Source organism: Marinobacterium litorale DSM 23545 (assembly GCF_000428985.1).
Classification (GTDB): Bacteria; Pseudomonadota; Gammaproteobacteria; order Pseudomonadales; family Balneatricaceae; genus Marinobacterium_D; species Marinobacterium_D litorale.
In genome coordinates, this window is record NZ_AUAZ01000022.1 from 1 (window position 1) to 54573 (window position 54573).

The 54573-nt window shown below is 56.6% G+C and carries 65 protein-coding genes (1 of these 65 only partly in view); 48 read left to right on the forward strand and 17 right to left on the reverse strand.

Translation table 11 applies throughout. The annotated features are described in order from the left end of the window. Positions 1–245, reverse strand: a 245-nt coding sequence (locus G403_RS23555; protein ID WP_036234085.1) for a DUF4372 domain-containing protein, incomplete at its 3' end; no start/stop codon positions are given. A gap of 125 nt (positions 246–370) precedes the next feature. After that, complete coding sequence (gene thpD / locus G403_RS0115280; RefSeq protein WP_027854756.1) at positions 371–1288, reverse strand: ectoine hydroxylase; 918 nt, start codon at positions 1286–1288, stop codon at positions 371–373. 636 nt (positions 1289–1924) lie between these two features. On the opposite strand from thpD, the gene edd reads away from it, so the two are divergent. Continuing rightward, positions 1925–3757, forward strand: a complete 1833-nt coding sequence (gene edd, locus G403_RS0115285) for a phosphogluconate dehydratase (RefSeq protein ID WP_027854757.1) — start codon at positions 1925–1927, stop codon at positions 3755–3757. Positions 3758–3771: 14 nt separating this feature from the next. Next, entirely contained in the window at positions 3772–4401 is a 630-nt protein-coding gene (locus tag G403_RS0115290) for a bifunctional 4-hydroxy-2-oxoglutarate aldolase/2-dehydro-3-deoxy-phosphogluconate aldolase (RefSeq protein WP_036234087.1), read from the forward strand. Here G403_RS0115290 and G403_RS23560 read toward each other — a convergent pair. After that, positions 4385–5269 (reverse strand): D-hexose-6-phosphate mutarotase, encoded by an 885-nt coding sequence (locus tag G403_RS23560; protein WP_051299114.1) that lies wholly within the window; start codon positions 5267–5269, stop codon positions 4385–4387. The genes G403_RS0115290 and G403_RS23560 overlap by 17 nt on opposite strands. Before the next feature lie 68 nt (positions 5270–5337). Here G403_RS23560 and zwf point away from each other — a divergent pair, with 68 nt between their 5' ends. Both zwf and pgl read left to right on the forward strand, forming a co-directional pair. Then, on the forward strand, positions 5338–6810 hold the full coding sequence (gene zwf / locus G403_RS0115300; RefSeq protein ID WP_027854759.1) for a glucose-6-phosphate dehydrogenase: 1473 nt from the start codon (positions 5338–5340) through the stop codon (positions 6808–6810). An 11-nt stretch (positions 6811–6821) separates the two neighbouring features. Then, entirely contained in the window at positions 6822–7523 is a 702-nt protein-coding gene (gene pgl / locus G403_RS0115305) for a 6-phosphogluconolactonase (protein WP_027854760.1), read from the forward strand. Between the two features lie 59 nt (positions 7524–7582). Here pgl and G403_RS0115310 read toward each other — a convergent pair whose 3' ends face one another. From G403_RS0115310 to rsxA, 7 genes are read right to left on the reverse strand one after another with little or no spacing between them, the layout of a single operon-like run. After that, a complete protein-coding gene (locus tag G403_RS0115310) occupies positions 7583–7852 on the reverse strand; it encodes an RnfH family protein (protein ID WP_027854761.1) in 270 nt (89 codons plus the stop codon). Continuing rightward, positions 7849–8544, reverse strand: a complete 696-nt coding sequence (locus G403_RS0115315; protein WP_027854762.1) for an electron transport complex subunit E — start codon at positions 8542–8544, stop codon at positions 7849–7851. The genes G403_RS0115310 and G403_RS0115315 overlap by 4 nt, the downstream gene beginning before the upstream one ends. Beyond that, positions 8541–9227 (reverse strand): electron transport complex subunit RsxG, encoded by a 687-nt coding sequence (rsxG, locus tag G403_RS0115320; protein ID WP_211232696.1) that lies wholly within the window; start codon positions 9225–9227, stop codon positions 8541–8543. Before rsxG ends, G403_RS0115315 begins: the two co-directional genes overlap by 4 nt. A gap of 4 nt (positions 9228–9231) precedes the next feature. Continuing rightward, positions 9232–10296 carry an RnfABCDGE type electron transport complex subunit D gene (locus tag G403_RS0115325; RefSeq protein ID WP_027854764.1) on the reverse strand — a complete coding sequence of 355 codons (1065 nt, stop codon included), beginning with the start codon at positions 10294–10296 and terminating at the stop codon, positions 9232–9234. Continuing rightward, positions 10293–11822, reverse strand: coding sequence for an electron transport complex subunit RsxC (gene rsxC, locus G403_RS0115330; RefSeq protein ID WP_027854765.1), 1530 nt, complete (start codon positions 11820–11822; stop codon positions 10293–10295). The genes G403_RS0115325 and rsxC overlap by 4 nt, the downstream gene beginning before the upstream one ends. Positions 11823–11825: 3 nt before the next feature. Then, entirely contained in the window at positions 11826–12350 is a 525-nt protein-coding gene (locus G403_RS0115335) for an RnfABCDGE type electron transport complex subunit B (protein ID WP_027854766.1), read from the reverse strand. Positions 12351–12379: 29 nt separating this feature from the next. After that, on the reverse strand, positions 12380–12952 hold the full coding sequence (gene rsxA, locus G403_RS0115340) for an electron transport complex subunit RsxA (protein ID WP_027854767.1): 573 nt from the start codon (positions 12950–12952) through the stop codon (positions 12380–12382). 291 nt (positions 12953–13243) lie between these two features. Between rsxA and nifL the strand changes: the two genes are divergently transcribed. The 14 genes from nifL to G403_RS0115410 all read left to right on the forward strand — a co-directional run bounded on the left by nifL (position 13244) and on the right by G403_RS0115410 (position 25872). Beyond that, positions 13244–14824, forward strand: coding sequence for a nitrogen fixation negative regulator NifL (gene nifL, locus G403_RS0115345; protein ID WP_036234090.1), 1581 nt, complete (start codon positions 13244–13246; stop codon positions 14822–14824). A 10-nt stretch (positions 14825–14834) separates the two neighbouring features. Next, positions 14835–16451, forward strand: coding sequence for a nif-specific transcriptional activator NifA (gene nifA / locus G403_RS0115350; RefSeq protein WP_027854769.1), 1617 nt, complete (start codon positions 14835–14837; stop codon positions 16449–16451). Between the two features lie 260 nt (positions 16452–16711). Further along, positions 16712–18220 (forward strand): nitrogenase cofactor biosynthesis protein NifB, encoded by a 1509-nt coding sequence (nifB, locus tag G403_RS0115355; RefSeq protein ID WP_027854770.1) that lies wholly within the window; start codon positions 16712–16714, stop codon positions 18218–18220. A gap of 10 nt (positions 18221–18230) precedes the next feature. Further along, a complete protein-coding gene (locus G403_RS0115360; RefSeq protein ID WP_027854771.1) occupies positions 18231–18509 on the forward strand; it encodes a 4Fe-4S binding protein in 279 nt (92 codons plus the stop codon). Positions 18510–18518: 9 nt separating this feature from the next. Further along, a complete protein-coding gene (locus G403_RS0115365; RefSeq protein WP_027854772.1) occupies positions 18519–18941 on the forward strand; it encodes a thioredoxin domain-containing protein in 423 nt (140 codons plus the stop codon). Further along, positions 18941–19537, forward strand: a complete 597-nt coding sequence (locus tag G403_RS0115370) for a nitrogen fixation protein NifQ (protein ID WP_051299116.1) — start codon at positions 18941–18943, stop codon at positions 19535–19537. The genes G403_RS0115365 and G403_RS0115370 overlap by 1 nt, the downstream gene beginning before the upstream one ends. Positions 19538–19540: 3 nt before the next feature. Then, the gene (locus tag G403_RS0115375; protein WP_027854774.1) at positions 19541–21130 is read left to right on the forward strand and encodes a SagB/ThcOx family dehydrogenase; all 1590 of its coding nucleotides are present in this window, start codon (positions 19541–19543) and stop codon (positions 21128–21130) included. Between the two features lie 2 nt (positions 21131–21132). Continuing rightward, positions 21133–21864, forward strand: a complete 732-nt coding sequence (locus G403_RS0115380; protein ID WP_027854775.1) for an ankyrin repeat domain-containing protein — start codon at positions 21133–21135, stop codon at positions 21862–21864. 17 nt (positions 21865–21881) lie between these two features. Beyond that, complete coding sequence (gene grxD / locus G403_RS0115385) at positions 21882–22199, forward strand: Grx4 family monothiol glutaredoxin (RefSeq protein ID WP_027854776.1); 318 nt, start codon at positions 21882–21884, stop codon at positions 22197–22199. Continuing rightward, on the forward strand, positions 22199–22465 hold the full coding sequence (locus tag G403_RS0115390; RefSeq protein WP_027854777.1) for a BolA family protein: 267 nt from the start codon (positions 22199–22201) through the stop codon (positions 22463–22465). The genes grxD and G403_RS0115390 overlap by 1 nt, the downstream gene beginning before the upstream one ends. 30 nt (positions 22466–22495) lie before the next feature. Beyond that, positions 22496–22711: a hypothetical protein gene (locus tag G403_RS0115395; protein ID WP_027854778.1), complete on the forward strand. Its 216-nt coding sequence runs from the start codon at positions 22496–22498 to the stop codon at positions 22709–22711. After that, positions 22701–23030, forward strand: coding sequence for a DUF3144 domain-containing protein (locus tag G403_RS23565; protein WP_051299118.1), 330 nt, complete (start codon positions 22701–22703; stop codon positions 23028–23030). The genes G403_RS0115395 and G403_RS23565 overlap by 11 nt, the downstream gene beginning before the upstream one ends. 285 nt (positions 23031–23315) lie before the next feature. Continuing rightward, on the forward strand, positions 23316–24896 hold the full coding sequence (norR, locus tag G403_RS0115405) for a nitric oxide reductase transcriptional regulator NorR (protein WP_027854779.1): 1581 nt from the start codon (positions 23316–23318) through the stop codon (positions 24894–24896). A 52-nt stretch (positions 24897–24948) separates the two neighbouring features. Beyond that, positions 24949–25872: an HPP family protein gene (locus G403_RS0115410; RefSeq protein WP_027854780.1), complete on the forward strand. Its 924-nt coding sequence runs from the start codon at positions 24949–24951 to the stop codon at positions 25870–25872. 65 nt (positions 25873–25937) lie between these two features. Here G403_RS0115410 and G403_RS0115415 read toward each other — a convergent pair whose 3' ends face one another. Next, the gene (locus tag G403_RS0115415; RefSeq protein ID WP_027854781.1) at positions 25938–26777 is read right to left on the reverse strand and encodes an SIR2 family protein; all 840 of its coding nucleotides are present in this window, start codon (positions 26775–26777) and stop codon (positions 25938–25940) included. 438 nt (positions 26778–27215) lie between these two features. Here G403_RS0115415 and nifH point away from each other — a divergent pair, with 438 nt between their 5' ends. The 9 genes from nifH (at position 27216) to G403_RS0115460 (ending at position 34595) form a co-directional block, all read left to right on the forward strand. Then, positions 27216–28091 carry a nitrogenase iron protein gene (gene nifH, locus G403_RS0115420; protein WP_027854782.1) on the forward strand — a complete coding sequence of 292 codons (876 nt, stop codon included), beginning with the start codon at positions 27216–27218 and terminating at the stop codon, positions 28089–28091. A 121-nt stretch (positions 28092–28212) separates the two neighbouring features. Beyond that, a complete protein-coding gene (gene nifD / locus G403_RS0115425; RefSeq protein WP_027854783.1) occupies positions 28213–29694 on the forward strand; it encodes a nitrogenase molybdenum-iron protein alpha chain in 1482 nt (493 codons plus the stop codon). A 97-nt stretch (positions 29695–29791) separates the two neighbouring features. Further along, a complete protein-coding gene (gene nifK, locus G403_RS0115430) occupies positions 29792–31363 on the forward strand; it encodes a nitrogenase molybdenum-iron protein subunit beta (protein ID WP_027854784.1) in 1572 nt (523 codons plus the stop codon). A gap of 83 nt (positions 31364–31446) precedes the next feature. Next, a complete protein-coding gene (gene nifT, locus G403_RS0115435) occupies positions 31447–31659 on the forward strand; it encodes a putative nitrogen fixation protein NifT (RefSeq protein ID WP_027854785.1) in 213 nt (70 codons plus the stop codon). A 10-nt stretch (positions 31660–31669) separates the two neighbouring features. Beyond that, a complete protein-coding gene (locus G403_RS0115440) occupies positions 31670–32389 on the forward strand; it encodes a dinitrogenase iron-molybdenum cofactor biosynthesis protein (protein WP_027854786.1) in 720 nt (239 codons plus the stop codon). Beyond that, positions 32386–32661: a DUF6129 family protein gene (locus G403_RS0115445; RefSeq protein WP_027854787.1), complete on the forward strand. Its 276-nt coding sequence runs from the start codon at positions 32386–32388 to the stop codon at positions 32659–32661. The genes G403_RS0115440 and G403_RS0115445 overlap by 4 nt, the downstream gene beginning before the upstream one ends. Further along, a complete protein-coding gene (locus G403_RS0115450; RefSeq protein ID WP_027854788.1) occupies positions 32651–33412 on the forward strand; it encodes a 4Fe4S-binding leucine-rich repeat protein in 762 nt (253 codons plus the stop codon). The genes G403_RS0115445 and G403_RS0115450 overlap by 11 nt, the downstream gene beginning before the upstream one ends. Before the next feature lie 611 nt (positions 33413–34023). Then, positions 34024–34302 carry a type II toxin-antitoxin system RelE/ParE family toxin gene (locus tag G403_RS0115455; RefSeq protein ID WP_012137898.1) on the forward strand — a complete coding sequence of 93 codons (279 nt, stop codon included), beginning with the start codon at positions 34024–34026 and terminating at the stop codon, positions 34300–34302. Continuing rightward, complete coding sequence (locus G403_RS0115460; RefSeq protein ID WP_027854789.1) at positions 34302–34595, forward strand: HigA family addiction module antitoxin; 294 nt, start codon at positions 34302–34304, stop codon at positions 34593–34595. The genes G403_RS0115455 and G403_RS0115460 overlap by 1 nt, the downstream gene beginning before the upstream one ends. Before the next feature lie 65 nt (positions 34596–34660). On the opposite strand, the gene G403_RS0115465 is transcribed toward G403_RS0115460, so the two are convergent. Beyond that, on the reverse strand, positions 34661–34915 hold the full coding sequence (locus G403_RS0115465) for a Txe/YoeB family addiction module toxin (protein WP_027854790.1): 255 nt from the start codon (positions 34913–34915) through the stop codon (positions 34661–34663). Continuing rightward, complete coding sequence (locus tag G403_RS0115470) at positions 34912–35163, reverse strand: type II toxin-antitoxin system Phd/YefM family antitoxin (RefSeq protein ID WP_036234099.1); 252 nt, start codon at positions 35161–35163, stop codon at positions 34912–34914. Before G403_RS0115470 ends, G403_RS0115465 begins: the two co-directional genes overlap by 4 nt. Before the next feature lie 148 nt (positions 35164–35311). On the opposite strand from G403_RS0115470, the gene G403_RS0115475 reads away from it, so the two are divergent. The 19 genes from G403_RS0115475 (at position 35312) to G403_RS24605 (ending at position 49800) form a co-directional block, all read left to right on the forward strand. Beyond that, positions 35312–35794 carry a G protein-coupled receptor family protein gene (locus tag G403_RS0115475; RefSeq protein ID WP_027854792.1) on the forward strand — a complete coding sequence of 161 codons (483 nt, stop codon included), beginning with the start codon at positions 35312–35314 and terminating at the stop codon, positions 35792–35794. Positions 35795–36000: 206 nt separating this feature from the next. After that, the gene (locus tag G403_RS0115480; protein ID WP_027854793.1) at positions 36001–36330 is read left to right on the forward strand and encodes a hypothetical protein; all 330 of its coding nucleotides are present in this window, start codon (positions 36001–36003) and stop codon (positions 36328–36330) included. Between the two features lie 51 nt (positions 36331–36381). Then, positions 36382–37071, forward strand: a complete 690-nt coding sequence (locus G403_RS0115485) for an aspartate/glutamate racemase family protein (RefSeq protein WP_027854794.1) — start codon at positions 36382–36384, stop codon at positions 37069–37071. A 76-nt stretch (positions 37072–37147) separates the two neighbouring features. Further along, positions 37148–37573, forward strand: coding sequence for a DUF3995 domain-containing protein (locus G403_RS0115490; protein WP_051299120.1), 426 nt, complete (start codon positions 37148–37150; stop codon positions 37571–37573). A 38-nt stretch (positions 37574–37611) separates the two neighbouring features. Next, positions 37612–38148, forward strand: a complete 537-nt coding sequence (locus G403_RS0115495) for a GNAT family N-acetyltransferase (protein ID WP_027854796.1) — start codon at positions 37612–37614, stop codon at positions 38146–38148. Between the two features lie 205 nt (positions 38149–38353). After that, positions 38354–39778 (forward strand): nitrogenase iron-molybdenum cofactor biosynthesis protein NifE, encoded by a 1425-nt coding sequence (gene nifE, locus G403_RS0115500; protein ID WP_027854797.1) that lies wholly within the window; start codon positions 38354–38356, stop codon positions 39776–39778. Next, positions 39771–41156 (forward strand): nitrogenase iron-molybdenum cofactor biosynthesis protein NifN, encoded by a 1386-nt coding sequence (gene nifN, locus G403_RS0115505; protein ID WP_027854798.1) that lies wholly within the window; start codon positions 39771–39773, stop codon positions 41154–41156. Before nifE ends, nifN begins: the two co-directional genes overlap by 8 nt. 1 nt (position 41157) lies before the next feature. Then, a complete protein-coding gene (locus tag G403_RS0115510; RefSeq protein ID WP_027854799.1) occupies positions 41158–41628 on the forward strand; it encodes a NifB/NifX family molybdenum-iron cluster-binding protein in 471 nt (156 codons plus the stop codon). A 32-nt stretch (positions 41629–41660) separates the two neighbouring features. Beyond that, complete coding sequence (locus tag G403_RS0115515) at positions 41661–42128, forward strand: NifX-associated nitrogen fixation protein (RefSeq protein WP_027854800.1); 468 nt, start codon at positions 41661–41663, stop codon at positions 42126–42128. Between the two features lie 25 nt (positions 42129–42153). After that, the gene (locus tag G403_RS0115520; RefSeq protein ID WP_027854801.1) at positions 42154–42360 is read left to right on the forward strand and encodes a CCE_0567 family metalloprotein; all 207 of its coding nucleotides are present in this window, start codon (positions 42154–42156) and stop codon (positions 42358–42360) included. A 17-nt stretch (positions 42361–42377) separates the two neighbouring features. Then, positions 42378–42683: a ferredoxin III, nif-specific gene (gene fdxB, locus G403_RS0115525; protein ID WP_027854802.1), complete on the forward strand. Its 306-nt coding sequence runs from the start codon at positions 42378–42380 to the stop codon at positions 42681–42683. Between the two features lie 30 nt (positions 42684–42713). Beyond that, positions 42714–43037, forward strand: coding sequence for a (2Fe-2S) ferredoxin domain-containing protein (locus G403_RS0115530; RefSeq protein ID WP_027854803.1), 324 nt, complete (start codon positions 42714–42716; stop codon positions 43035–43037). A 59-nt stretch (positions 43038–43096) separates the two neighbouring features. Beyond that, complete coding sequence (locus G403_RS24600; protein WP_051299122.1) at positions 43097–43471, forward strand: hypothetical protein; 375 nt, start codon at positions 43097–43099, stop codon at positions 43469–43471. A 3-nt stretch (positions 43472–43474) separates the two neighbouring features. Next, on the forward strand, positions 43475–44248 hold the full coding sequence (locus tag G403_RS23575) for a DUF364 domain-containing protein (protein WP_051299125.1): 774 nt from the start codon (positions 43475–43477) through the stop codon (positions 44246–44248). A gap of 2 nt (positions 44249–44250) precedes the next feature. Next, the gene (locus tag G403_RS0115545) at positions 44251–44658 is read left to right on the forward strand and encodes a hypothetical protein (RefSeq protein WP_027854804.1); all 408 of its coding nucleotides are present in this window, start codon (positions 44251–44253) and stop codon (positions 44656–44658) included. A 200-nt stretch (positions 44659–44858) separates the two neighbouring features. Next, entirely contained in the window at positions 44859–45182 is a 324-nt protein-coding gene (locus tag G403_RS0115550) for a HesB/IscA family protein (protein WP_027854805.1), read from the forward strand. A gap of 38 nt (positions 45183–45220) precedes the next feature. Beyond that, complete coding sequence (nifU, locus tag G403_RS0115555) at positions 45221–46123, forward strand: Fe-S cluster assembly protein NifU (RefSeq protein WP_027854806.1); 903 nt, start codon at positions 45221–45223, stop codon at positions 46121–46123. Positions 46124–46125: 2 nt separating this feature from the next. Next, positions 46126–47334 carry a cysteine desulfurase NifS gene (nifS, locus tag G403_RS0115560; RefSeq protein WP_027854807.1) on the forward strand — a complete coding sequence of 403 codons (1209 nt, stop codon included), beginning with the start codon at positions 46126–46128 and terminating at the stop codon, positions 47332–47334. Positions 47335–47643: 309 nt separating this feature from the next. Then, on the forward strand, positions 47644–49800 hold the full coding sequence (locus tag G403_RS24605; protein ID WP_051299127.1) for a methyl-accepting chemotaxis protein: 2157 nt from the start codon (positions 47644–47646) through the stop codon (positions 49798–49800). A 20-nt stretch (positions 49801–49820) separates the two neighbouring features. Here the strand turns inward: G403_RS24605 and G403_RS23585 are convergent, their stop codons facing one another. The 4 genes from G403_RS23585 to G403_RS23590 are packed head-to-tail and all read right to left on the reverse strand — an operon-like array spanning position 49821 to position 52993. Next, on the reverse strand, positions 49821–50384 hold the full coding sequence (locus tag G403_RS23585) for a DUF3299 domain-containing protein (RefSeq protein WP_245578356.1): 564 nt from the start codon (positions 50382–50384) through the stop codon (positions 49821–49823). A 19-nt stretch (positions 50385–50403) separates the two neighbouring features. After that, complete coding sequence (locus G403_RS0115575) at positions 50404–51657, reverse strand: ABC transporter permease (protein ID WP_036234102.1); 1254 nt, start codon at positions 51655–51657, stop codon at positions 50404–50406. Next, positions 51651–52367, reverse strand: a complete 717-nt coding sequence (locus G403_RS0115580; protein WP_027854809.1) for an ABC transporter ATP-binding protein — start codon at positions 52365–52367, stop codon at positions 51651–51653. The genes G403_RS0115575 and G403_RS0115580 overlap by 7 nt, the downstream gene beginning before the upstream one ends. Next, positions 52364–52993: a DUF2796 domain-containing protein gene (locus G403_RS23590; protein ID WP_051299129.1), complete on the reverse strand. Its 630-nt coding sequence runs from the start codon at positions 52991–52993 to the stop codon at positions 52364–52366. The genes G403_RS0115580 and G403_RS23590 overlap by 4 nt, the downstream gene beginning before the upstream one ends. Before the next feature lie 192 nt (positions 52994–53185). Here G403_RS23590 and minC point away from each other — a divergent pair, with 192 nt between their 5' ends. Together minC and minD are read left to right on the forward strand one after the other, a co-directional pair. Beyond that, positions 53186–53971: a septum site-determining protein MinC gene (gene minC, locus G403_RS0115590; RefSeq protein WP_051299130.1), complete on the forward strand. Its 786-nt coding sequence runs from the start codon at positions 53186–53188 to the stop codon at positions 53969–53971. Positions 53972–54031: 60 nt separating this feature from the next. Beyond that, on the forward strand, positions 54032–54573 hold the 5' portion of the coding sequence (minD, locus tag G403_RS0115595; protein ID WP_027854811.1) for a septum site-determining protein MinD. Its footprint extends 271 nt past the window's final position; only the first 542 of its 813 coding nucleotides appear in the window; it begins with the start codon at positions 54032–54034; the stop codon falls past the right edge of the window.

A 54573-nucleotide genomic window follows, 5' to 3' on the forward strand; every position in this document is an offset into this window, starting at 1 on the left:
GTTGAGCGAGCAATAGGCTTGGCTCCGAGGTGGTAGAGCTTATGCCGCTGACTGGCGAGGCTGGACTCGATATCTCGAAGGCTTTGTCGGCCAGAAATCTGGGACATCGCAATGCCAATGAACTGATCCCAGCGTGAAGCAGAACGGAGCTTTTGCCCTACATGATGCTCACGGGCCGTTCGCTCGAAATCATGTCTGGACAAGGGCTGGAGCAACTGATGAAACGCGGTGTTATGATGAGACAAAGCCTGAATCCTTTGTGAGTAGAGTGTTTGGTCGCACTCTCATTTTACTCACTCGGATTCAGGCTTTTTCATTTACTGCTATTTATGGGACAGCAGTGGCCTTCGGGCCCCCTTTTTCGTGGTGGTCAGCCTGCCTTTTTATGGGGGTGTGGTGACACAAGTGGCTCAATCTGCTCACGGGTGGCCAGGAACTCCGGGCGAGGCTTGGCCGGACCGAAGGGCTCGACAACCCGGTTGCTCATCGCGTTGTAGACAAAGAACAGGTTGGAGCGCGGGCTGGCGGTGATGTTGCTGTTGGAGCCGTGCATTACGTTGCAGTCGAACAGCAGCACCGAACCGGCCTTGGCCTTGGCATACTGCAGGCCATAGCGTTGCTGGAAGTCGTTGAGCGAGCCGCTGTCCGGTGTGCCGACAGTCTGGTTCTTCAGCGAGTCGCGGTAGTAGTCCTCGGGTGTCTCCCCAACGCAGGCGATGTACTCTTTGTGAGAACCGGGCATCAGCATCAGTGATCCGTTAAATTCGTTGTTATCGGTGAGCAGGATAGACGCGCTCAGGGCGCGCATACGTGGCATCCCATCCTCCACATGCCAGGTTTCAAAGTCGGAGTGCCAGTAGAAGTCCTTGCCGCTGAAGCCCGGTTTGAAATTGAGACGCGACTGGTGAATGTAGACCTCGTCATCGAGAATGAAGCGGGCTATGTCGGCAATACGAGGATCGGCTGCAACGCGGCTGTAGAGGTCGTTATTGCGGTGGATCTGGAACACCGAACGCAAAGCGTTACCTTCCGGTTCGGTGATGGCTGCATCACTGGCCAGCAGCGCTTCGTCCTTCTGCATATTGGTCATTTCGGCCAGAAAACCGTTGACCTCGGCCTGGCTGAATACGTTAGGCAGCAGTAAAAATCCATCTCGCTCGTATTGGCGGATCAAGGTCTCGCTTATCGGTGCACGAAGGTAATCAGAGGCGAAAACCGTGGGTTCCTCGCGCTCGATAATCTCTGGCTTGGCTTGTTTGCGCGATGGATAGATATCATGCGTGCTCATTCGTTTCCTCCCTTTATTCTCGCGCGGTGCGGCTCGTATAGCCTCACAGCGCCCTGATGGATTCGCGAAATGTGGTCACGATTGAGGGGCCAAAACGATGACAAGCGTTCTTAGCCAGACACGCAGGCGGTGTCCAAAACAGGGGCACTGGTAATCGCCCGGCCCTGAGTCCGTGAACAGGTCTTCAGCCATGTCAAATACAACGATACACGCTGCTAGTCAGCGTAAACGGGGAAGCCGCGTTACCGGTGGCAGTGGATCTGCGCATGAGTTATCCGAAACGGCTAACCCCGGGTGACAGTGATCGCACGTGACCGCTCAAGAGAGGGGCGAACAGCCCGGCGGCGGTAGATGCACGTATCGATCGAGTTGTGAAGACTAAGGACTTCTTCACAGACTCCTCGTAACTCGGCGCATATTCTGTACGCTAAAAAGGGCTCTGTCAAAGGCGTGTATTTAAGTAGCACCCGGGCACTCACAGTGCGATGAATAGTGCACCGATTTTGCATGAATCCGAGAAACCGGGCCGGAAACTGGCTTTCTCACGCCGATCCGACCTAACCTTGATCACACAGGCCGTCGTTTGACTCTCAGGGGTGCATCCTGCCGGCGCGTTGAAGAGGAATAGGAGACTGCATGAATCCCAGCGTCCTGCGTGTGACAGAGCGAATTATCGAACGTAGCCGGCACACCCGTAGTGATTATCTGGCGCGGATGGATCAGGCGCGCGGGCAGGGTGTGCATCGGACCGAGCTGTCCTGCGGTAACCTGGCCCATGGTTTTGCCGCGTGTGCACCCGGTGACAAGCAGCGACTCAAACTGGCGCAGGGCGCCGATATCGCCATCGTCTCCGCCTACAACGATATGCTGTCTGCGCATCAGCCGTTGGCACGTTTTCCCAACCTGATTAAGGAGGCGGTGGCCGGAATGGGCGGCGTTGCCCAGTTTGCCGGCGGGGTGCCAGCGATGTGCGATGGGGTGACTCAGGGACAACCGGGGATGGAGTTAAGCCTGTTCAGCCGGGACACCATTGCCATGGCAACGGCAGTGGCCCTGTCGCATAACATGTTTGATGGTGTGCTCTGTCTCGGGGTCTGTGACAAGATCGTGCCGGGGCTGCTTATCGGTGCCCTGAGCTTTGGCCATTTACCCGTAATCTTTGTGCCCGCCGGTCCCATGCCTTCGGGACTCTCCAACCCGGAGAAGGCGCGAATACGACAGCTGTACGCCGAGGGCAAGGTGGGGCGCGATGCATTGCTGGAGTGCGAGTCTCAGTCCTATCATGCGCCGGGCACCTGCACCTTTTACGGCACAGCCAATTCCAATCAGCTGTTGATGGAGGTGATGGGACTGCATCTGCCGGGCACGGCCTTCGTCAATCCGGATACGCCGCTCAGGGACGCCTTAACGCAGGCAGCGGCGGAGCAGGTCTGCCGCATTACGGCACTGGGCCGGGACTATCGCCCGCTCTGTCAGGTGGTTGATGAGCGTGCGCTGGTGAATGGACTTGTGGCGCTGATGGCCACCGGAGGCTCTACCAACCACTGCCTGCATATGGTGGCTATTGCCCGTGCCGCCGGTGTATTGATCGATTGGGATGATTATGCCGAGCTCTCCCGCGCTACCCCTCTACTGACGCGGATCTATCCCAACGGTAGTGCGGATATCAATCACTTCCAGGCAGCGGGTGGTATGGCGTTGCTGATTCATCAGCTACTCAATGCGGGGCTGCTCCATGAGGCGGTCATGACCGTGTCAGGGCGCGGCCTGGGGGATTATACCCGTGAGCCTCGTCTGGAAGAGGGTAAACTGGTCTGGCGGGAAGGCCCCCATGAGTCACTCGATACCCGTGTCGTAGCTGATCTGGCGAAGCCTTTTGCACCGGATGGGGGCCTTAAATTGCTCACCGGTAACCTGGGAAGGGCGACGATGAAGGTTTCGGCGGTCGAGCCCGAGCACCGCGTCGTCGAAGCGCCGGCCATCGTGATTGAAGATCAGGAAGCGCTTAAAGCGCTCTTTGACAGCGGAGAGCTTGAGCGAGACTTTGTGCTGGTTGTCCGTTTTCAGGGACCAGCAGCGAACGGGATGCCCGAGCTCCACAAGCTCACACCCTACCTGGGCGTTCTGCAGGATAAGGGTTTCCGGGTTGCGCTCGTGACCGATGGCCGGATGTCCGGTGCTTCGGGTAAGGTGCCCGCTGCGATTCATCTGACACCAGAGGCATTGCGCGGAGGGCCTCTAAGCCGGGTGCGTGAAGGCGATATCATCCGTGTTGATGGCGATAACGGGACCCTGGCGGTAAAACTGACTGACGATGAACTGAATGGCCGCGACGTGGTGACGTTGAATCGTCGGCAGCATCACTATGGTATGGGGCGCGAGCTGTTTGCCGGCATGCGCCAACTGGTAACGGGAGCGGAGCAGGGGGCCTGTACCCTTTTTGCCGACGCTGACGCCGAACACGGATAACCAAGGGAGCAGCAATGAGTACTGCAGTGGACAAGCTAATGACCCTGTCGCCGGTGATACCGGTGCTTGTAATCGATCAACTGGACGATGCAGTGCCCCTGGCCCGGGCCCTGGTTGCCGGCGGTATCTCGGTACTGGAGGTGACCTTGCGCACCCCGGTAGCGCTGGAAGCGATCCGTCTGATCAGTGAAGAGGTTAAAGGGGCGGTCGTTGGCGCAGGCACGTTGACCGATGCCCGTCAATTTGCGGCCGTGCAAGCGGCCGGTGCGCAGTTTGCGATCAGTCCGGGTACCACAGAAAGTTTACTTGAGGCCGGGTTGGACTCCGATATCCCCTACCTGCCCGCAGTGGCGACTGTGTCGGAGATGATGGCCTGCATGGAACTGGGCTTTACCGGCTTCAAGCTTTTCCCGGCGGGTGCCGTCGGCGGTGTGCCTGCGCTTAAAGCGTTCGCCGGCCCTTTCCCTGATGTGCGCTTTTGCCCCACCGGTGGGGTCGGGCCGGATAACTACCGTGAATATCTGGCACTGCCCAATGTGAGCTGTGTTGGTGGCTCGTGGCTGGCGCCCCGGGCACTGGTCGCCGAGAACGATTGGAGTGCAATTCAGCGTCTGGCCACCGACGCAGTTACTCATTCTCGTTGAGCTGCGATAGTGTCAGCGACAGGGTGTGTTGTTCATCCGGCATCAGGCGCACGCTGCGTTCGAGCGCGTTTCCCGCTTCAATGCAGATAAAACGGGAGCTTTGCTCCAGGGGGATATCTGACGGCAACAACTGGGTACCGGGGTTCCAGACAATGGTCGATTCGCTGCCTGACTTGATCAAAGCGAGGGTACGCTCCATGACCCTGTCGACAAGCGCGATGGCGCTGTCACGGTGATCATATACTCTATCCAACGGTGGATGAGGTGTTAAAAGCTCCGTTGAGGGCTTGAGAGCGTAGTGTTCCAGCTTATCGAAGTAGCGGCAGGGGTGGAGCCCTTCTATCGATACCTGAGCGACATCGGCAATCGCCAGATAGCTGTGCAGCGCTTCGGTGTACTGAAACGCCTGCGAGCCGCAGTTTCGAGTCGTGAGTTGAAGTTGGAGTCGGTCGGTCAGGGTGACGCGCAGTTCCAGGTCGAAATTGGCGGGCCAGTAGGAGCGGCTTGATGGGCTATCGGTCAAACCGAGGGTCAGGCTTGAAGCGTCATCATCGGCGAAGGAGGAACGGACCTCCCAGAGCGTGGTGCGGGCAAAACCATGGGCCGGAAAATCGGCTTGTTCGGGATGAGGGCCAAACCAGGGCCAGCAGATCGGTATGCCGCCGCGGATTGGCGCGCCGCTGCGAAAGCGGGCATCCGGGCTGAGCCAAAGCAGGTCCTCGCCACCGGCCGGACAAAACGACAGGACCTGAGCCCCCTGAAGCGAGATTGTCGCACGCCCTTTCGGGCTGCGGAGCGCACACTGGGGAAGCTGTCCTGGCCCTGAGAAAAACTGCACCCGGTCTGCCAGTGTGAAGGGTTCAAACATATCGACCTCCGTTATCAACAGGCTGTCTAAACTGAAGCATAGTAGCCGCCAGCAGGGAGTAGAAAGCGATGAGTCACGAGGACAAACCCTACCCAACCGATTTTGTACTCTTTGGCGCGCGCGGCGACCTGTCAATGCGCAAGCTCCTGCCGGCGCTTTTCCAGCTGCACCGAGCCGGGCTTTTGCATCCGGATACACGCATTGTCGGCGCTGCGCGGGGTGCTGACAGTGTAGAAGGGTTTCGCGATGAGGTCAGTGCGACGTTGAATCGCTATGTGAAACCGTCGGATCTCAAGGGCAGTGCCGGGCGGGACTTTCTGGAGCGGCTTGATTATGTGGATGTGGATTTTACTGAGCCGGAGGGCTTTCGCCGGATCGCCGAGAAGGTCGATCACAGCCAACGGGTCATGGTTAACTATCTGGCCACACCACCGGGTCTGTTTGGTGATATCTGCAGCCACCTTCACGCTGCCGGAGCCATCAGTGACAGCAGCCGTATCATTCTGGAAAAACCGATCGGACACGACCTGGCGAGCTCCCGGGAGATCAACGACAGGGTCTGTCGCTATTTTGATGAATCACGGGTGTATCGTATCGATCATTACCTGGGCAAAGAGACGGTACAGAACCTGATCGCGCTGCGCTTTGCCAATAACCTGTTTGGCTCGCAATGGAACCAGAACCATATCGATCATGTTCAGGTGACGGTAGCGGAAACCGTGGGTCTGGAGGGGCGCTGGAGCTATTACGACAGAACCGGACAGATGCGCGATATGGTCCAGAATCACCTGTTGCAGCTGCTTTGCATGGTAGCGATGGATCCGCCGAGCCAGCTGACTGCTGACGGTATTCGTGACGAAAAACTCAAGGTGCTACGGGCGTTACGACCGATAACCGCAGAGAACATCCACCGTCGGGCCGTCAGAGGACAATACACGGCCGGTGCCGTGAAGGGGCAAAGCTGCCCGGGTTACCGGGAGGAGGAGGGCAGCGAAGGGAGTAGCAACACCGAAACCTTTGTCGCCCTGCGGATCAATATCGATAACTGGCGCTGGGCCGGTGTGCCCTTCTATCTGCGCACCGGTAAACGGATGCCGACCAAGATGTCGGAAATCGTCATCGTGTACCGCAACCAGCCCCATTACATCTTCGACCCGAAACAGAAAGGGGTGGTTACCAATAAGCTGATTATCCGGCTACAGCCTGATGAAGGGATTCGACTGCAAGTCGTCACCAAGAAGCAGAGCCTGGACCGGGGGATGGCGCTACACTCTCAGGCACTGAACCTTAATTTCTCCGAAGGTGAAGAGGATCAGCGTATCCCCGATGCCTACGAGCGCCTGATTCTGGAGGCGATGCGTGGCAACCAGTCATTGTTTGTCCGGCGGGACGAAGTAGAGGCCTCCTGGGTCTGGTGTGACGCCTTGATTGACGCCTGGGAGGACAGCGGTGATGAAGTTCGCCCCTATTCCGCCGGGAGCTGGGGGCCGATCGGGTCGATTGCGTTAATTGAACGGGATGGGCGCTCCTGGCATGAGTAAGAGAGGTGCACATGGCTGATATTAAGGAGTATCCAAGCCGCGACGAACTGGAAGTCGCGCTCGCGGCCCGCGTTGAACAGGTTTTATCTGAAGCGGTGCGCGACAGAGGGCAGGGGGTGCTCGTGGTATCAGGCGGACGCACACCGGTCGCCCTGTTTGAACGACTCGCCGAACTGGCCCTGGACTGGCGCCATATCACCATTACACTGGCCGATGAACGCTGGGTTTCCCCAAACCATGCGGACAGCAACGAGCAGCTGGTCAGAAAACATCTGCTTTGCGGTGCTGCGTCCAAGGCACGTTTTGTACCGCTGTACGATCCGAAAGCCGCAACCGTCGAGGCGGGTGCTGACGAAGCGGAGCTGCTGCTTAGTTTGTTAGCGGATCCGTTTGATGTGTTGCTACTGGGAATGGGCGGCGATGGTCATACGGCATCCCTGTTTCCGGGTGCCGAACGCCTTCAGCATGCACTGACACCCAACCCGATGCGTGATTGCTGCTGGCAACAGCCGCCGGAATACGCCAGTCACCAGAGGATCACATTGACCCTGCCGAGATTACTGCGTTCACGTTTGATCTGCTTACACCTGAACGGCGATGACAAACGCGCGGTTTTAACCCGCGCGATGGCGGATGACGGCGTGGACGCGATGCCTGTCCGGGGCGTGTTAAAGCAGGAAAAAGTGCCGGTGGAGATCTACTGGGCCAGCTAATTGCGAATTGCGCGTCAGTTTAACGGTGCGCCGGCCCGAAGGCCGACGCCGCCAATGGATTAATCGTCGTCATCATCGTCGTCGTCATCTTCATCCATGACGCGGACGATTTTACGGTATATTTCGACACGGTCGCCGTCGGCCAACTTGGCGCTCAGCTTGGCCATCTTGCCAAAGACGCCGACTTTTTGCGTCTTGAGATTGATCTCCGGGAATTTGTGCAGAATTCCGGACTCGATAATCGCATCCTCGACCGTACTTTCATCCGCCAGCTCCAGGTTGATCCATTCCTGGCGGGATGGACTGGCGTAGGCTACAGCGATTTTCATACAGCGCCCTCCAGTGAACTCTCGGCTGAGTTATCTGATTTCGCCCCGCGCGCTTCTATGACGCGGTCGATCACCCGCTTTCCGGCCAGCATCAGCCCGAGGCAGATAAATGCCCCCGGTGGCAGTATGAGCAGCAAGGTGCCGCCGTAATCCGGGAAGATCGACATCTCGATCACCGAAGCCCACTGACCCAATAGCAGTGATGCATCGGCGAACAGGGTGCCTGCGCCAAAGAATTCGCGCATGGCTCCGAGTACCACCAGAACCCAGGTGAAACCCAGTCCCATGGCCAGGCCATCAACCATCGAGGGCAGTACCTGCTGCTTGGATGCAAAGCTTTCTACGCGACCCAGGATGGCACAGTTGGTGACGATCAGCGGGATAAACAGGCCCAACACCTTATACAGCTCATGCATCCAGGCGTTCAGGAACATATCGACCATGGTGACCATCGCAGCAATCAGTACGATGAAGACGGGGATACGTACTTGGGGAGTAATCAAGCCGCGGATCAGCGAGACCAGCATATTAGAGGCCACCATAACGACCAGCGACGCCAGTCCCATACCCAAGCCGTTACTGGCGGTGGTGGTGACGGCCAGCAGAGGACAGAGTGCCAGCATCTGGCTCATCACGACATTATTGTGCCAGAGGCCTTCACCCCACAGTTCTTTATATGACGGACCGCTCATGGCTGTTCCTCCTCAATGGCTTCAGACTGCGCGAGCTCGGCTGCGGCCACCTGAAAGTGTTCGCGTTGCTGCTCGAATATCTTGAGACCCTCGTATACTGCGCCGACCACAGCACGTGGGGTAATCGTCGCCCCCGTGAACTGGTCAAACTGACCGCCATCTTTATTTACGGCCCAGTTTTTCTCGGGGGTATTCGCCAGCGAAAGTCCGTCAAAACTTTTCACCCAGTCATGCTTGGCGATCTCTATCTTGTCGCCCAGCCCCGGTGTTTCGGCATGCTTGACGGTTCGAACACCACTCAGCTCGCCATTGGCATCAACTCCGATGATCAGGACAATATCGCCGCTGTAGCCGTTGTGAGTGATAACCTCGTAGGCGGCACCGGTCATCTCACCGTTTTTGCTCGCCAGAAACACGGTGGGATCGCCGCCAAACGGGTTACCGTCAAGCTGAGTGGTCGCTTCCAGCGGATTGTTATCGTACATGCTGGCGGGGAGTACCTGATTGAGCATCGCCCGGCGATCTTCCTCGAGACGTGCCTGGATATCTTCACGGGTTCCGTGTTCCCCCATCATCAGCATGATACTGACCAGCATCGCCATGCCCCCGAGGAGGCCGGCCTGATATCCAATCCCCCGGGTATAGCTCGGAACCAGCGGGGTGGAGGTCATACCATTACTCATCTGCTCACTCCTTACCCGAATTCAAAGGTTTGCCGGTGTAGCCGTAACCGTAAATACGTGGCCGGAAGTAGCGGTCGATAATCGGTGTCAGCGCATTCATGAACAACACCGCAAAACCGATCGCTTCCGGGAAGGAGCCCCAGCTGCGAATAATAAAGGCGACCACAGCGATACCGGCGCCGAACATCAGTTGGCCGCTCTTGGTGGTTGGTGAGGTGACCATATCGGTGGCGATGAAAAAGGCCCCCAACATCATGCCCCCGGTGAGCAGGTGGAACACCGCGGGTTCAAAGCGTTCTGGGTGAATAACATTGAAAACGGTCGCCAGTACCGCCAGCGTTCCCAGCATCGCGACCGGGATATGCCAGGTGATAACGCGCTTAAAGATCAGAAACAGGCCGCCGAGCAAAATAAGCAGGGCGGATGTCTCACCCATACTGCCGCGGGTGGAACCAAAGAGGTAATCGCCGGCATTGTATATCTCGGGAATCGACTGGGTGACCGGTACATCCATGGTCAGTGCCGTTTTTACATGGCCAAGTGCTGTGGCGCCAGTAGCAGCGTCGGGAATCGGCATCGCCTCAAAGGTGATCATCAGGCCCTCAATAAAACTGGGTGCGTCGGCGCTGGTGATTGGTGTGACATCGATCCAGGTGGTCATCGGTACCGGGAAGGAGATCAGCAAACCGACGCGCGCGAGCATCGCCGGGTTGAATACGTTCTGGCCCAGACCTCCATAGAGATGCTTGCCGATCATAATGGCAAATGCCGTACCCACCACAGCGATCCACCAGGGAGCCCAGGGGGGCAGGGTCATGGCGATCAGCCAGCCGGTGAGCAGGGCTGAACCGTCCTTACACGCCTGTAACGATCGTCCTGCCAGTTTCAGGCTGAGAAGCTCACAGCCAATGGCTGTGCCCAGGCAGAGTACAAACAGATTGATTGCTGGCCAGCCGAACAGGTAAAGCCCGAACAGCGTCGCTGGTAACAGAGCCCCGCACACCAGCAACATGGTGCGCTGCACCGAGGTGCGGTTATGGGCGTGGGGGGAGGAGATCAACTGAGTCATGATCCACTTTCCTCGCTGGCTTGTTCGGCTTCTTGTTTCGCCTTGGCCTCTTTTTCAGCTTTGGCACGCGCCTTGGCTTCTTTGGCTGCCTTGGCTTTCGCCGCTTTCTCGGCTTTAAGGCGGGCCTTTTCTTCCGCTTCACGTTCAAGGCGCGCCTTACGCGCCTCCGATAGCGACTTGGTCAGTTCGCCCTTGCGCTCCTGAACCCGCTTCGCGCTCAGCTCCCCCTTGGCGAACTGGAAGTAGTGCACCAACGGGATATGGGAGGGACAAACGTAAGCACAGGAGCCACAGAGAATGCAGTCACGCAAACCAAACTCTTTGGCCCCATCGAAATCATCGCCTTTCGCGTGACGCGCCATCTCCAGGGGCACCAGGCCCATGGGACAGGCGGATACACAGCTGCCACAGCGTATGCAGGGGGATGCTTCGTTTTTGCTGATCTCGGGTGTCGCCAATGCGAGGATGCCGCTGGCGCCCTTGGTGATCGGGACATCGGCGGTACGCAGAATCTGTCCCATCATCGGCCCGCCCATAACGATACGGGCCGGATCTTCGGTCAGTCCGCCACACTGTTCGAGCAGCCAGCTGACGGGTGTGCCCAGCAGGACTTCGACATTCTGAGGCGCCTCGATACAGGCACCGGAAACAGTGACCAGGCGCGAAATCAGCGGCTGATGTTCGTACAGCGCCTGATGGACGGCAAAAGCGGTGGCGACGTTATGCACCAGCGCGCCCACGTCGGAGCTGCGGCCGCCAGCCGGCACCTCTTTACCCATGATCGCCTGAATCAGCTGTTTGGCTGAACCCATTGGGTAGCGGGTCGGGATCGCCTGGATGGTGACGTCATCATAGTTGGCGGCTGCAGCCTGCATGGCCGCAATCGCTTCAGGCTTGTTATCTTCGATGCCGGCGACGATTCGGCGTGCACCAACCGCACGCTGAATCAGGCGTGCGCCGGAGATGATACCCTCGGCACGTTCGCGCATCAGCATATCGTCACAGGTCAGGTAGGGTTCGCACTCACTGCCATTCAGGATTAGGGTATCGATCTTCTGCCGGGCGCCGGACTTGAGTTTGAGCGCCGCCGGGAAGGTTGCACCACCCAGGCCGACAATACCGGCCTGATCAACCCGGTCCGCAATCTCGCCCGGCTCCAGGGTCATCGGGTCCGCCAGCGGCTCAACCGGGACTGATTCGTCCAGGCCATCCGGCTCAATGGTGATCGCCTGAGTGGTCAGGCTGGACGGGTGCGGTGCCGTAATCTCGCCAACCGCCGTCACGGTGCCCGATGTCGGAGCATGCAGTGAGGCGCAGACGTCATCACCGGTCGAGGTGGCCAGTAACTCCCCCTTTTTAACCTGCTGCCCGACTTTAACGACCGGTTGAGCCGGCTTGCCCGCGTGTTGGCGCAATGGCAGGTTCAGTAGCGGGGGAATTCCCAGTTTTCGTACAGGCTGGCAGGTACTCTGTTCTTTGCGCTCTTCCGCATGAACCCCGCCACGAATCTTGAGTTTATTGAACATAACTTACGCCGCCGCCGGTTTGGGCCATTGCCAGTTATCGAGGGTTTCCTGTTCCGGATGCATACCGATGCAATCTTCCGGACAGGCGTCCACACACTTGCCGCAGCCGGTACAGGCATCGGCAAAGACCACATGGATCTGCTTGTTGGCGCCCATGATCGCGTCGGTGGGGCAGACGCGGTAGCAACGGCAGCATCCGGTACAGAGAGACTCTTCGATAGTGGCTGTCATCGGTTCAGAAGCCATGCCACTCAGGTCCGCATCCACGCCCAGTTTCTCGGCCAGCTGCTGTGCCAGCGCTCGGCCACCCGGGGGGCAGCAGGTGACTTCAGCTTCGCCATCAACCATCGCCTGGGCCGCACCACTGCATCCCGGGAAGCCGCATTGCCCGCAATGTGTACCGGGCAGCATGGACTCCACCTCCTTGACGATGGGGTTCTCTTCAACCGCGAAAATCTTATCGGCGTAACCGAGCAGGAAGCCCAGCGCCAGACCAAGCAGTGTCAGAACAGCAACAGCAGTAACCATAGTGTGATTCTCCTTGCTTCAGAGACGGCTTAGACCAGGCCGCCAAAACCCATGAAAATCATCGACAGCAGACCCGCTGTCACAAGACCCACCGGCGTACCGGCAAATGTGGCTGGAACGTCGGACAGCGCCATACGCTCGCGCAGACCGGCAAAAATAATCAGGACCATAGAGAAGCCCAGGGAAGCGCCGATGCCATAAACCACGCTTTCAATAAAGCTGAGGCCTTCCTGGACGTTGATGAGAGCCACGCCCAGCACCGCGCAGTTGGTGGTGATCAGAGGCAGGAAAATACCCAGCGTCTGGTGTAGCATCGGACTGGTTTTTTTCACCATCATCTCGGTGAACTGAACCACGGCAGCGACCACCAGGATGAATGAAATGATGCGCAGAAATTCAAGACCCAGCGGCTCGAGGATGTAGTACTCCATCAGCCAGCTGCTGACGCTGGAGAGCGTCAGCACGAAGGTGGTTGCCAGTCCCATACCCGTGGCTGTGCTGAATTTGTTGGACACGCCCATAAGCGGGCACAGCCCCAAGAATTTGACCAGAACCACGTTATTAACGAGGACTGTTCCGATTAGCAGAGTGATTAACTCCATAGCGTGCAACTCCTTCAGGACACCCGTTGCGGATAACTCGTAACCGGTGCTGCACCAAGCATGCCATGGGTAAATAATTGATTTAAAAGGATATGATGGGTAGATGGATCTGTTTGAATGGCGACATTGTCGTTTTTGTAACAGATCGGTGCACGTGTGCCCCTTTTAGTGTCATATTGGTTACACAGGTGTCGCCGGACAGGTACTGAAAGCGACAAAAAGGGTTTCCCCATCAATGGCGCGGTTATTGCTTGACACCCCCCTATACCCGTCACCTAAGGAGCTGAATTCATGGCTAAAGATAAGCAGCCGAGTATTAAGGATGACACTCCTGTTACTGCAGATGCGCAAGTTCTGGACGATCTGCCGGCCAGTGTGTTCTTTCAAGCGGTCGAGCATTCGCCGGTCGCGATTTCCATTACCGACCTTCATGCCAACATTCTTTACAGCAACCGGGCTTTCACCAAGGAAACGGGCTATGCCTCGGACGAGGTGATTGGTCGTAACGAATCCGTTCTGTCTAATCGCAACACACCGCGTCTGGTTTACGACGCACTCTGGGGGCGGCTGCAACAGCAAAAGCCCTGGTCGGGGGTGCTTGTTAACCGGCGCAAGGATGGTAAGCGCTATCTGGCGGAGCTGGTTGTAGCGCCTGTTCTGAATGATGACAACGAGACCATACATTATCTGGGCATGCACCGTGACGTCACTGAACTCTATGCGCTGGAACAGCGGGTTCAGAATCAGAAAGCGATGATCGAAAAGGCGGTCAATGCGGCCAATGTTGCCATCGTTCTGCTGGATGAAGACGAAAAGATCGTTCTGGATAACCTGGCCTATAAAACGTTGGCGGCTGATCTTGCCCCGCAGGAGCCCAGCCAGGTGATTCTCCATGCCCTCCGTAACGAAATGGGTGATCTGGACGTTTCCCGGGGGCGTGGCAAGGGCTTCAAGGATCACGAAATCCGGTTGGAGATTGGACGTAACCGACAATCGCGCTGGTACTCCATCGATGGCAGTGTGATCGAGATCGGCGATGAGACCGCCGACTCTTTCTTCGCACAGCCGGAGCGCCGCTATCTGATGCTGGTGATCAAGGACGTGACCGAGCTGCGACGCCGTCAGCATGCGGAACAGATGAATGCGCTCAAACTTCTGATCGCTGAAGAAGAGTCCTTGCAGAGTATGCGTGAGGCGTTAAACGGTGCGCTTTATCAGTTCCAGCGACCGCTTAACTTGATGACAGCTGCCGTACGCATGCTGGAGCAGCGTAAAGGGGATGAACATGCACTGACCGAGCAGGTGATCGGGGCATTGCGCGAGGCGATCAGTGCCGGCAACGAGGCACATGAGAAGCTCGAAAATGCGGTGCCCAAAGAGCATCCGGGGGTCAAGACCTCAATCAATATGAACGAGCTGCTGCGCAATGTGCTGGAGCTTTGCACCGGAGATCTGCTTAAGCACGGCATTCTGGTGGACTGGCATCCGCCGCTGCATATGCCGGCGCTGGTCGGCAATGAAAGTCGCTTGCACAGTTTGTTCAAACAGTTGGTCGATAACGCCATCGAAGCGATGGCGTCGAGTGGTTCTTCAAGGCGTGAGCTGAATATGGTTGCCCGGGTTGAAGGTGGAGACGTGATCGTGACGGTCTCCGATACCGGGCCTGGAGTGCCTGAAGAAAACCGCACGCGCATTTTTGAGCCGTTTTTCAGTACAAAACCCCATACCAATCAGGGCGCCGGTTACGGCATGGGTCTGACGATCGTCCAGGAGATTGTCTCTGAGCATCTGGGGACAGTCTATATCGACCCGCTGTATCAGGAGGGCTGTCGTGTCTGTGTACATCTGCCCCTGAACACCGGTCGCAGCTGAGGAGGTGATGATGACGACAAACGGAATTTTTACCCCCAGGAATCGCTCCGAGCTGCTTGACCGGCAGCTCAGTGTGTTAAGTATTGTCTGTCGTACCCTGACTCGCTCGCTGGACCTCAATGAAAGCCTGGCAGAGCTGCTGAAGGTGCTGCACGTTGAGGGGGGAATGAAACACGGTTTGGTGGCATTGATGGATCCCGAACTGGGTGAACTCTGTGTCAGTGCTGTCCACAGCGGTTCCGAGATGGTGCAGCAGGCAAAGAATGCGGTGCGCTACCGCCGTGGTGAAGGGATTATCGGTACCATTCTGCAAAGCGGTCATTCGGTGGTGCTGCCCAAACTGGCATCGGAGCCTAAATTCCTGGATCGTCTCGCGCTGTATGACTGGGAAGCGCCTTTTATCGGAGTTCCGCTCAAGGATCAGAGCGGCGAGGTGATGGGGGTTCTCAGTGCTCAGCCAGCATCCGAACTGGAGGAGTTTCTGTCGGATGAATCTCGCTTTATGGAGATGGTCGGTAACCTGATCGTACAGGCGGTTCGATTGCTGTCACAGGTACAGACTCAGCAGCGTAACCTGACTGACGAGCGTGATGAACTGCGGCGAGCAGTGCGTGGCAAGTTCGGGTTTGAGAATCTGATGGTTGGCCATACGGTGCCGATGAAGCAGGTTTTTGATCAGATTCGCCGTGTCGCGAAGTGGGATACCACGGTCCTGATCCGGGGTGAGTCCGGCACCGGTAAAGAGTTGGTGGCTTGTGCAATTCACTACAACTCACCCAAGGCGCATAACCCCTTTGTTAAGCTCAACTGCGCTGCGCTGCCGGAAAACCTGCTCGAATCGGAGCTTTTCGGTCACGAAAAAGGGGCCTTCACCGGTGCTGTAAAGATGCGCCAGGGTCGTTTTGAACAGGCCGATGGCGGGACGCTGTTTCTGGATGAGATCGGAGAGATCTCGCCGCTGTTCCAGGCCAAACTGCTTCGGGTGCTGCAGGAAGGTGAGTTTGAGCGTGTCGGGGGCAACAAGACGATTCGCGTCAACGTACGGATCGTGGCAGCGACCAACCGGGATCTGGAAAACGAGGTGCGCGAGGGGAACTTCCGCGAAGACCTCTATTATCGCTTGAACATCATGCCGATCAATCTGCCGGCCTTACGCGAGCGCAAAGCCGATATCCCTGAGTTGTGTAACTTCCTGCTGGAGAAGCTCTCCCAGAATCAGGGGCGCAAGCTGACTCTGGATGACGCGGCGGTGCGGGTGCTGATGGGACACGCCTGGCCCGGCAACGTGCGCGAACTGGAAAATGTATTGGAACGCGCCGCGATCATGACCGAGGACGGGGTTATCGAGCCCTCTATTCTCTCTCTCCAGGGGCTGGATATGCAGCGCCAACCCGCACCGATGGCGCCTCAGGCACCGATAATGGCTCCGATCCCGCCTGCCGGAAGTTATGGCGGTGATACAGGGCGTTCTCTGGATGATCCGGGCATGGACGAGCGTGAGCGGGTCATTGCCGCGCTGGAGCAGGCCGGCTGGGTCCAGGCCAAGGCGGCGCGGCTGTTGAACATGACACCGCGTCAGATCGCCTATCGCATTCAAACCATGAATATCGATGTGAAGAAAATCTGAACCTGTTTGAAGCTTCCAATGGCGCCTCCGGGCGCCTTTTTTATATCTGGCCGCCGTGGGTTTTCGTCATAAAAGGTGTGTCGTAGATACGACAACCGCTATTGATCTGTATCACAAAGCACAACGAAATGACAGTTAAGCAAATTCATTCGTCTTTATAAACAATAGGTTACGTCGTGGCCCGCCGATTGCAACCTCCTCAGCAGCAGGTGATCTGCATCTGACAACCGGCCCAAGGGGCCCGCAGAGGAGTGAATCCGATGGAGTTGACAGTCCTGAACGAAACACAGAGCGAAAGCGGTGGGGGTTGCTCGTCCAGCTCTTGCGGCAGCAGCAACGATCAACTCGGCCATCTGCCCGATGCTATCAAGGAAAAGGTCCATAACCATCCTTGCTATTCGGAAGAGGCGCACCACTATTTTGCGCGTATGCATGTAGCCGTCGCACCGGCGTGCAATATTCAGTGTCATTACTGTAACCGTAAATACGACTGTGCCAACGAATCACGCCCGGGCGTCGTCTCCGAGCTGCTGACTCCGGATCAGGCCGTGAAGAAGACCAAAGCGGTCGCCGCGACCATTCCGCAGATGACCGTTCTTGGCATCGCGGGCCCTGGCGATCCTCTGGCCAACCCGGAACGCACGTTCGAGACATTCCGTCGCCTGAGTGCCGAAGCACCGGATATCAAGCTGTGTGTTTCCACCAACGGTCTGGCACTGCCGGATGCGGTTGAAGAACTGGCCCAGCACAACATCGATCACGTGACGATCACCATCAACTGCGTGGATCCGGAGATCGGTGCCAAGATCTATCCGTGGATCTTCTGGAACAACCGTCGTATCCGCGGCAAGAAAGCGGCCAAAATCCTGATCGAGCAGCAGCAGAAAGGGCTAGAGATGCTGGTTGAACGCGGCATCCTGGTCAAGGTTAACTCCGTCATGATTCCGGGCGTCAACGACGATCACCTCAAGGAGGTGAGCCGGATCGTGAAGCAGAAGGGCGCTTTCCTGCACAACGTTATGCCGCTGATTGCCGAAGCCGAGCACGGTACGTTCTACGGCGTCATGGGTCAGCGTGGTCCGTCCAACGAGGAGCTGATGGAGCTTCAGGACGAATGTGCCGGTGACATGAACATGATGCGTCACTGCCGTCAGTGCCGTGCCGACGCGGTGGGCCTGCTGGGCGAAGACCGTGGTGATGAGTTCACCATCGACAAGATCGAAGAGATGGAGATCGATTACGACGAAGCGATGAAGAAGCGCGCCGTGATCCATCAGGGTATCGCCGAAGAGCTCGCCGAGAAAGAGAAAAAGCGTGCTGCGCTGGCTGCGGTGAAGGTTCCCAGTGGGCCAAGCGTAGAGAACACGAACTTCCGCCCGGTGATGATGGCTGTGGCCACCAGTGGTGGCGGCATGATCAACCAGCACTTTGGGCATGCCACTGAGTTCCTGATCTATGAGGCTTCTTCTCAGGGCGTACGCTTTATCCAACACCGCAAGGTTGATCAGTACTGCATCGGTAACGATACCTGCGGCGAGAAGGAAAGCGCCCTGGCTGGCAGCATCCGCTCCCTGTCCGGTTGTGAAGTCGTCCTCTGTTCCAAAATTGGTTTTGAGCCTTGGGGGCTGCTCGAAGAGGCGGGTATTCAGCCCAATGGCGAGCATGCCATGGAGCCGATCGAGGAAGCGATTATCGCCGTCTATGAAGAGATGATCGCGACTGGGAAGCTCGACGAGTCCCGGGTAAGCGATACCCAGATGAGCGCATGAGGAGGTCGTCATGTCACTGAGCATTATCGATACGTGCGTCAACTGCTGGGCCTGTCTGGATGTCTGCCCCAGCGATGCGATCTACGATGACAAGCCGCACTTCATGATCGATGCCAAGAAATGTACCGAGTGTGAAGGGGATCACGCCGATCCTCAGTGTGCGAGCATCTGCCCCATCGAAGGCGCCATTCTTGATGCAGCGGGCGAAGCGGTCAATCCGCCGGGCTCTCTGACCGGGATCCCGCCGGAGATGATGGAAAAGGCGATGGCTGAAATTCAGTCGCGTTAAGGGGGCGATATGGTGCAGGTGGTGTTTTACGAAAAGCCCGGTTGTATCAACAACCGTAAACAGAAAAAGTTGCTGGAAGAGGCGGGACACTCGCTGGATGCCCGCAATCTGCTGAAGGCTGACTGGACACCGCAAAGCCTGCGCCCGTTCCTGGGTGATGAGATTACCGGGTGGATCAACAAAAGCCACCCAGGCGTTAAGTCCGGTGAGGTATCGCTGGACTACAGCCAACCTGAAGCGGTTCTGGCACAGATGTGTGCTGATCCGCTCCTTATTCGACGCCCGTTGATGGATATCGACGGGCAGTGCTTGCAGGGCTTTGAGGCGGACCGTATAGATCAGATGATCGGTCTGACGCGTCTGCCTCAGGAAGACATCGAAAGCTGCCCCAAATCCCACAGTCGCGATGGCTGCCGGATGGAGGGTCAGTGATGGCGATGGTGGCTTTGCAGGCAATGAGCCAGTTCGAGCGATTGATGGCGGTCGCGGCGGGTGGAGAAACCGGCCGTCATCTCGCTCACCTAATTCTCGGTCCACGCACGGGCGTGGGCGCCTTACCTTTTAATCTGGGGCTGGATGCATCGCGCTTTGACGCGCTGGTCAACCGCTACTTCCCCGGCGCGGGCGATGAGCTCTTGCCGGAATGTGGCAGTGAACACCTGCTGGAGGCGCGCTCAGCCATGCGCGAAGAGCTGCTCGCCCTTCGGGATGACGAGCGAGTGGAGCTGGTGGATCTGCTGGAGGCATATCGTGTGAGCGAGGTTCCCGAGGAGCTGTCGATTATCATTGCGGCAGCCTGCCTGGGTGGCGATCACCTGTGGCGGGACCTGGGGCTGCCGGACAGAATAGCGCTGAGTGAGCTGATGGCGTTTGCCTATCCTGAGCTCAAGGCACTGAATGACCGCGATATGAAGTGGAAGCGCTTCTTCTATAAACAGCTCTGTGAGCGTGGCGGTGGCTATGTCTGCCGCGCGCCGAGCTGTGATCAGTGCAGTGCCTACAGCGATTGCTTCGGTCCCGAGGAGTGATCCATGTCCTTAACGGACGAAACGCCTGCTCTTGAGCAGTTGCACGCCTATCATCAGTTAACCAAACACCGTTTTGACGGTTATGCACCGGGCCCACAGACGCTGGACTGGGATGACCAGCCCAATGTGTTTCGGCATTTCGAAGGTGCTCCCCGGATCACACTGCCGCTGGAGCGCGCCGAACAGGTGCTGGATGCGAAGATTCCGGCCAGTGCGATCCATTCCGGTCGTCTGGCACCGCAGCCACTTTCAATTGATACACTGAGCTGTTTTCTACGCTATGCCGCGGGGCTCACCGCATGGAAAGTGTTTGGGCCGGACCGGTGGTCACAAAGAACCAACCCCTCCAGCGGTAACCTCCACCCGAGCGAGCTTTACCTGGTCCTGCCGGCCTGTGCGGACTGGGACGCCGGCATCTATCACTACGATGTACATGATCACGCGCTGGAACAACGGCTGGCGTTGGCGGCAGATCAAGTGAGTGGTGTCTCACTGATACTGACATCGGTCCTGCAGCGAGAGGCCTGGAAGTATGGCGAGCGCGGCTTACGCTACTGTTTGTTGGATAGCGGACATCTATTGGCTCAATGCCAGGTCGCGGCGGCGCTACTGGGTTGGCAATGGGCGACAGTGCGCACCGATCACACGCAGATTGCGGCGCTGGCGGGTATTGCCCGGCCCGAATTCGCCGGTGTCGAACCGGAGTACCCCGAGCTGCTATTGAGCTTGAACGGGGCCGATGTGGATTATGTCACCCTGGCGGAGCTCTGCAGCGAGAGTGACCTCTGGCAGGGGCAGCCAAGCAAGCTGGGGCCTCGTCCCCTCGAGCGCTGGCGCGAATGTGAGGCGGTGATAAACAGCTTTACGGAGTCGCCTGCCATCACTCTGGCTGAATCTCCGTCGCTTGAGATTGCGGTTCAGTCCGGGGCCTGCAACGCTATCGACACCATCATGCAGCGGCGCAGTGCTCAAGCTTACGACCATCAATATGTACTCAGTACCGAGCAGATTGGCCGTTTGCTGCACCCGCTTATGCCCGGGCAGAGTCGCCTCCAGACCACCGATCCCCGGCTGCATCTACTGCTGTTTGTCCATAACGTCGAATCACTGGAGCCCGGGCTCTATCTGCTGCCCAGGACCACCCAGGCGGCCGATTCACTGGTATCCGCAGCCTCCAAGTGGCCCGAGGGTCGGCGTGTGGAGTTTGCCGGCCTGGAACTGGTTCACCTTAAAACAGCCAATACCCGCAAGGCAGCTGCCCAGCTGTGCTGCAATCAAATGATCGCCGCGGCCAGCAGTATGACGTTAATGATGCTGGCCGAGTATGACTCAGCCCTGGCAGCCGGAGGCAGCAACGCCTACCAGCAGCTTTTCTACGAAGCGGGAATCCTGGGACAGTCTCTCTACCTCAGTGCCTCTGCTCAGGGGCTTAATGGCACTGGCATCGGGTGTTTCTTCGATGACGGCGTTCACGAGTTGCTCGGCCTTAAAGATCAGAGCTATCAGGCGGTCTACGGATTTGCCGTGGGTGCCGGTAAACATGATGACCGTATCGCCGGATTGTCGGGATATCACCACCTTCACAAGGAGTAAACATGCCTGGAGTTAAGCGGATGTCTGTGCAGGATGCGCAGTCGCTTGTAGCGCATGGAGACGCGCTGGTTCTGGATATGCGTTCGGATCAGGAGTTTCAGTCGGCCCACCATCCGTTGGCGACGCACCTGACCGACGGCAATGTAAAGTCGTTGCTGATGAATACCCCCAAAACCCGACCGGTTCTGATCTACTGTGCTCAGGGCAATGCGAGTACGGAAATGGCCCGCCTGTTTACCGACTTTGGCTTTACCCGTTGTTACAGCCTGGAGGGCGGTTTTGCGGCCTGGAAACCCCACTGGATCCCGCGGGATACCTCAAAATGTTTGGAAGTCGACAATCCCGGCGAGTTTGGTATCACACAGTTGATGCGCGCAGCCCACAGTGCCGATGCTCTGGAGGTGAGTCGGCTGATCTCTCTGGGGGCCGATGTGAACCGCCTTAACGATGATGGTAACAACGCGCTCTGGTTCGCCACACGCGCAGGAGACGCGGCCACCGTGCGCATCCTGCTGGATGCAGGTGTTGATTTTGATCATCAGAATGCCAACGGCGCTACACCTCTGATCTACGCATCTGCTGCGGGCGAAACCGAAATGGTCCAGATGTTGCTGGCAGTAGGAGCAGATACCGACAAACGCACGCTGGATGATTTCACTGCATTAGACGTCGCGTGCAACCGGGAAATCATGAAGCTGCTGATGGCCGCATCGCAACAGGCGGTGGGCTCGTAACAACGAGGACGATAACCGTGAGTACTGAAGACAAAATCCGCAAACAGCTCGCTGAAAACCCGATCATTCTCTACATGAAGGGAACCCCGGAAGAACCGCGCTGCGGTTTTTCCCGCAACGCGGTAGAGGCACTCAAGCCGCTGGGTAACAGCTTCGCCTTCGTCAACGTGCTGGAGGCGCCGTTTATTCGCGAGAAACTGCCGAATATCTCCAACTGGCCGACTTATCCGCAGCTGTTCGTCAAGGGCGAGCTGGTTGGCGGCAGCGATGTGATTGTCGAGATGGCTGAAGACGGCAGCTTGAAACCGATGCTGGATGCGGCGGGAGGTGCCTGATGCTGACCTCTGATGTCGAAGCGACTATCGCCGAGGCGCTGCCTGATGCAGAGATCGATGTGACCGGAGAGGAGTGTAACTTCACCGTGACCATCATCAGTGAAAGTTTTGAAGGGCAGAATCTGATGCAGCGTCAGAAGGGGATCCTGGCCCTGTTCGACCTGGCCCTGAAGTCCGGGCGTCTGCATGCTCTGACCATCAAGGCCTATACGCCGGCTCAGTTCGCGGAAAAACAGAATACCCACCTGGTTCAGCTCGAGTGCTGATCCGGTAACGTATAGATCGGAGGTGTTGTGATGAAAACAATGGGCCTACAGGACGACACAAACCTGGCACTGGATCAGTTCCGGCAACTGGCCTGCGATCAGCAGGGTGCCTTGAGCAAAGGGTTGAGCCGCATGGCAATGTTAATGGCTGTTGGGCGCTACTGTCGCCATCGCCACCTCTCCATCGGTCGCCAGTCCACTTTCCAACGTAAATTTATGGATCAGGAGAGCCATCATGAGTGTTGATGAAAATATGTTCGACGAGCAGTTCGTGGAAGCGACCAATAAACTGATCGAAATCGCGAACGAAATGGGTGGCAAGTACGGGGACCATAAGATGGGCGTCGCGTTCATCTATGCTGCCGCCCGCTTTAACGCCTACATCGCGGCAGGCAGCGTGACCAGCGCCGACGAACTGGCCGGAAAGCGCGAAAAGGCCGTGGAATACTTTACCGACCGTTTCCGTCAGCTCTACGACGGCAACCTGGTCGATTACATCTCCAACTTTGAAGCCTACATGGGCGAGGAACAAGCGCAGGAGACCGCAAAAGGGACCGCGCACTGATCGTTTACCACTATTGAGGCGGGCCGGGGGCCCGGCTCGCCGCAACTCTACCTACCTTAGAACCCCTCTCCAGCATTCGAGGAAGCGGCCGCAGCAAGGTTTTTTGCCATGCTGCGGCCTACCGAAGAATTCGTAACGGATCTGTTCCTTTGGCACTTTGATAGCGTCCGGATAAACGGATATCGTGCCCGCCATCTTAAAGCTGTATAATATATGCATTTTATAATAATGATTGTCGTAATGACTCTGTGTATTTGTTGTAGAAAGGACATCGGGATTGTTTGAATGACTGTTTTTTCCATGGCGGATTCGGTGGTGTCGGTGGTCTCGGACCTGTCCCGCCAGATGGCACCGGAGACGCGTTTCGCGCGGCTGCTGCAGGCATTGTTGGAGGCCTTTCCCTGCGATGCGGCGGCGCTGCTGCAGCTGACAGACTCAGTGTTGTATCCGCTGGCGACCCGAGGTCTTTCTGATGACACTTCAGGGCGGACATTTGTGGTCGAGGAACATCCGCGCTTTGCACATATTCTGATGAGCAGAGAGCCGGTCCGTTTTATGGCCGACTCCGAGTTGCCGGACCCTTATGATGGATTGATCGATGAGGTGGATGAACCGCTGCATATCCACGACTGCATGGGGGTCGCGCTCTATATCGATGAACTGCCATGGGGAGTGCTGACGCTGGATGCGTTGGCACCCGGAACGTTCGATGGGATAGATCCACTGGAGCTGCGTGCCTTCGTGCGGCTGACGGAGGCCTCCATCCGTGTTTGTGAACTGATACAGTCGCTGCAAAAACGCTTTAATCACGAGCACGAGCACGAGGTGGCGCAGGTGCTGATCGCTGATTTGGGGCGGACCGAGATAATCGGTGATAGCCCAACAATCAAGGCGATGCTGCGTGAGCTTGATGTGGTGGCGACATCCGACCTGTCAGTGTTAATTACCGGTGAGACCGGGGTTGGCAAGGAGCTTGTGGCCCGCCATATACATGCCGCCTCGGCACGTACCGATGCACCACTGGTATATGTGAACTGTGCAGCGCTCCCGGAAAATCTGGTAGAGAGCGAGCTGTTTGGCCATACCCGCGGCGCTTTCTCCGGTGCCGATGGTGCCCGAACCGGTAAGTTCGAGTTGGCTCACGGGGGAACCCTGTTTCTCGACGAGATCGGTGAAATGCCCCTGGCCATGCAGCCCAAGTTACTGCGCGCACTGCAGAGTGGTGAAGTGCAGCGGGTTGGCAGCGACCGGTTCCACCAGGTGGATGTGCGTATTATCGCGGCAACAAACCGCGACCTGGCGCAGGAGGTGGCGGAGGGGCGGTTCCGCGCCGATCTGTACCATCGTCTCAGCGTCTATCCAATACAGGTACCGCCGCTGCGTGAACGCGGGCGCGATATCCTGCGCCTGGCGGGTTACTTTCTCGAGTTGAACAGACGTCGCCTGGGGCTGCGATCACTGAGGTTGGACAGCGGGGCTCGTGAGGCGCTGTTGGCTTACGACTGGCCTGGCAATGTGCGTGAGCTTGAGCATCTGTTAAGCCGGGCTGTACTGCGACTGAAAGCGGATGCCGGCAGCGGTGGACGAATTCAGAGCCTGACTGCCGGCCTGCTTGATCTGCCAGTGGCGCGGATAACCGAGTCGGAGTCACCTATCGCGCATCAAACGTTGGTATCCGGGTCGGAAGCGCGCTCCTTACGTGAGGCAACCGATCTGTTCCAGCGTAACCTGATTATCGAATGCTTGGCACGGCAAGGCCGTAATCGCGCGGCTGCCGCGCGGGAGCTGGGGCTGGATCCCGGAAACTTCAGTCGTTTGCTGAAGCGGTTACAGATCGATACCGCGGAGGTTGAATCTCTTGCCTGAGCTCAAACAAGGTTCCAATCATTCCGATCCCCAAAGTGAAAAGAACAATTGCGTGCTCGCGGTACTTGGAATAGGCGAGGACACTACCGGACATACCGAAAAACTGGTCTCCGGTTTTGGCGCGTTGCTGGGAATACTCGGGGTTTACTGGATATCCGGCTGGTATCTGGGACCGACAGCCACTGCCATGATGGTTGCGTCGATGGGTGCAACCGCCGTGTTGTTGTTTGCGGTGCCACATGGGGCGTTATCTCAACCCTGGCCGTTGTTGGGCGGACACCTGCTGTCAGCGTTTGTTGGTGTCAGTTGTCAGATGTTGTTGCCGGAAAGCCCGTTGACGCCTGCGATCGCAGTGGGTTTATCGATAGCGATCATGCACTACCTGCGCTGTATTCATCCGCCAGGCGGCGCTACCGCTTTGACCGCCGTGATTGGGGGAGACGCGATACATTCATTGGGTTTCGGTTATCTGCTGAACCCGGTTTTGCTGAATTTGATCGGGATCTTGTTGGTTGCACTGTTGTTCAACAACCTTTTCGCCTGGCGACGTTATCCTGCGGTGCTTGCTCGGCGGCCGGTGGATAGCGCAGTGCCGCCGCGAGATAGACATAGCAGTATGCTTACACATGAAGATCTGGCGGCTGCCATGGAGAAAATCAACTCATATGTGGACGTGACCTCCGAGGAACTGGCGGAGCTGTTCGATCTGGCGGTTGAGCATGCTGCGCAGGCGCATCAAGACGCCGACCCGTTGGTTATCGGCGCGTATTACAGTAACGGGCAGCTGGGGGCGCAGTGGGCTGTCCGGCAGATCCTGGATGGGCCGGAGCGAATGGAGTTAGAGCGGGAGCGGCTGGTGTTCAAGAATGTTGCCGGTGCCGGCAGCTACACGACAGGAGTTTCGACGATACGCGAGTTTAAGGAATGGGCTCGGTTTACGGTCGAATTCAACGGTGAGCGTTGGGTGCGCAGTTAGCGCCTTTCTTTGCGTGATAAAAGGGCCCCGCGACGGCCGAGTTTGGACAGGCGCGGGGCATCAGATCAAGCCATTGCCTGGGCTGTTTCAGGGCTTAGCAGCACGTCCCAGTCCTGCTCAATAATTTCAATCTTCTTCAGTGCGCAGAAGCGGCGTTCTTTATCCGTGGGCTCGGGAATGAATGCCCAACCGGCCGGTTCATCGGCGGCATAGATAATGTCGCTCATCACCATACGCTCGGTATCGCGGGTGAAACGCATACCCAGGAACAGGTACTGCTTCTCTTTGCGGTAGTCTTTCAGGAAGTCCGGAATCGCGAAGCCACCCATCAGCTCGGTGATGTAATCGACAAAGTCGGCATCGGCGGCGATGTAGTTGGCTTCCGGTTTCGGTGCACCCAGTGGTTTGAAGACGATCGGCAGACTGGGGTTAACCTGATCAAGCTGGACTTCGCTGTAGCTGCTTCCATCATAATGGAACAGCTTGAATCGATAGTCAGATGCTGTAATGCGTGCCACACCCATAACCAGTGTGTGCTCACAATCAGCGTAGGTGTCGAGAAGTTGGGTGTCGCGGTTTACATCGATCACATAGTTGGGCTTGAGATCGGCGATCCAGTCGTGCAGCTGTCCACGGGTCCATTCTTTCTCGCCGTAGGTTTCATTCAGGAAACGCTGAACGAAAGAGCGCCCCTTTTTATTCTCCATATTCATGGCCGCACGTGGGAACTCATACATCAGGCGCGGAGCCATCGGCTGTCCGTTGTTCATGGCCAGGATCAGGCTGTCACTGTCAGCCGGAATCGGGCTGCCATCCTGCATGTTCTTAACGTCCTTTAGGGCGCCTGCCCCCAGGTAGGGGACGATCTTTCCGCTCTGAATACCTTCGACTAACTCTTTATACATGCCAGTACCTTCCAGACAGTTTGGGTTTTTAAAGCCGCACCACCTGACGTCTGTCACGGGTAGAAACGGGCCTTACATATAGGCTGCAATTGTTGCGCCACAGCTAAGTGTCTGTATTACCGATAAATTTGACGACTATTAGTGGGGTCGGCACATCAAGACCTGAGAGTTTGTCGTAATTTCGACAGAGGTATATGGCCTGACAAAGAACAGGGGTTTTTGTTGGGCTTACGACAGCTTGGGGTGGGGTTGTCGTTACAAAACAGGTCCGCAAAAACCGAAAAACAAAACTAACTCCTTAAAAAACAAGGACTTAATTTTGCATGCCAAAGTTGGTACACGTTTCGCAACATGCTCAGCGAAGTTACGAAGGCCGAGGCACTCTCAATTACGAAGGGTCTGGGCTCGGAAGCAAAGTCCGAAACGAGGAGCAACACTATGGCAATGCGTCAATGTGCAATTTACGGTAAAGGCGGTATCGGTAAGTCTACCACTACTCAGAACCTGGTAGCCGCTCTGGCCGAAATGGGCAAGAAAGTTATGATCGTCGGCTGCGACCCGAAAGCTGACTCTACTCGTCTGATCCTGCACTCCAAGGCCCAGAACACCATCATGGAAATGGCTGCCGAAGCCGGTACCGTTGAAGATCTGGAACTGGAAGATGTACTGAAGACCGGTTACGGCGACGTTAAGTGCGTTGAGTCCGGTGGTCCGGAGCCGGGTGTTGGTTGCGCCGGTCGTGGTGTTATCACCGCTATCAACTTCCTGGAAGAGGAAGGTGCCTACGAAGACGATCTGGACTTCGTATTCTACGACGTACTGGGTGACGTTGTATGCGGTGGCTTCGCGATGCCGATCCGTGAAAACAAAGCTCAGGAAATCTACATCGTATGCTCTGGTGAGATGATGGCTATGTACGCCGCCAACAACATCTCCAAGGGTATCGTTAAGTACGCCAACTCCGGTGGTGTACGCCTGGCTGGTCTGATCTGTAACTCCCGTAACACTGACCGCGAAGACGAGCTGATCGAAGCACTGGCTGCCAAGATCGGCACTCAGATGATCCACTTCATCCCGCGTGACAACGTCGTACAGCGCGCAGAAATCCGTCGTATGACTGTTATCGAGTACGACCCGGCTGCTAAGCAGGCTGACGAGTACCGTGCTCTGGCTCAGAAAGTCGTAGACAACAAAATGCTCGTTATCCCGTCTCCTGTAACCATGGATGAGCTTGAAGCTCTGCTGATGGAATTCGGCATCATGGAAGAAGAAGACACCAGCATCATCGGTAAGACTGCGGCTGACGAAGCCTAAGTATTGCACGTTGTCGGCAGGACGGGCGGTCTCTCGGTATTACCCGGGGGCGCCCGCTCCGAGGACGAACATGGGGCAGATTAGCCTCTGTTCGCAACCCAACATGTAAAGGAGACAGGTCATGTCTGTCATGTCACGTGAAGAGACTGAAGCGCTCATCAACGAAGTGCTCGAAGTCTATCCTGCAAAAGCTAAAAAAGACCGTTCCAAGCACCTGACTGCCAACGATCACGAAGTTGAACAGTCCAAGAAATGCATCACTTCCAACAAGAAGTCCCTGCCGGGTGTCATGACCATTCGTGGTTGTGCCTACGCGGGTTCCCGCGGTGTGGTTTGGGGTCCGATCAAGGATATGATCCACATTTCTCACGGTCCGGTCGGCTGCGGTCAGTACTCCCGTTCTGGTCGTCGTAACTACTACATCGGTACGACCGGTGTTAACGCCTTCGTTACCATGAACTTCACCTCCGATTTCCAGGAGAAGGACATCGTATTCGGCGGCGACAAGAAGCTGGCTAAGCTGATCGAAGAGATCGAGCAGCTGTTCCCGCTCAACAAGGGGATCTCCATCCAGTCTGAGTGCCCGATCGGTCTGATCGGTGATGACATCGAAGCAGTCGCCAAGAAAGCAGCGGCAGCTACCGGCAAAACCGTTGTACCGGTTCGCTGTGAAGGCTTCCGCGGTGTTTCTCAGTCCCTGGGTCACCACATCGCTAACGACGCGATCCGTGACTGGGCGCTGGGTAAGCGTGATGATGACAACAGCTTTGAAACCACTCCTTATGATGTAGCCATCATCGGTGACTACAACATCGGTGGTGACGCCTGGTCTTCCCGCATCCTGCTGGAAGAGATGGGTCTGCGCGTTGTGGCTCAGTGGTCCGGTGACGGCACCATCTCCGAGATGGAGCTGACCCCGAAGGTCAAGCTGAACCTGGTTCACTGCTACCGCTCCATGAACTACATCTCTCGTCACATGGAAGAGAAGTACGGTATTCCCTGGATGGAGTACAACTTCTTCGGTCCGACCAAGACTGACGAGTCTCTGCGTAAGATCGCTTCTTTCTTCGATGAAACGATTCAGAAGAAAGCTGAAGAGGTCATCGCCAAGTACAAGCTCGAATACCAGACAGTCATCGACAAGTACAAGCCGCGCCTGGAAGGCAAAAAAGTCATGCTGTACATCGGTGGTCTGCGTCCGCGTCACGTGATCGGCGCTTACGAAGATCTGGGTATGGAAGTGGTTGGTACCGGTTACGAGTTCGCTCATAACGATGACTACGACCGCACCATCAAGGAAATGGGTAACGCGACCCTGATCTACGATGACGTGACTGGCTACGAATTCGAAGAATTCGTTAAGAAGATCAAGCCTGACCTGATCGGTTCTGGTGTTAAAGAGAAGTACATCTTCCAGAAGATGGGTATTCCTTTCCGTCAGATGCACAGCTGGGACTACTCAGGTCCGTACCACGGCTACGATGGTTTCGCCATCTTCGCCCGCGATATGGACATGACCCTGAACAACCCGTGCTGGAAGAAGCTTCAGGCTCCCTGGAAAGCAGACGCGGCTGAAGATTCCGCCGTTGCTGCCAGCGCCTGAGTCGGCTGCTAAAGGTTCGCGGCGCATGCGTCGCGAACCCCACTACCCACTTTGACCCGTCAGTTCACAGATTAGTGGCGCGGGAGGAGAGAAAGAAATGAGTCAGTCAGTTGATAACATCAAGCCGAGCTATCCGCTTTTCCTTGAAGATGACTACCAGGATATGCTGGCCAAAAAGCGCGATGACTTCGAAGAGAAGCATCCGCAGTCCAAAATCGACGAAGTATTCGAGTGGACAACCACCAAAGAGTATCAGGACCTGAACTTCCAGCGTGAAGCGCTGACAGTTAACCCGGCTAAAGCCTGTCAGCCGCTGGGTGCCGTTCTCTGCTCACTGGGCTTTGAAAAGACCCTGCCTTACGTGCACGGTTCCCAGGGTTGTGTTGCTTACTTCCGTACCTACTTCAACCGTCACTTCAAGGAGCCGATCGCAACCGTATCTGACTCCATGACCGAAGATGCGGCGGTATTCGGTGGCCAGAAGAACATGTTCGACGGCCTGGAAAACGCCAAAGCACTGTACAAGCCGGAAATGATTGCCGTTTCCACCACCTGTATGGCAGAGGTTATCGGTGACGACCTGAACGCCTTCATCGGTAACGCCAAGAAGGAAGGTCACGTCGATCAGGACTACCCGGTTCCGTTCGCGCATACGCCGAGCTTCGTCGGCAGCCACACCACTGGCTGGGACAACATGTTCGAAGGTATCGCACGTTACTTTACCCTGAACTACATGGAAGATAAGGAAGTGGGTAAGAGCGGCAAGCTGAACATCGTGCCGGGCTTCGAAACTTACCTGGGTAACTACCGTGTCATGAAGCGCATGATGGCCGATATGGGCGTTGACGCGACCCTGCTGTCTGATCCTTCAGAAGTGCTTGATACGCCGGCTGATGGCCAGTTCCGCATGTACGAAGGCGGCACTACCATGGACGAGATCAAGGAAGCGCCGAACGCTCTGAACACCATCCTGCTGCAGCCGTGGCAGCTGGTTAAGACCAAGAAGTACGTGACCACCACCTGGAACCACGATGTACCCAAGCTCAAGATCCCGATGGGCCTGGAATACACCGATGAATTCCTGATGAAGGTTTCCGAGATCACCGGCAAGCCGATCGGTAAGACTCTGGAGCTTGAGCGTGGCCGTCTGGTCGACATGATGACCGACTCCCACACCTGGCTGCATGGCAAGAAGTTCGCACTTTACGGTGATGCTGACTTCGTCATGGGTCTGACCAAGTTCCTGCTGGAGCTGGGTGCTGAGCCGATTCATATTCTCTGCAACCACGCTAACAAGCGTTGGAAGAAAGAGATGGAAGCGATTCTGGCCGAGTCTCCGTACGGTGCCGAGAGCGAAGTTCACATCGGTAAGGACCTGTGGCACATGCGTTCCCTGTGCTTCACCAACAAGCCGGACTTCCTGATTGGTAACTCTTACGGTAAAGATATTTCCCGCGACACCCTGTACAAGGGCAAGGAGCACGAAGTACCGCTGATCCGTCTGGGCTTCCCGATCTTCGATCGCCACCACCTGCATCGTCAGACCACCCTCGGCTACGAAGGTGCTATGCAGATGCTGACCACCATCGTGAATGCTGTCCTGGAACGTCTCGACGACGATACCCGTGGCATGCAGACCACCGACTTCAACTACGATCTGGTTCGTTAATCGAGCACTGAGTCGAGTTGTAAAAAACCGGGGTCATCAGACCCCGGTTGTTTCTCCACCTAGCCGTAAAGCCGGAGGCCTCCATGCCTAACGTAATGATCCGTAAAGACAACGAGGGCAAGATGACCCTCTACGTCGCCAAAAAGGACCAGGAAGACGAAATCGCCAGCATTGAATTTGAAGGCGATGACAAATGGGGCGGCTTGATCGAGCTGACCGATGGTACCAAGTACTTTATCGATCCCCTTGATACGACTCCCAAACTCCCGATTACCTTGCGCGCGCGCAGGGGATGAGGTGACTGATATGGCTGCAGATAAACTTTCCCCCGAAGTTGCTCTGCGTATCGGTTTGGCAGCGCGTGCGCTGCCCGACACAGATGCGAAACGTCTGATGACTGTCCTGGTTGATGCCTGCGGTTTACCGATCACGCCGACTAAGCTGGGTCGCCTGAAAGTGCCCAAGCTGAAAGCGGCGGCTGATGGCGAACTCGCGGAGATCGAAGTTCAACACCTCAAGGCAGCACTCAATCTGCTCAAGGGTATTGGCGTCAAAATGGATCAGGCTGAAGAGCCTCTCCCCGATACACAGCCGTATAGCGAAGGCGATATGCCCGGGTCTATCCGTGTAGCCTGCGCTTCCAACCACGACACCCAAATCGACGGTCATTTCGGCTCCTGTGCCCGGTTCCTGGTCTATCAGGTATCGGACAGTGAAAGCCGTTTGATCGATGTCCGCGCCGCGGGACGCCCGCCCGAGGAAGAGGACAAAAACGCTTACCGTGCCGATCTGATCAAGGATTGTCAGTTGCTTTACACCGTTTCGATCGGTGGACCGGCGGCTGCCAAGATCGTACGCGCCGGGATTCACCCGGTGAAAATGCCCAACAGCGGAGAAGCCGGAGAAACCATGGAAACCCTGAAAGGGGTGATCGGCACTAATCCGCCACCCTGGCTTGCAAAGGTCATGGGCTTCAAAGCGGAAGAGCGGGTGCGCTTCGCCACCGAAGAGGAGGAAACCGCATGATTACAGAAGACGTTTTGAATGAGATCTGTGATTTCGCCTCTTCCCAAGTGATTGGCGAGGAGCTGGTCGCTGAACTGCGCATCAAGTACCCGGACTACCACTTTACCTGGTGCTTTGATGACGACATTGGTGCCACCGCCAAGCCCTGGGCCGAGCGCCCCACGTTCAACCTGTATCTGGTGAACTCCGCGGACCACTGCTCCAAGTTGTCCAACGATCCGGGCTCTGCATCCGGCATTGTCGTGGCTGAGGTAATTGCCGATGACGACTGATCGTAACGACGGCGATCTCACGCCGGTCGCCGATTGTCGTTTTTGTCGTTACAAGACCGATCTGCTGCTATCCGGGCGCTGTGTGCCCGGAGATATCTGCATTGCTGCACATAGTGGGCGGCAGATCGACCGCTTCCTGCGCATCAACCCGCACCTGGCGATCTACTACCTGCAGGACTCCTTCTGGGAAAGGCGCGCCATCGCCGTTCGCTACGCGCCCCTTGAAGCACTGGACAAGCTGATCCGCGACCCGGACGAAGCCGTCCGTCGTGCTGTGGCTTACCGTTTGCCCCGCGAAAAGCTGCTCGCGCTGGTAGAGGACGAAGACCGGGAAGTTCGCATCACCGTGGCTGACCGTATTCCGCCTGAACATCTGGAAAAGCTGGCGGACGACCCCGACTACCTGGTCCGTGCCTATGTGACCCAGCGCCTGCCGCAGGGCCGCCTGTTCCGCATGATCCGTGATCCCGATCGGCAGGTCCGTAAACTGGTCGCCCGCCGTCTGCCGGAAGTCAGCCTGGGGCTGATGATGAACGACCCGGAAGCGGAAGTACGCCGCATAGTGGCGGATCGTCTTGAAGGCGACGCTGTTGTGCCCATGCTGAAGGATGATGACTGGACCGTGCGTCTGGCCGCCGCTCTTGATGCACCGCTTGAAGCACTGGAAGCACTCAGGGATGATCCTGATCCAGAGGTTCGTGATCTGGTTGCAACTCGGCTGAAAGATGCAGGGGAGAAGGGTAGCGACTGAGCTGCCTTCTTCTTTTGCGTTTTAGCTCCCTTTAAATCTGGTTATACCTTCGCCTTCTGTCTTCGTAAGCCAGTGCCGGTTTCGCCGCGTGGCGAGTCAAGGGACTTGTGCGGACAAGTCCCTTAACAATCCCAAGCCGCCCCTCAGTTTGACCCGCTCCGCGGGTTTCCCTGCGCGTCTCGCCTGAAAGAGCGGGACAGGCAACTCGCTCCTTTGTCGCTCAAACATCCTGTCCCTTGTTTCTCTTTCAGCCTGCGATGCTCGGCTGCACTGAAGGGGAGTAGGGCTGCGGTTAGCTTGATGGGGCGCGATTCCTTCTTGCTCGTTTTGTCATTGGCTTATGCGTATTTTTGACTGGAAACGCGGTGTAAATTGGTCCAGTATCAAGGCATTAAGGAACTGCCGGTGCGTGATAGTGCGCACGGCGCTGCATCAAAACGCGCATGCTTGTTTTCATCGGAAGAGAATGGCTGTGGTACCTAGATTTCCCTTTCTCTTCAATTGATTAGCGTAGCTGTCCGGAACTCAGCACTGCGTGTGAATGCGCATGCGCAGTATTAAAACTGTTAAGCTCTATTGTTGCGTGGTGCGCAACGTGCTAGCATTCCCTCATGATTAAATCATTCCGTCACAAAGGACTGAAACGGTTCTACTCGACTGGCAACACGTCTGGCATACAGCCTGATCACGCCAAGAAACTGCGTATGCAGCTGGCTGCTCTGGATACAGCCACTTCGGTGGAAGACATGGACATTCCTGGTTTCCGGCTTCATCCATTGAAGGGCAAAGACAAAGGACGGTGGTCGATTCGGGTCAACGGAAACTGGCGCATGACGTTCGAATTTCAGGACGGCAACGCCTACATTCTTGATTATGAGGATTATCACTAATGACTATGCATAATCCGCCGCATCCTGGTGAATTCATTCGGGAGGTGTACCTGGAGCCTTTCGGTATCAGTTCCCGTCAGCTTGCTTCCAGTCTGGGGGTCTCTCCCTCCACTTTGTCTCGGCTGCTCAAAGGGGATAGTGGTATTAGCCCGGAAATGTCGCTTCGGCTATCCAAGGTTCTCGGACGTTCTCCTGAGAGTTGGTTGGCGATGCAGGATATGTACGATCTATGGGTGGCCCGCAACACGGTCAACCTGGATGGAATCCATCCCTTGGACTTCGATGCAGCTTAACCAGTGGCTGTTGCCGGACGCGCCTCCGCTGGCACTCCGGCACGCCGCAAAGCCAGGGCGTTAAATCAGTAGTGATACCGGAGTTGGGCGATAAGCAAAGCGTCATCCGTGATTTTGTAAACTATTCGGTGTTCTTCATTGATCCGGCGAGACCAGTATCCGGCGAGGCTGTGTTTGAGGGGCTCTGGTTTGCCAACACCTTCGCAGGGCTCTCGCTTGATCTCTTTGATCAGCTTGTTGATTCGGTTAAGAATCTTTTTGTCGGTTTTCTGCCAGTACAGATAGTCTTCCCAGGCGTGCTCGGAGAAGATGAGTTTCATTCAAGAAGTTCCTTTTCTTGACCATCGCCTTGCTCCAGCTCGGCAACGGATTCCAGCAAACGCCGTGCGTTTTTTGGTGCGCGCAGAAGGTATGCAGTTTCTTGCAGCGCCTCGTAGTCTTCCAGGGAGATCATTACTACTGACGGCGATTTGCTCCGGGTGATGATGACAGGTGAATGGTCTTCACAGACCTGCTCCATGGTTTTTGCTAGATTGGTTCTGGCGGCTGTGTAGCTAATGGCATCCATAAGGTTGTTCCTGTACAGGATTCTGTTCATGGACAGAATACCGTACGCCACAGAATTTAACAATCGGCTGCACAGCGACCGACTTTCCGCCGCTTCATGACTCCAAACCGGCGCGTGAGCTGGACGTTATTTCTTTTGAGGTATAACTGTGCTAAGCGATAGACAGAAAAAGTATCGAGACCGCGCTAACCGTGCGCGACGAGAGCTTCTTAAAGAACAGGAGAAATTTCGCGCGATTTCGGATGGCTCAGGGAAACGCTACCGGGTGTGCGTTGACTTTGTGCTTAGCGGTGCTCCAGAAAAAGCAGTCGAGTTCTTGAACTGGTTCGAGACAGAGTTTCCGGATGACGTTGGTGAGCCCGCGTTTCTATTATATGCTGCGTTGGCCTACTACCGGGTGGGGGCTTTGGGGAAAGCGCAGGGATACCTACTGGATACGATGTTAAGCAACATATACCTACTTCCCTATTTGTTTTCGCGACCAATTCCCAAACAAGACATGTGGCACTCATCTAATTGGGCACAGCCAGACTACATCGAGAACATTAAAGAACTTCTCGAAGGGCCAACTAGTCAAGAGCGGCAGTGGTTCCAAGAGCGGTTCGAGGATGAACGCTTCACGAGCATTTGAAGCAAGTACATAGAAACATTTCACGCATTACAGCATGTGAAAGATTTGGATTCCCGCGGTCGTATTCTTAAGGGGTGGCGGGACTATGTTTCTTCGTCTCGTGCAAACGAGATATAACCAGTGGCAGCACGCTGACCGCTTTTCCGCCATGCTGGGGCTCTGAATCGGCACATGTGCCAAGCGTTAGAGAAATTTAGTGATGGAAAATGACCCACAAGAATCTTCATAAATTATGTGACATTGCTACGGAAGCGCATACTCGTTTTCAGAATGAGATAAAGGATATTGATCCGATCGTTGGGGTCAGCAAAAGCATGCGCGCTAGCGGTGTACCTGCGGACGTGATGACGATAGATTGCCTGAAGAATGGAAAAAGAATCATATTAATATTACATGACGATAAACCAGATACTATTAACTACCAATTCGCTTGGCGCGACAGAGATTTTGATAATGAATTTACAGAAATATCCTTTGATGATCTTACGGAGAGTGTTTTTTTAGATTGGATGAAACGCTATTTTGTCGAGCACTAGACGACGAGCGGCTGGTGAAAGTTATAGGGTAATGGAGGCACAGAAAGTAGCATGAAGACCATAGGACTGATCGGTGGGATGAGCTGGGAGAGCACAGTCGGCTACTACAGAGAAATTAACGAACGGGTCAAGAACTCCCTGGGCGGGCTTCATTCGGCGAAAATCGTTCTCCACAGTGTCGATTTTGATCCGATTGAAAAGCTCCAGCATAAGGGGGATTGGGCGGGCACGGCTGAGATACTTATCGGCGCTGCCAAAAGTGTAGAGGCCGCTGGTGCTGATTTTGTGCTGATCTGTACTAACACCATGCATAAGGTCGCGCCAGATATTGAGCGGAGTATTAACATACCCCTCCTGCATATCGCGGATGCTACGGCTGAACTGCTTGTGAAGGACGGGGTTAAAAAGGTGGGGCTGCTAGGCACGGCGTTTACCATGGAGCAGGATTTTTACAAAGGCCGCCTGTCTGAAGAGTATGGCCTTGAAGTTGTCACACCCGGTGAGGCGGATCGAAAGCGGGTGCATGAAATAATCTATAACGAGCTTTGCCTGGGGACTATCAATCCCGAGTCTCGGCAAGAGTACCTGCGTATTGTTAACGAGCTGTCAAAATCCGGCGCTGATGCAGTTATTCTGGGGTGTACTGAAATCGGTATGTTAATCACGCAGGCCCATACTGATATTCTACTGTATGATACGACAGCCATCCATGCCGCAAAGGCGGTAGAGTGGGCAATATAGCTATTAAATCAAGGAGGGATTTAAGCTTGGCTAAAATTGTCCGCCGAGTCGAGCGTTATATTCCATGGAGGGAAATATGGAAATAATAGCGATCATTCTCCTCATACCGTTTGTCGGATTGGCGGTACTGCATCTGTATTGGGCGCTCGGCGGGACGTTCGGAATGTCAGCAGCCCTCCCTGAGATAGATGGGGCACCCGTCTTCAGGCCTGGAGCAGCGGCAACGATTGCGGTTGCATTCGTGCTCACTGGCTTCGCCCTGATAGCGTTCGTTCTCGGGTTCGGGGCCAGTTACGCGCCGGCTCTTACTCCGTATGCCGCTTTTCTCGGCTTCGCTGTTGGAGGCGTACTCGTCCTGCGGGCGGTTGGCGAGTTCAAGTATGTTGGTTTTTTCAAGCGAGTGAAGGGCTCGAAGTTCGCAGCGTATGACAGCTGGCTGTTTTCGCCTTTTTGCTTGTTAGCTGGCGGGGCGTTTTTAGCGCTGGCGGCGGGCAGGATATAACCCTTAGGGCAGGTGGCAGAACTTATGATTGCCAAAACATGAAATTTTCGACGTATAGCGAATCTGATCGACAGGAAATAGAGTCCCTGTTTACCCGAACGTTCTCAGACTCAGAAGGTGAGGCTGAGGGGAAGCTGATAGGGAATTTGGTCCACGAGTTGATGAACGGTACCAAAGCGGAAGACATTTTCGGGTTCGTCGCTACCGAACAAGGGCATATTGTCGGTTGTATCTTTTTCACCCGGTTATCGTTCGGCTGCTCCGTAAACGCTTTTATGTTGTCACCGGTTGCCGTTGTTACAGGTCATCAGGGCAAAGGCGTTGGCCAAGCGCTGATTAATTTTGGTATCGAGCGTTTACGTGAGCAGGACGTCGAACTCATTTTTACCTATGGTGATCCGAACTTCTATTCGAAGGTGGGTTTTAAGCACGTACCTCAAGAGGTTGCGGCTGCGCCGTTTAAACTAACTTATCCAGAGGGCTGGCTGGGACAGTCGTTGGATGGAAGCCGTCTTGAAACCCCACTTGGACAGGCTTGTTGCGTTGACGCATTCAATGATCTTCAGTATTGGTAAAACTGTCCGCACGACCTGCATACACCCCGATTGTCACTAACCTGCCAGAGCACCTCACATCCCCGCGATTGTCACCTTTGTAGGCTTTGTAACACCTCTCCTCATCGCTACAGCGTCGTAAAAACAATAACTTATCAGTGGCATACCGGTTGCAGTACAGCTTTGTAGATTGAGTTCCAAAGCGACTTCACAACCGGAGGGTCCAATGAAAGCCAAGGATATTGCCGAGCTGCTCGACGAGCCAGCCTGCGAGCACAACAAGAAAGAGAAATCCGGTTGTGCTAAGCCCAAGCCTGGCGCGTCGGCCGGTGGTTGTGCGTTTGATGGCGCGCAGATTGCGCTGCTGCCCATCGCTGATGTGGCCCATATTGTTCACGGCCCTATCGCCTGTGCCGGTAGCTCCTGGGATAACCGGGGTACCCGTTCCAGCGGTCCGACACTTTACCGGGTGGGGATGACCACCGATCTGACCGAGCAGGATGTGATCATGGGGCGGGGCGAAAAGCGTCTGTTCCACTCCATCAAGCAGGCGATCGACAGCTACAGCCCCAATGCGGTTTTTGTCTACAACACCTGTGTGCCGGCGCTGATCGGTGATGATGTGGATGCGGTCTGCAAAGCGGCCACGGAGCGCTGGGGCGTGCCGGTGGTGCCGGTGGATGGTGCCGGTTTTTATGGCACCAAAAACCTGGGTAACCGTATCGCCGGTGAGGCGATGTTCAAGCATGTGATCGGTACCCGCGACCCTGACCCGATTCCCGATTCAGTGCAGCGCGAAGGCATCAAAATCCACGATGTGAACCTGGTCGGTGAATACAACATCGCCGGTGAGTTCTGGCATGTGTTGCCGCTGCTCGATGAGTTGGGTATCCGCGTGCTCTGCACTCTGTCCGGCGATGCCCGCTTCCGCGAAGTGCAGACCATGCACAAAGCTGAATGCACCATGATGGTCTGCTCCAAGGCGATGGTGAACGTCGCCCGCAAGATGGAAGACAAGTACGGCATTCCCTGGTTTGAGGGCAGCTTCTACGGCATCACCGATACCTCCCAGGCGCTGCGTGATTTCGCCCGTCTGATCGGCGATCCGGACCTGACCGCCCGCACCGAGGCAGTGATCGAGCGTGAAGAAGCCCGTGTCCGCGCTCAGCTTGAGCCCTGGCGCGAGCGCCTCGGCGGCAAGCGCGTTCTGCTCTACACCGGCGGCGTGAAGTCCTGGTCGGTGGTCTCCGCTCTGCAGGATCTGGGTATGAAGGTGGTCGCCACCGGTACCAAGAAGTCCACCGAGGAGGATAAGGCCCGGATCCGCGAGCTGATGGGTGAAGACACCAAGATGATCGAGGAGGGCGGTGCCAAGGAGCTGATCAATATCGTCCATGAGTACAAGGCCGACATCCTGATTGCCGGTGGTCGTAACCTCTACACCGCACTCAAGGCGCGTATCCCGTTCCTCGATATCAACCAGGAACGTGAATTCGGCTACGCCGGATACACCGGGATGCTCGAGCTGGTGCGTCAACTGGCGCTGACCATCGAAAGCCCGATCTGGCCGGCTGTTCGTGAACCGGCTCCCTGGGGCGAACGCGACGACAGCATCGAACCGCTCAACCTCAATGAGGTGTCCAATGGCTGAGATTCAGAAGCGTAAAAAACCGCTGGCGGTTAATCCGCTCAAAGCCAGCCAGGCCATGGGCGCGGCGCTGGCCTACCTGGGCTTTAACCGTTCCATGCCGCTGATGCACGGAAGCCAGGGCTGCACCGCCTTCGCCAAGGTGTTTTTCGTACGGCATTTCCGTGAGCCCATACCGCTGCAAACCACGGCGATGGACCAGGTGTCATCGATCATGGGCGCGGATGATAACGTGGTCGAAGCCCTGAGTGTGATCAGTGAAAAGCAAAAGCCCGCTTTGATCGGACTGTGTAGTACCGGGCTTGCCGAAACCCAGGGCACCGATATGCGCGGTGCCGTGAAAGAGTTCCGGCGCAAGTTTCCCCAGTTCGACAAGGTGGCCGTGGTGGCTGCCAATACACCGGATTTCAGCGGCTGTTTCGAAACCGGTTTTGCGCTGGCGATGAAAGAGATCATTGGCACATTGATCCCGGAGAGCGACCGTGCCGGACTGCGTCAGCGTCAGGTCAATGTGATCTGTGGTACGCATCTGACACCGGGTGATCTGGAGTTTATTTCCGAGAGCATCGAGAGCTTCGGCCTGCGCCCGCTGCTGATTCCGGATCTGTCCAAGTCGCTGGATGGCCACCTGCCCACTGAAGAGTACAGCCCGCTGACCACCGGTGGCCTCACGATGGATGAGCTGGCCACATCGGTGGAGAGCAAAGCGACACTGGTCATTGGCGAGTCGATGCATGAAACCGGTGCGTTGCTTGAGCAGCGTAGCGGCGTTCCGACCACCTACTTCCCACATCTTCACAGCCTCGCCGAAGTAGACCGCTGGATGATGACGCTGTCCGAGTTGTCCGGTGAGGACGTACCGCAGCGCTGGCGCCGCCATCGCAGCCAGCTTCAGGATGCGATGCTGGATACCCATTTCATGTTGGGCCACTTGAAGGTCGCGATCGCGGCAGATCCGGATCTGTTACTCGCTCTACACGATCTGATCGTGAGCATGGGTGGGCAGGTTGTCACGGCGGTTGCTCCGGCTAAAGGTCCGGCACTCAAAACGCTGGCGATGCCCGTGGTTCAGGTCGGAGATCTGGAAGATCTGGAAATCGATGCCCGTGAAACCGGTGCCGAAATGCTGATTGGGAACAGCCATCTGGTTGAGCCTGCTCATCGCCTGCATAAACCGCTGCTGCGCGCCGGCTTCCCGCAATACGACTACGTGGGTGGCTTCCAGCGGGTCTGGTGTGGTTACCGGGGTATCCAGCAGACGCTGTTCGATATCGCCAATCTGAAGTTGTCCCAGCACGAAGAGATTGCGGCTTACCGTTCAATCTACGCCCAGAAACGCGACGACGAACCGGCCCAGGGGATGAGGGCTGCGGGAGCTTGATATGACACCGCTGACGCGGCGGCTTGAAGTCGTCGAGAGTGCGGAGGAGATCGACATACTGCGTGTCGCCTTCGCGACAACCGATCGGGAATATGTGAACCAGCACTTTGGTTCCGCCAAGGCGTTCACGATCTATGGCGTTAACGAAAACCGTGCGCGGTTGTTGTCGGTCTGTGAATTTGCCGATTTCGCCGAGGACGATAACGAAGACCGTCTGCCGGTGAAGATCGAGCAGCTCAAAGAGTGTGCTGCCGTGTATTGCCGTGCCTGTGGCGCATCGGCGGTCCGCCAGCTGCTGGCGGAGGGTATTCAGCCGGTGCGTGTGACCGATGAGACGTCGATCGCGGATCTGCTTGGCGCCTTGCAGGAGGAGCTGAAAGCCGGGCCTTCCTCCTGGCTGGCCAAGGCGATTAAACGCCACTCCGGCACCGGACGTTTTGATTCGATGGAAGCGGAAGGCTGGGACGATTAGTCCGGCTCGCTTCAAACCTTTGGAGAACGACTATGAGCGAAATGTGTGTTGAAGAAGGCGCGGTTGCGCAGGCAAGCCCGTTTGTCAAACAGATCGTCGTGCAGCTGCGTGCCATGGATAGCTACGGCACTTATGACACCTGGAGCGACGAGAAAGTCCTGGATCCGATGATCCTGACCAAAGAGCGTCGTCGTGAGATCCCGGTGGTTGGTGATCCTGATGAAGTGGTCGTCGCGCGGGTCAAGGCTTACTACAACGCCATTGCCGTGCGTATTGAGCAGGAGTGCGGGCTGATGGCTGTACCGATGATGAACCTGTCCCATGAAGGTTTCGGCCGGGCGCTGGTTATGGTCGGCAAACTGGTTGTCGTCGATAAGGCGCTGCGTGATGTGCATCGCTTTGGTTTCGACTCTCTGGAAAAACTCGATGCTGAGGGCGAAAAAATGGTGGCCCGAGCCACCGCCACCATCGAGAAATTCCGCGCTGCCGCAGAAGATTGATGTAAAGACGTTTTAGGAGGGGGATATGTCCGACGAAGAACTGAAAAAACTGCAGAAAGAGGCTCGTAAGGCCAAGCGTATCGCCACGGAGTGCGCTTCTCAGGTGCATGACGTAGTCGAGGATAGCCTCTGGACCGAGTATGAGAGCCTGCCCGCGCTGGCTCAGAAAACCGTTGATGCCTGTCTGGCCTGGAAAGAGGCTCAGGCAAAACTGGAGGCAGCCGAAGGCTGATCGAGGAGTAAGGAATAATGTCTGCAGAGCTGATTAAGGGGCGCACTCGTGGTGGAGACGAGTGGATCCCGAGTTTTATTACCGATCTGAACCAGTCAACCTGCATCGGTTGTGGCCGTTGCTACAAGGTGTGTCCGCGTGATGTGTTCGAGCTGGTCGACCGTGGCGAAGCGCTGGCCGATGACGATGATGACTGGGATGACGATGACGACGATGAAATGAAGGTGATGGCGATTGCCAATGCCAACGATTGCATCGGCTGCGAGTCCTGCTATCGCGTTTGCCCGAAACAGTGCCACAGCCACGAACAGGCGGCGGCCTGATAACACTCACTGATCGATAGGAGCAGGACCATGCCAAGACCTCAGGCTCACGTATTCGTATGCGGCCAGCAGCGCCCCGACGGACATCCACGCGGAAGCTGTGGTGCCGAAGGTGCCTCAGCGGTTGCTCAGGCGTTTTCCGAGGAGATCGCCAAGCGCAATCTGTTCCAGCAGTTTGCAGTCACACCGACCGGCTGCCTGGGCCCCTGCCATCTGGGCGCCAATGTTCTGGTGTATCCCGGGTCCCACCTCTACAAGCAGGTGAAGGCTGAGGATGTGAATCGCATCATCGAAGAGCACCTGATCGGTGGTACACCGGTGGCCGAACTGCTCGCGCCTGAAGCTGAGTGGTAAAGCTGTAGCGGGGTCGGTACGTCTCTGGGCGATACCGGCCCCCGTTTCGGGGGAACACCATGGATCAATCTACCGAAAAGTTGTTGGCGCACTACCAGCCACTGCTGGACGCCGCCTGTGTGGCAGGGCGGGAGCAACTGGAGCGCAGTGGCTTTGATATCTCCCTGATGCCGTCAATCGAGACCTTTTCGTTTGAGCGACAACCGGATCCGTTTACCCAGCAGGAAACGCTTAATGGTCGTTGGGGTGAAGCCCAGGGACAGCGGCGCGCGAACCTGGTTATCAACGCGGACGGCTCGTTGTTGATGGAGTGCGATCTGTTGTGCCCGCATCCGCGCCACGAAGGACGCTGGGCGGAGCAGGTCAGTATCTGGGGGCGTGACGCCGGTAATTTGAAAGCTGAAATCAGCCTGCTGGCGGAGCTGGAGGGTTAACCGGTGACTGCCCGGATTTACACTTCGCTGCGCGAGGAGGCGGCTGCGTGCCCGGCATTCCAGGCACCGGTCGAGCGTGTTTGTATCGGCCAGGTCTGGACATTGGTTCAGGTGGCCGGGCTTACCGGTCTGTGTATGTCACCGCAAAGCTACTCCAGAACCCTTGGCTGGTCCGGGGAGCTGACCGGTCAGCCGGCCTCAATGCTGATCGACTGGCTCGATAGCTGGCAACCGTTCGAATCGGTGCTGGCCGTGGCCACATTGAACGCCGTGTTGTCCGGGTCTGAAACGGCACAAAGGCTACAACGCTGGTCTGAACCACTGGGCACCGGAAATCTGGCCGTCTTTGAAGCCCTGAAGCATCGGCTGCAGGGGCAGGTCAGCGTGATTGGACGCTACCCCGGATTGAATGTGCCACTTGAGGGAATCGACTTTCACTGTATCGAGCGCATACCCGGCGAGCAGGATTACCCCGATCAAGCCGCCGAATACCTGCTTCCCGAGAGCCACTGGGCGTTTATCACCGCCAGCGCCCTGGCCAACAAAACGCTGCCCCGGCTGTTAACGCTGAGCCAGAACAGCCAGACCGTTCTGATGGGACCGAGTATGCCCTGGAGTTCGGTATGGCAGAGTGTCGGCGTTGATTTGATAGCCGGCATCGTTGTCGACGATGCGGACAGGCTTTGGCGCACTGTGGCCGAGGCGGGCGGTGTCCGAATATTCCAGGGCGGTGTGTCCTATCGCTTACTGGATCTGCACGCAGAACAAGGAGAATAAACATGCGTGTTATTGTTGCGCACCTGCATACGCTGAGTGCCCGGCTGCACTTCTGGATGGTGGAGTACGCTGAAGGCAGCTCCGTCTGTTTACCAAAGCCCCTGGCGCCGCTTTCGACACTGCATACCGATCATGAACCTACCGAAGCCGTGCCACATCCGGCGCAGATGATACGGCCCATTGCGGAGCGTCTCGGCCTTGAGCCTGAGGATCTGAGTGTTGCCAGCGCCTCTCTGGGGTGGGTGGAGTCGCCGGGCGAGTGGGCGCCGGTGGCGCTGCTTCGCATCGACGGCGACCAATTGCCCGAGCTGGAAGGCGGCACGTTTATTTCCCTGATGGATCTGTTGAAGGTCCCGATCACTGAGCGCATGTTACTGCGCGAGGCCTACGAAGCACTGCTGGGTCACTGATCCGGCCCCCCCTGTAAACGACATGTAGCAAACCCGACACTTTGCCCCATTGTTGCTTTGTCATTGCCGACAATACTACCCATTTTTTTCGTGTGGCAATTTCTATCCGACTGAAATACAAGGTTTAATTCTTTAAACGTCGTCTGGCACCGCGCTTGCACCCACCTTGGCAAGCAACTCGATCCCGCGAGGAGAAGGCGATGATACAGCTCACAGAAAACGCAATCGGTGCAGTAACCCGTTTTATTGAAAATGCCGGCAAGCCCGTTGCCGGTTTGCGCATCCGTGTTGATGGAGGTGGCTGCTCAGGCTTCCAGTACGGCATGAAGCTCGAAGAGAGTGCGGCAGACGACGACCAGATCGTCGAGATTGGCGGTCTCAAGATTCTGATCGACCCCAACAGCCAGCCGCTGCTGGATAACGTCACCGTAGACTTCCTCGATGGTCTCGATGGGAGTGGATTCAAATTTGAAAACCCGAACGCCACCCAGAGCTGCGGTTGCGGCAAATCGTTCGCGTGTTAATCGCCTAACCGGCAGAAATCGACTGAGGAGTTCAAGCGATGTGGGATTATTCCGAAAAGGTTAAAGAACATTTTTACGATCCGAAAAATGCCGGTGCAGTCGAAGGCGCCAACGGGGTCGGTGATGTGGGTTCGATCAGCTGTGGTGACGCGCTGCGTCTGACCCTGAAAGTTGATCCGGAAACCGAAGTGATTCTGGATGCCGGCTTCCAGACGTTCGGTTGTGGTTCCGCTATTGCTTCTTCATCCGCCCTGACCGAAATGATCAAGGGGATGACCCTGGATGACGCGCTGAAAATCAGCAACCAGGATATCGCGGACTACCTGGATGGCCTGCCGCCGGAAAAGATGCACTGCTCGGTTATGGGCCGTGAAGCTCTGCAGGCGGCAGTCGCCAACTACCGCGGTGAAGTCTGGGAAGATGATCATGAAGAGGGTGCGCTGGTTTGTAAGTGCTTCGCCATCGATGAAGTGATGATCGAAGACACCATTCGTGCCAACAATCTGAGCACCGTTGAAGAGGTGACCAACTACACCAAAGCCGGTGGTGGTTGCTCCTCTTGCCATGAAGGTATCGAGAATATCCTGACGCGTGTGATGGCTGAGCGCGGGGAAACCTTCTCCGCAGGAGGCGCTGTTCCTGCCCCGGCACCCGCAGCGGCAGCTGCCAAGCCGGGCAAAATGACCACGCTGCAGCGTATCCGCAAGATCGAACAGATTCTGGAATCGATCCGTCCGGCTCTGCAGGCGGATAATGGTGATGTTGAGCTGGTCGATGTGGACGGTAACACGATTTACGTGAATCTGACCGGCGCCTGCACCGGCTGCCAGATGGCCGCCATGACCATGGGTGGTATCCAGCAGCGTCTGATCGAAGATCTCGGTGAATTCGTCAAAGTTGTTCCGGCACCGAAAGAGTCACTGGTTAGCATGGGAGCGTGAAGATGAGCGATATCTATCTCGACAACAACGCCACAACCATGGTCGATCCGGCCGTGTTCGACGAGATGAAACCGTACTTCTGCGAGCAGTTCGGTAACCCGTCCTCCTTGCATAACTTCGGTAACAAGGTTGGTTTCGCACTGAAAAAAGCGCGCAAGCAGGTCCAGGATCTGATCGGTGCGGAGCACGACTCCGAGATCATCTTCACCTCCTGCGGTACCGAGTCTGATTCCACCGCTATCCTGTCTGCACTTAAAGCGCAGCCGGAACGTAAAGAGATCATCACTACGGTGGTTGAGCACCCGGCGGTTCTGACGCTGTGCGAGTACCTGGAGACCGAAGGCTATACCGTTCACAAGCTCGAAGTGGATTCCAAGGGCCGCCTGGATCTGGACAAGTACAAGTCCCTGCTGAGTGACAATGTTGCTGTGGTCAGCGTGATGTGGGCCAACAATGAGAGCGGAACGCTGTTCCCGGTTGAAGAGATGGCGCAGATGGCGGCACAAGCCGGTGTCATGTTCCATACCGATGCGGTGCAGGCGGTGGGTAAGCTGCCGATTAACCTGAAAGAGAGTGCAATCAGCATGCTGTCTCTGTCAGGCCACAAACTGCACGCGCCCAAGGGGATCGGTGTGCTCTACCTGCGCCGCGGTGTTCGCTATCGTCCGCTGCTGCGCGGTGGTCATCAGGAGCGTGGTCGTCGTGCCGGTACTGAGAACGCTGCCGCTATCGTGGGGTTGGGCAAGGCCTGCGAGATGGCTGCCGAGCACATGGCGTTCGAAAACACCCAGGTGAAGGCGATGCGTGATCGTCTGGAAGAGGGCCTGCTGGCCGCGATTCCGAACTGCTTTGTTACCGGTGATCCGGACAACCGTCTGCCGAATACCGCCAGCATCGCATTTGAGTACATCGAGGGTGAAGCGATTCTGCTGCTGCTGAACAAGGTAGGTATCGCAGCCTCGTCCGGTTCTGCATGCACCTCAGGTTCGCTGGAGCCGTCTCATGTCATGCGTGCCATGGGTATTCCCTACACGGCCGCTCATGGCACGGTGCGTTTCTCATTCTCACGCTACAATACCATGGAAGAGGTGGAGCGGGTGATCAAAGAAGTCCCGCCGATCGTGGCGAAGCTGCGTAAGCTCTCCCCCTACTGGGGCGAGAACGGGCCGGTGGAGAACCCGGGCGAGGCGTTCGCACCGGTCTACGCCTGATCCCACCCTTTTTCCAAGTCACCATTTAACGGAGGCCTTTGTGCCTCCGTTTTTTTGTCGACTCTTCACTTGCCCCCCGAATGGCCTGCTGTGCATTTTTCCTGACTACCCTGGCATGTTCTATGCTGTTCTCTGGCCTGTCGCCGTTAATTCAGGTGAATTTTATTAATATTTTCCAATAGTCAGGTTTATTGCACTATATTTCCCATCTTTAATGGTGGGTTTGCATTTTTTAGATGCATTCGTTGCACACCTTTGGTGCGTCACAAGGCGTAGATCATTCGCTCAAAGCTGGAGTAGTCGGGTTCCATGAGGCTCAATATCACCATAAAGCAGTCCTTGGTGGCAGGGCTGGCGATCAACTTACTGTCACTGATTGTGTTCGGCCTGATCGCTTTCCAGGCGATTGCAACGCTCAATGGTAATCAGCGGGAGCTGAGCCTGAGCGCGCTGTTTGAAACCCAGGGACGCAATATCAGTCAGTCCGTCGGTGCCGTTATGGCACATAACAGCCGATTGTTGTCGGCGGATTCACCGCAAGAGCTGGAAACGCTGGAGCGGCAGGCGGATGTGACGCTGTTCGAGCGGGCACTGGCCGAAGACCGCACGATCGTTTCGCAGCTCGAACTCCCGGATGCCAGGCGGCAGACTTTGATGCAGCAGCTTGAGCAGCTGGAATCCCGTTTTGATGGGTTTAAAGCCCAAAGCGACCGTCTTTATGGGCAGTGGATGGATATCCTGTCGCTGGAGCAGAGGATGCCCGAGCTGATCGGTGAGATCGACACGCAGACCGATGAGGCGATCAGCCAGATCGAATCGCTGACTACGGACCTGGGGCATCTGGTCACCCGGCAGGGGCGTCAGTTTGCACGGAGTGTTCGCAGCCTGCGTAATGTGGAACGCTCCGTATTGAATGAGCTACGTGCCGGGTTTCAGGAGATTGTATTCGGTAACGAGCCCAAGGCGAGGGGCGTCAGCGAGGAAGTCCGGACCGATATTGTGAAGCTCACCGCTCTGTCGCGCCGGATTTTGCTGGTGCAGGATCCGGAGGCGTTACTCAAATTGCGTGATGAGGCGCTTGCCCCTCTGGCGGAGACGCTGAGTGCGAAGCTGGAACATCTGGCGACGCTGCTGCATGACCAGCCGTCCATGCAGGAGAAAGCTACAGCGCTGGCCGAGCGCTACGGCGCCATCATGCAACGCGTGATGGGCAATGACGATGCGCTCTACGAGATGAAGACCCGTCAGTTATCTCAGGCGGCGGCATTGCGGGCGCTGGATGACCAGTTGGGCCAGTCCAGAAGCGCCGTGCTGGCAACGCTGGATCAGCTGTCGCAGAGCGCGCAGGCGGTGGTTCGTGATGTTGAGGCCTCATCATCGTCCACCGCGTCTACGGCACGTACCATGCTGCTGATTGGCGGCCTGATTGTCGCCGCGCTGATGTTGGCGGTGGGGGTTCTGCTGCTGCGACGCATTATCAAACCGCTCCAGTTTATCTCCCACCGGATGGATGAGATTGCCAATGGGGATGGTGATCTGACCGCTCGAATCAAGCTGGATCGGGCAGATGAAATGGGTCAGCTAGCGAGCAATTTCAACGCCTTTGTCGCCGTAATTCAGGACCTTGTCCGCAAAACCTCTCAGGCGGGTCAGCATGTCTCGATGACCACCGAGCAGACAGCGGCACGCACGGAGACCATGACCGCCGAGGTGTACGAGCAGAAGCGCGAGGTGGACACGGTTGTGTCCGCGGTCCATGAAATGGCCAAGAGTCTGGAGGAGGTGGCCGCGAACGTGGCTGCTACCTCCGAGTCCGCCAGCCGGGTGGATGGGCTGGCTCAGCAGGGGCGCGGTGAGGTCGATAGCGCCATTGAGCGGATCCGGCAGGTCGCCCAGTGTGTCGAGGAGGGAACGGCCGTTGTTGGTCAGCTTAATGAGGACAGCCAGTCCATTGGCGAAGTCCTGGAAGTGATCCGCCAGATCTCCGAGCAGACCAATCTGCTGGCTCTCAACGCCGCGATTGAAGCGGCACGGGCCGGTGAAGCAGGCCGAGGTTTTGCCGTGGTGGCGGATGAAGTGCGTACGCTGGCGCAAAAAACCCATGATTCCACCGCCAGTATCCAGTCGATTATTGAACAGTTACAGCGCAACGCCACCGGTGCTAATGAGGCGATACGCCGCGGTTATGAAGAGTCATTGATCGCCGTAGAGCAGGCCGATAGAACCGGTCAGTCGCTGGCGCAGGTAACAGCCTCCATTGCCGATATCCGGTTGATGGCTGAACAGGTTGCTGCTGCCACCGAAGAGCAGTCTGCTGTGGCGAATGATATAAACGGACACATGGCATCCATCGCGCGTGTTACAGAAACCACATCCGAGCAGGTTGGAGAAATTCGGGAGGATTTCATCCGCCTGCAAAGTCAGTCGAAAGAGCTGGATGCGGTTGTGGGGGCGTTCAAGATCTGAGCGGTGTGCCGGAGCGCGGCTCAGTTTACGGCCGGCTCCGGCTCATACGGCTCGATTCTGTAGGCCTCGAGCCGGTATCCGGCTGTACCCAGCTCATGCTGGTAGGTATCAACGGTCAGTTCTCCGGTAATCCAGACGGCGTCGTAAAGGCTTTCGATCTGTGTGCCCGGTTCAAAATGGGTATCGATGATCTGATTGGAGGGCGGAGGTGGCGTATGGATACAGGCACCGAAGTAGGGTACCAGGAAGAAACGATCGATGCGTTGATCCTCGCCCGATAGCGGCACCACGAAACCGGGAATCTTGACCATCCGGCCATCGAGTTCACTGACCACCGGTGCAGATGCCAGTACCTGATGCATTTGATCGAGCATGGAAATCGCCTGTGCGTCGCCATCCTGAATCGAGTTAACCCGGTCTTCGGACATGCCGTACAGTTCTTCAAAGCTCAAGGAGTAGTCCGGCGGCATCAAGGCGTCCCAGGTGATCTCTTCCACCGTTTTACCGTTCAGCGTCTGGGCACCGGCCGTATTTGCCAATAGCAGCAGTGTCAAAAGTGGGGCTTTCCACAGGGACATTCTCATGGTGAGTGTATCGCTCCAGTCAGTATCGTGGGCTTAAGCCGTCGCTTAGTGTTAAACGCCAGGCACGCCACGCCGGTATGATGCCGGCGAGGGCTCCAGACAGTAGAACGCCCAGTGCGATCCATCCTATCGAATCGGGCCAGTCCGTGGTGAGGTAGACTCCTAACAGCCGCTGGAGTTCGTCGCCGAAAGTAATCAATGCGCCCCACAAAGTGGCGAGCCCGAGGGCCAGACCGGCGGCGGTCAGCAAGGTCGCCTCGATCAGAACCAATACCAGCAGGTGGTGAGGCGAGGCACCGATTGCTCGCAATAGAGCCAGTTCTCTGCGCCGCTGCTCCATGCCGGTCAGGAGCACGCCCAGCATGCCGGTCAAGCCGGCCAGCACAACGCAGGCCGAGATACTGAGCATCGCCTGTTCGGCGCCACGGATGATTTTCCATAACGCCTGCAGCGCCACACCCGGGAGGATGGCCAGGAGCGGTTCGCCGGTATACGCGTTGATCGCCCGCTGCAGGTGGAACACTTGGGTTTTGGATTTCAGGCCGACCAGCATGGCCGTGATTTGGGTGGGCGTGAGGTCTTGGCTACTCAGTTTTTCCTTATCAATCCTGACACCCGGCATGGGTACGCCTGCTCGCCAACCCAGGTGAATGGCAGTAATCGACTCAAGACTGACATAGAGTGAACGGTCCACCGGTGTGCCGGTGGCGGCCAGAATACCGACCACTTCAAAGGGTTGATCCTTATGTTGGCTGAAGCTGACCTGGCCCAGCCCGTGGGAGACTATGATCCGGTCACCGATGCTGTAACCCAGCTCTCTGGCTACGTCGGCACCGAGGGTCACCTGATGCAGGCCATCGAAGCCCTTGCCCGAGGAAAACGTCAGCGGGCGCTCGCTGCCAAAGCGGTAGTGGGTGAAAAAGCGCTTGTCGGTGCCCACTACACGGAAGCCGCGGTGCGAGTCGCCCAGGGACAGAGGAATAGCCCAATCGACGGCGGGATCACCGGCGATCTTTTCATAGCTCTGCCAGCGAATGTTGTTGGTTGGTGACCCCAGGTGAAAGACGGAATAGAACATCAGTTCCACCTGGCCTGAGCGAGCACCAACAATGAGGTCCGTGCCTGAAACAGTGTTGAAAAAGCCGCTGCGCATATCCTGGCGGATCTTCTCCACGCCGGCCAGGAGCAGCACACTGACCGCGATTGTCAGTATGCAGAGAACGGCGGCTGCCCTGCGGTTGGTCAGGCTTTTCCAGGCCAGTCCGATCAGCATCGCTGGATCTCCGTAGATTGATACAGGCTGGCGAAGCGGTGTTCCGCGTCGAACTGAGCGGCCAGCTCCGTATCGTGACTGACAAACAGCAGAGCGCTGCCGTTACTTTCGCATTCGCGCTTGAGCAGGGCGATAAAACGCGCACTGTTGTCCCGATCCAGAGCCGATGTCGGCTCATCGGCGATTATCAGCGGCGGGTTGCCGATCAGAGCCCGAGCGGCAGCGACGCGCTGCTGCTGACCGATAGACAGCGTGACGGTATCGCGTTGAGTCTCGCTCAGTTCGCCCAGGCCCAGCTCGTCCAGTAGCCGTCTGGCCTGGGCCTCAACCGAACCGTCACGTTCAACGGCCCGGCGTTTTCTGATGTCGGAAAAGCCGCAACCGAGCACAACATTCTCGAGCGGTGACAGCCAGGGCAGCAGGTTGAACTGCTGGAACACCAACCCGATATGGTCGGCTCGCCATCGGTCTCGCTGACGTTGTGACAGGGCGCTCAGGTCCTGTCCGCACACCGATATTGATCCCTGATAGCCTGTTTGCACACCGGCTATCAGGTTAAGCAGGGTGCTTTTACCACTACCGGAGGGCCCGGCAACAAACAGACTGGACCGCTGCGGTAAGGCTAACGCACGGATTTCGAGCAGGGGAGCTTTCGCGCCCGGCCAGCTAAACATCAGGTCCCGAATGTGAATCGCACGCTCATCACTCATGGCATCTGCAGTACCGGTTGAGATCGGTTGAGTTCAACGGAGGTTTGCCGCTCGCCGACCATATCGACCGTGATCTGTTCAATCGCCGGGAAGCGGTCAAAAAGGGTTAAACGGGCAGTTTTCAGCTTCTCCGGATCGGCACACACAAGCGTGTATTCAACGTTGATATCCTGATGTTGTTCGCCAGCATTTTCCTCATGCTCATGCTCATGCTCATGCTCATGCTCATGCTCATGTTCATGTTCATGTTCATGTTCATGTTCATGTTCGTGCTCATTCGCCGTCTCAGCCAAGTTAACCTGTCCCAGGCTCACCGTACTCAGCGAGCAATCAGCGGCAGCGGGCAACTCGATCCAGGTGCCTGGATCTCGCAGCGTATCGATCAGACTTTCCATCGCGGCCTGCTCCTCCGACGTTTCGGGTTGATGCTCAAATCCGATCAGATTGTAGGCGGGGCTCATCAGGTTGATCACAAGCTGTTGTTGGTCCAATACAAGCTGGATACGTGCCTCTCCATGGACATGGGGCGTCAACGCGCTCTGCGCCCAGACCGAGGTGCAGGCGCTCAGTGCCAGAATCGAGGTGATTTTTCCAAGAGGTGACCGTTTTTTTCCAAGAGGTGACATAGTGGGCTCTCTCGACTGATCGATAAATGGTAATGTTATATTATAACTATATCTTGCAGCGGGCGGGTTGGCCAGCTAGATATTTGTGGGGGCCCTGAGTGTCGGCGGCGCTGACAGGGAGTGTAGTGATCCCGTCAGGCATGGTACTCTAGGCTCGCTTTTTGTTCCCTGGGGAGAAGGTGCAATCCACCCGTGAGTACTTTGCAAAACCGCGAGGCGAAAGTCGGGCCTCTATTCCGATTCAAAAACGCACGTGTATCTCTTAACGAGTTGATCTTGCTCGATTATGAGCCCGATCGGTTGCATCATGACCTGGCTGAGCATGCCGGTCGTTTGCCGTCGCTGTTCCGTCAGATGCCGATACTGATAAACCTTGAGCAGCTACCGGACGATGTCGCTTTGCCGTCGCTGGAGCAATTGCTGGGAATCTGCCGTGAAAACGCGCTGAACCCGGTGGGGATCAGAGGTAATAGCCGTTATGATAGCGCCTTGATTGCCGAGCTGGGACTGGCGGATTTTGGCAGTGGCGGTCGTGAAAAAACGGCTGCGCCGGCCGAGAGTGAGCCGGTGGAGGCCGTTGCACCGGCAGAGCCGGAAAGCGAGCCTGCCCAAGCGGAGCCAGAGTCTGCCGAGGTACCGCATGCGACCGGCGGCCAGACACGCCTGATCACCGCTCCGGTGCGCTCGGGTCAGCAGATTTATGCGGCCGGTGGCGACCTGATTGTGTTGTCATCGGTGGGTGCCGGTGCTGAAGTGATGGCCGATGGCAATATCCATATCTATGGTCCGCTGCGAGGCAGGGCCATGGCCGGCGTTAAAGGTAACAGTGAAGCGCGGATTTTCTGCCAGAGCCTGGAGGCAGAGCTGGTCTCCATCGCCGGATACTTTAAAACCAGTGAGGATCTGATGAGTGATCACTGGAAGCAGCCGGTACAGGCCTGGCTAAGCGGCACCAAGCTGGATACGGCACCGCTGTAACATTGTTTGAAGCAAGTTTGGGTTGCAGTCTTTTTGAATCAGTTTATGGAATCTGTCTGAATGGCTGAGATTATTGTTGTAACGTCCGGTAAGGGCGGGGTCGGCAAAACCACCAGTAGTGCCGCGATCGGTACTGGGCTGGCGCTACGTGGCCACAAAACGGTACTGGTGGATTTTGACGTGGGTTTGCGCAACCTGGATCTGATCATGGGGTGCGAACGCCGCGTGGTGTTCGATCTGGTTAACGTGATAAATGAAGAGGCGACGCTGAATCAGGCGCTGATCCGTGACAAGCGTACCGAGGGGCTCTACATTCTGCCCGCATCTCAGACCAGGGATAAGGATGCGCTGACTCAGGATGGTGTTGAGCGTGTGCTGAAGGAGCTTTCTGAAACCTTCGATTACATCGTCTGCGACTCGCCGGCGGGTATCGAGCGTGGAGCTCATCTGGCGCTCTATTTCGCCGATACCGCGATTGTGGTGACCAACCCCGAGGTGAGCTCAGTGCGTGACTCCGATCGTATTCTGGGTGTGCTGCAGAGCAAGTCACGCAAGGCCGAGGATGGCGGGCAGGTTCGCGAACACCTGCTGCTGACGCGCTA

What these genes read in the sequence shown, in the direction of transcription:
- G403_RS23590 (WP_051299129.1), bottom strand. Translation starts at nt 52,993, where the DNA reads ATGTCACCTCTTGGAAAAAAACGGTCACCTCTTGGAAAAATCACCTCG.
- nifT (WP_027854785.1), top strand. Translation starts at nt 31,447, where the DNA reads ATGCCTAACGTAATGATCCGTAAAGACAACGAGGGCAAGATGACCCTC.
- G403_RS23560 (WP_051299114.1), bottom strand. Translation starts at nt 5,269, where the DNA reads ATGTTTGAACCCTTCACACTGGCAGACCGGGTGCAGTTTTTCTCAGGG.
- G403_RS0115545 (WP_027854804.1), top strand. Translation starts at nt 44,251, where the DNA reads ATGCGTGTTATTGTTGCGCACCTGCATACGCTGAGTGCCCGGCTGCAC.
- G403_RS0115580 (WP_027854809.1), bottom strand. Translation starts at nt 52,367, where the DNA reads ATGAGTGATGAGCGTGCGATTCACATTCGGGACCTGATGTTTAGCTGG.
- thpD (WP_027854756.1), bottom strand. Translation starts at nt 1,288, where the DNA reads ATGAGCACGCATGATATCTATCCATCGCGCAAACAAGCCAAGCCAGAG.
- G403_RS0115310 (WP_027854761.1), bottom strand. Translation starts at nt 7,852, where the DNA reads ATGAAAATCGCTGTAGCCTACGCCAGTCCATCCCGCCAGGAATGGATC.
- G403_RS0115375 (WP_027854774.1), top strand. Translation starts at nt 19,541, where the DNA reads ATGTCCTTAACGGACGAAACGCCTGCTCTTGAGCAGTTGCACGCCTAT.
- G403_RS0115455 (WP_012137898.1), top strand. Translation starts at nt 34,024, where the DNA reads ATGATTAAATCATTCCGTCACAAAGGACTGAAACGGTTCTACTCGACT.
- nifL (WP_036234090.1), top strand. Translation starts at nt 13,244, where the DNA reads ATGGCTAAAGATAAGCAGCCGAGTATTAAGGATGACACTCCTGTTACT.
- G403_RS0115550 (WP_027854805.1), top strand. Translation starts at nt 44,859, where the DNA reads ATGATACAGCTCACAGAAAACGCAATCGGTGCAGTAACCCGTTTTATT.
- G403_RS0115365 (WP_027854772.1), top strand. Translation starts at nt 18,519, where the DNA reads ATGGTGCAGGTGGTGTTTTACGAAAAGCCCGGTTGTATCAACAACCGT.
- G403_RS0115575 (WP_036234102.1), bottom strand. Translation starts at nt 51,657, where the DNA reads ATGCTGATCGGACTGGCCTGGAAAAGCCTGACCAACCGCAGGGCAGCC.
- G403_RS0115325 (WP_027854764.1), bottom strand. Translation starts at nt 10,296, where the DNA reads ATGACTCAGTTGATCTCCTCCCCCCACGCCCATAACCGCACCTCGGTG.
- G403_RS0115360 (WP_027854771.1), top strand. Translation starts at nt 18,231, where the DNA reads ATGTCACTGAGCATTATCGATACGTGCGTCAACTGCTGGGCCTGTCTG.
- G403_RS0115495 (WP_027854796.1), top strand. Translation starts at nt 37,612, where the DNA reads ATGAAATTTTCGACGTATAGCGAATCTGATCGACAGGAAATAGAGTCC.
- nifB (WP_027854770.1), top strand. Translation starts at nt 16,712, where the DNA reads ATGGAGTTGACAGTCCTGAACGAAACACAGAGCGAAAGCGGTGGGGGT.
- G403_RS0115290 (WP_036234087.1), top strand. Translation starts at nt 3,772, where the DNA reads ATGAGTACTGCAGTGGACAAGCTAATGACCCTGTCGCCGGTGATACCG.
- G403_RS0115530 (WP_027854803.1), top strand. Translation starts at nt 42,714, where the DNA reads ATGCCAAGACCTCAGGCTCACGTATTCGTATGCGGCCAGCAGCGCCCC.
- G403_RS24605 (WP_051299127.1), top strand. Translation starts at nt 47,644, where the DNA reads ATGAGGCTCAATATCACCATAAAGCAGTCCTTGGTGGCAGGGCTGGCG.
- rsxG (WP_211232696.1), bottom strand. Translation starts at nt 9,227, where the DNA reads ATGAGTAATGGTATGACCTCCACCCCGCTGGTTCCGAGCTATACCCGG.
- G403_RS0115465 (WP_027854790.1), bottom strand. Translation starts at nt 34,915, where the DNA reads ATGAAACTCATCTTCTCCGAGCACGCCTGGGAAGACTATCTGTACTGG.
- G403_RS23565 (WP_051299118.1), top strand. Translation starts at nt 22,701, where the DNA reads ATGAGTGTTGATGAAAATATGTTCGACGAGCAGTTCGTGGAAGCGACC.
- G403_RS0115335 (WP_027854766.1), bottom strand. Translation starts at nt 12,350, where the DNA reads ATGGTTACTGCTGTTGCTGTTCTGACACTGCTTGGTCTGGCGCTGGGC.
- G403_RS0115370 (WP_051299116.1), top strand. Translation starts at nt 18,941, where the DNA reads ATGGCGATGGTGGCTTTGCAGGCAATGAGCCAGTTCGAGCGATTGATG.
- nifD (WP_027854783.1), top strand. Translation starts at nt 28,213, where the DNA reads ATGTCTGTCATGTCACGTGAAGAGACTGAAGCGCTCATCAACGAAGTG.
- G403_RS0115460 (WP_027854789.1), top strand. Translation starts at nt 34,302, where the DNA reads ATGACTATGCATAATCCGCCGCATCCTGGTGAATTCATTCGGGAGGTG.
- G403_RS24600 (WP_051299122.1), top strand. Translation starts at nt 43,097, where the DNA reads ATGGATCAATCTACCGAAAAGTTGTTGGCGCACTACCAGCCACTGCTG.
- rsxC (WP_027854765.1), bottom strand. Translation starts at nt 11,822, where the DNA reads ATGTTCAATAAACTCAAGATTCGTGGCGGGGTTCATGCGGAAGAGCGC.
- G403_RS23585 (WP_245578356.1), bottom strand. Translation starts at nt 50,384, where the DNA reads ATGAGAATGTCCCTGTGGAAAGCCCCACTTTTGACACTGCTGCTATTG.
- nifK (WP_027854784.1), top strand. Translation starts at nt 29,792, where the DNA reads ATGAGTCAGTCAGTTGATAACATCAAGCCGAGCTATCCGCTTTTCCTT.
- nifH (WP_027854782.1), top strand. Translation starts at nt 27,216, where the DNA reads ATGGCAATGCGTCAATGTGCAATTTACGGTAAAGGCGGTATCGGTAAG.
- G403_RS0115315 (WP_027854762.1), bottom strand. Translation starts at nt 8,544, where the DNA reads ATGAGCGGTCCGTCATATAAAGAACTGTGGGGTGAAGGCCTCTGGCAC.
- nifE (WP_027854797.1), top strand. Translation starts at nt 38,354, where the DNA reads ATGAAAGCCAAGGATATTGCCGAGCTGCTCGACGAGCCAGCCTGCGAG.
- G403_RS0115450 (WP_027854788.1), top strand. Translation starts at nt 32,651, where the DNA reads ATGACGACTGATCGTAACGACGGCGATCTCACGCCGGTCGCCGATTGT.
- rsxA (WP_027854767.1), bottom strand. Translation starts at nt 12,952, where the DNA reads ATGGAGTTAATCACTCTGCTAATCGGAACAGTCCTCGTTAATAACGTG.
- G403_RS0115520 (WP_027854801.1), top strand. Translation starts at nt 42,154, where the DNA reads ATGTCCGACGAAGAACTGAAAAAACTGCAGAAAGAGGCTCGTAAGGCC.
- nifN (WP_027854798.1), top strand. Translation starts at nt 39,771, where the DNA reads ATGGCTGAGATTCAGAAGCGTAAAAAACCGCTGGCGGTTAATCCGCTC.
- nifA (WP_027854769.1), top strand. Translation starts at nt 14,835, where the DNA reads ATGACGACAAACGGAATTTTTACCCCCAGGAATCGCTCCGAGCTGCTT.
- G403_RS0115415 (WP_027854781.1), bottom strand. Translation starts at nt 26,777, where the DNA reads ATGTATAAAGAGTTAGTCGAAGGTATTCAGAGCGGAAAGATCGTCCCC.
- G403_RS0115490 (WP_051299120.1), top strand. Translation starts at nt 37,148, where the DNA reads ATGGAAATAATAGCGATCATTCTCCTCATACCGTTTGTCGGATTGGCG.
- G403_RS0115445 (WP_027854787.1), top strand. Translation starts at nt 32,386, where the DNA reads ATGATTACAGAAGACGTTTTGAATGAGATCTGTGATTTCGCCTCTTCC.
- G403_RS0115395 (WP_027854778.1), top strand. Translation starts at nt 22,496, where the DNA reads ATGAAAACAATGGGCCTACAGGACGACACAAACCTGGCACTGGATCAG.
- norR (WP_027854779.1), top strand. Translation starts at nt 23,316, where the DNA reads ATGACTGTTTTTTCCATGGCGGATTCGGTGGTGTCGGTGGTCTCGGAC.
- nifS (WP_027854807.1), top strand. Translation starts at nt 46,126, where the DNA reads ATGAGCGATATCTATCTCGACAACAACGCCACAACCATGGTCGATCCG.
- G403_RS0115440 (WP_027854786.1), top strand. Translation starts at nt 31,670, where the DNA reads ATGGCTGCAGATAAACTTTCCCCCGAAGTTGCTCTGCGTATCGGTTTG.
- G403_RS0115480 (WP_027854793.1), top strand. Translation starts at nt 36,001, where the DNA reads ATGACCCACAAGAATCTTCATAAATTATGTGACATTGCTACGGAAGCG.
- G403_RS0115515 (WP_027854800.1), top strand. Translation starts at nt 41,661, where the DNA reads ATGAGCGAAATGTGTGTTGAAGAAGGCGCGGTTGCGCAGGCAAGCCCG.
- G403_RS0115470 (WP_036234099.1), bottom strand. Translation starts at nt 35,163, where the DNA reads ATGGATGCCATTAGCTACACAGCCGCCAGAACCAATCTAGCAAAAACC.
- G403_RS0115380 (WP_027854775.1), top strand. Translation starts at nt 21,133, where the DNA reads ATGCCTGGAGTTAAGCGGATGTCTGTGCAGGATGCGCAGTCGCTTGTA.
- G403_RS0115485 (WP_027854794.1), top strand. Translation starts at nt 36,382, where the DNA reads ATGAAGACCATAGGACTGATCGGTGGGATGAGCTGGGAGAGCACAGTC.
- G403_RS0115390 (WP_027854777.1), top strand. Translation starts at nt 22,199, where the DNA reads ATGCTGACCTCTGATGTCGAAGCGACTATCGCCGAGGCGCTGCCTGAT.
- nifU (WP_027854806.1), top strand. Translation starts at nt 45,221, where the DNA reads ATGTGGGATTATTCCGAAAAGGTTAAAGAACATTTTTACGATCCGAAA.
- edd (WP_027854757.1), top strand. Translation starts at nt 1,925, where the DNA reads ATGAATCCCAGCGTCCTGCGTGTGACAGAGCGAATTATCGAACGTAGC.
- zwf (WP_027854759.1), top strand. Translation starts at nt 5,338, where the DNA reads ATGAGTCACGAGGACAAACCCTACCCAACCGATTTTGTACTCTTTGGC.
- pgl (WP_027854760.1), top strand. Translation starts at nt 6,822, where the DNA reads ATGGCTGATATTAAGGAGTATCCAAGCCGCGACGAACTGGAAGTCGCG.
- fdxB (WP_027854802.1), top strand. Translation starts at nt 42,378, where the DNA reads ATGTCTGCAGAGCTGATTAAGGGGCGCACTCGTGGTGGAGACGAGTGG.
- G403_RS0115510 (WP_027854799.1), top strand. Translation starts at nt 41,158, where the DNA reads ATGACACCGCTGACGCGGCGGCTTGAAGTCGTCGAGAGTGCGGAGGAG.